The organism is Teichococcus wenyumeiae (assembly GCF_003696345.1).
GTDB lineage: Bacteria > Pseudomonadota > Alphaproteobacteria > Acetobacterales > Acetobacteraceae > Pseudoroseomonas > Pseudoroseomonas wenyumeiae.
Window position 1 is genome coordinate 222,670 of sequence record NZ_RFLX01000002.1, and the last position, 55,899, is coordinate 278,568.

The window sequence follows — 55,899 nt, forward strand, 5'->3', positions numbered from 1 at the left end:
GCCAGGGCATTGGCGGCGCAGGCCGAGGCCACCGCGCGCGCCGCGCCCGGCTGGCCGATGCGGGCGGCGATCTCGGCATAGCTGGCGGTGCCGCCGGGCGGGATCTCTTTCAGCGCCTGCCAGACACGGTGCTGGAAGGCGGTGCCGCGCAGGTCCAGCGGCAGGTCCAGGCCGGTACCGGGTGCCTCGACGAAGCCCACTACCTGGGCCACCAGCGCCTCGAAGCCGGCATCGCCGCCGACCAGGGTGGCGCGGGGGAAGCGGTCCTGCAGTTCCCGCAGCAGGGCTTCCGGCTCATCGCCCAGCAGAATGGCGCAGACACCTTTCTGGCTGCGCGCCACCAGGATGCTGCCCAGGGCACATTCGCCGATGGCGAAGCGGATGGTGGAATCGGCCCCGCCGGCGCGCCAGGCGGTGGGCGTCATGCCCAGCAGCGCATCGGCGCTTTCATAGACCCGGCTGTTGGAGCCATAGCCGGCAGCATAGATCGCCTCGGTCACGGTGCGCGCGGCGGGCAGTTCCTCCCGCAGCCGGCGGGCGCGGGCAGCAGCGGCATAGGCGCCGGGCGTCAGGCCGGTGACGGCGCGGAAGAGGCGGTGGAAATGGGAAGGGCTGAGGCCCAGCTCCCGCGCCAGGGCCGGCAGGTCCGGCACGTCCTCGGCGGCATCCAGGCGGCGGCAGGCCTCGGCCACCACGGCGGCCTGGCGCTGGCGCGGCGGCGGCAGGTCGGCGCGGCAGCGGCGGCAGGGGCGGAAGCCGGCGGCCTCGGCCTCGGCGGCTGTGGCATGGAAGCGCACCTGGGCGGGGCCCGGGCGGCGGGCGGCGCAGGAGGGATGGCAATAGATCCCGGTGCTGCGCACGGAATAGACGAAGCCGCCATCGGCGGCCGCGTCGCGCGCCACCAGCCGGGCCCAGCGCGGGTCCAGTTCGGTGGCGGAGGGGGCAAGGGGGAGGTTCTGGGTCATGATGCGGCCAGGTTGGATCATACCGCCGGCCCGCTCACTCCGCCGCCTGCTTTCAAACCGAATCCCGGTTCCGCAGCCAGGACAGCAGCGCCAGGGCCAGCACCACGGCGGCGATCAGCGCCACCGCGACCATGCCGGTGATGATCGCGAAACCTGGCGCATCCGCCGCCACCAGCACCCCGGTGATGGCGGTGGCGACGACCAGCAGCAGTCGGATCAGCAGCGACATGGCCCCTCTCCTTCAGGCGGCGCAATCACCGCTTGCTGCTTCTACCGCGTCATGGTCCCGCAGTTCCACACGCTGCGCGGTCGGCAGCGCGATCAGCCCCTTGCGGCGGAACTGGCTGAAGACGCGGCTGACGGTCTCGATGGTCAGGCCCAGGTGGTCGGCGATGTCCTGGCGCGACATCGGCAGGTCGAAGCGACGGTCGCCGCCGGTGCGCTCGGCCATCTCCAGCAGGAAGGAGGCCAGCCGCTCCGCCGCCGTCTTGCGGCCCAGCACCATCAAGCGGCGCTGCGCCGTCTCCAGGCTGCGGCAGGCGAGGTCGTAGAGGCCGCGGGCGGCGGCGGGGTCGCGCACCGCCTCGGCCTCCAACTGCCGGCGGGGGAAGCGCAGCAGGATGGCATCGCCCACCGCCTCGGCCGAAAGCAGATGCGCCTCCCGCCCATCCAGGCCCAGCAGGTCGCCGGGCAGGTGGAACTCGGCCACCTGGCGGCGGCCATCGGGCATCAGCGCCAAGCTGCGGACGCAGCCGGCCATCACGCGGTAGACATGGCTGGCGGCATCGCCCGCCAGGAAGAGGCTCTGGTCGCGACGCAGCGTCACGGTGGTGCCGACCAGCGCCATCCCGGCCAGGCCCATTCCGGCCATGGCGGGCAGCGGCATCCCGGCGGTCCGGACCCCGATCGTTGCATCGCGCGGCAGCATTGGTTAACCCCCTGGCATCTCGTGTGGCGGAGAATGCGCGCCGCCACAGCTTCCGACTATTCGGGTCTTCCCCATCCGGGATTCTACGTATGGGCCGCATTCCGGTCTTCGCCTGTCCATGACCACGCCGCTCGACGACACCGCCTGGCGGCTGACGGTCGAGGCCGCCGGCCTTGGCGCCTTTTCCTGGGACACGCGGGCGGACCGCGTGCGGCTCTCCGGCCCGCTGGCGCTGCTCTTCGGCCCGCCGGCGGAACAGCCGGGGCTGGAGGGCTTCCTGTCCCTGCTGCCGGAGAACCAGCGCACCCCCGTGGGTGCCACGCTGCGCCATGCGCGCGACACCGGCGGCGCCTGGGACACCGCCCTCAGCCTGGACGTGGCTGGCGGCGCCACGCTGCGGCTGCGCCTGGCCGGCACCGGCTGGCCGGAGGAAGCGCCGCTGCACCTGCTGGGCGTGCTGTCGCGCCTGGAGGACCCGCCGGCGCCGGACGAGCAGGACGCGCATGTACGCTCCATCCTCGACACCGTGCCGGACGGCATGATCGTGATCGACGAGCACGGCATCATCCGCGCCTTCTCGGCCGCCGCCGAGCGCATCTTCGGCTTCGCTTCCGCCGAGGTCTGCGGCCGCAATGTCAGCCTGCTGATGCCCTCCCCGCACCGGCAGGCGCATGACGGCTATCTCGCCCGCTATGCCCGCACGCGGGAGCGGCGGATCATCGGCATCGGCCGCACTGTGACCGGCCAGCGGCGGGACGGCAGCACCTTTCCGCTGGAACTGGCGGTGGGCGAGGTGCGGCGCGCCGGCGCGCGCCTCTACACCGGCTTCATCCGCGACCTGACCGACCGCCAGCGCACGCAGGAGGAGATGCAGGAATTGCAGGCGGAGCTGCTGCATGTCTCCCGCCTCAGCGCGCTGGGCCAGATGGCGACGACGCTGGCGCATGAACTGAACCAGCCGCTGACCGCCGTGACGAATTACCTCAGCGCCGCGCAGCGTCTTTTCGCCGCCGGCAACCAGCCGGCACGTGTGGGCGAGGCCATGGGCAAGGCCGCCGACCAGGCGCTGCGGGCCGGCGAGATCATCCGCCGCCTGCGCGAGTTCGTCGCCACCGGGGAAAGCGAGAAGCAGGGCGAGCCGCTGACCGCGCTGGTGGAGGAAGCCACCGCCCTGGCCTTCATCGGCGCCCGCCAGCGCGGCGCCACCGCCACGCTGCATGTGGCGCCGGACTGCGGGTTGGTGCTGGTGGACAAGATCCAGGTGCAGCAGGTGCTGCTGAACCTGATCCGCAATGCCATCGAGGCGGTAGACAGCCTGGCGCGGCAGGAAGTGGCCGTCACGGCGCGACGGGCGGGCGACATGGTCGAGGTTTCGGTTTCCGATACCGGCACCGGCCTGGCGCCGGAGGTGGAGGCGCAGCTCTTCCGCCCCTTCGTCACCACCAAGCGCGGCGGCATGGGCGTCGGGCTTTCCATCTGCCGCTCGATCATCGAGGCGCATGGCGGCCGCATCTGGGCCGAGGCCAACCCCGGCGGCGGCACGGTCTTCCGCTTCACGCTGCTGGGCCTGGAGGAAGAGGAGGTGGCGCCATGAATCCCGAAGCCCCGGTCCATGTGATCGACGACGACGAGGCGGTGCGGGATTCCCTGGGCCTGCTGCTGGCCTCCGCCGGGCATGAGGTGGTGCTGCATGAATCGGCGGCCGACTTCCTGCGCGTCGCCGCCCCCGGCGCCTGCGTCGTCAGCGACGTGCGGATGCCCGAGATGGACGGGCTGGCGCTGCAACAGGAGCTGGCGCAGCGCGGCATTCCCGTGCAGCTCATCTTCATGACCGGCCATGGCGACGTGCCGGTGGCGGTGCGCGCCCTGAAGGCCGGCGCCATGGACTTCCTGGAAAAGCCCTTCGCCGAGGAAGCGCTGCTGGCCGCCGTGCGCGGCGCGCTGGAAGCCGGCCGGGCGCGGGAAGCGGAAACGCGCCAGCAGGACGACATCCGCCGCCGCCTGGACAGCCTGACGCCGCGGGAACACGAGGTGCTGGACGGGCTGGTGGCCGGGCAGGCCAACAAGTCCATTGCCCAGGACCTGGGCATGAGCCCGCGCACCGTCGAGGTCCACCGCGCCCGGGTGATGGAGAAGATGGAGGCGCAGAGCCTGTCGCATCTGGTGCGGCAGGTCCTTGTCGCCACCGGGAAGGCTTGAGGCAGGTCAAGACCCTTCGCCGCCAGGAACGTTATGGATGATACGGCGGGCCCCGGCCCGCCCCACCCCTGCCCCAGGACGCCGCCTGCCATGCCCACCGCCGGAAGCCATGTCGTGATCGTCGATGACGACCCGGATGTCTGCGACGCGCTGCGCTTCCTGCTGGAGGCCGATGGCCGTGCCGCGCGCGGCTATGCCTCGGCGCCCGAGTTCCTGCGCGCCGCGCCGGGAGAGGACATCGCCTGCCTGGTGCTGGACTACCGCCTGCCCGACCGCAACGGGCTGGACCTGGCGCGGCAGGCGCGGGCGCTGGGCATCGCGGCGCCCATCCTGCTGATCGCCGGCAGCCCGGACCCGGGGCTGCAACAGCGCGCCGAGCGCCTCGGCATCCGGCATGTGCTGGCCAAGCCGCTGGCCGACGACACGCTGCTGCAGGCCATCCGCGACAGCCTGGGGCCGCAGGATTCCGGCCAGCCCCCAACGGTTTCGTAAGACGTTTCGACCACGCCCCGAACCCGCAACGGCCCGCGGCCGGAGATGACCGATGAACCTGAGCCGATTCAAAACCGGCCAGCGCGTGAGTGCCGGTTCGGAGCGCTTCCGGCCCTGACATGCGCCGTGGCGGCCCTGGCTGGCTGCAGGCTCGATTCGCGGCGAAGGATGTCCTGTTGCAGCAGACGCAGAACGCGCGGCGCCGCCACCAGCGCCAGCAATGACGATGCGCGCCAGATGCTGTTGCAAGCAGCGCGCGACATCTCCCGGCAGTCGGAGCGGTGGTCCATGCCTTCCTCTTGGGCGTCAAGGCGGCCTGAGAGCGACCGGGAGCCGCCACAACGTCCTTCACGCTTGGCGGCGCCCCGGCAAGACCCCTGCCCCGCGCCGGCCCGGCGGGCTATCAAGGGCGGGGTGGAACGGGGGGATGGTGCGATGCTGCGACGCGCGGGAATGCCGTTGCTCTTGCTGGGACTTTTGTCGGGCTGCGCCCTGCCGGACGCCGGGCCGGCCTGGGACGGCCGCCGGGGCTATGACGGCAGCGGCGATTATGGCTACGACGTCAATGCCTCCCGCGCCGAGGCCCGCAGCTACCTGGCGCAGGCCAGCCATCAGTACGTGGTTCCCGGAACACCGAACGACCCCTGGGGCCCATATATCCAGGAAGCCGCCAGCCGCTTCGGCGTGCCGGAGCGCTGGGTGCGGGAAGTGATGCGGCAGGAATCCGGCGGCAGGCTGACCTTCGGTGATGGCTCCCTGATCACCTCTCCGGTAGGCGCCATGGGGCTGATGCAGGTGATGCCCGCTACCTATGACCGCCTGCGCGCGCGCTTTGGCCTGGGTGCGGACCCTTATGAACCGCGTGACAACATTCTCGCCGGCACTGCCTATCTGCGGGACATGTACGACCGATTCGGGTCGCCGCTGTTCCTGGCTGCCTATAATGCCGGGCCGGAGCGCGTGGCGCTGTACCAGATCGGCGCCAAGATCCTGCCGGACGAGACAGAGAACTACATGGCCAGCATTTCCGCCCGCCTCGGCGAGCCTTATGGCGGGGCGCGGACCCGGCTGGCCGGAATGGCGGCGGCACCGCCGGCCACGGACTACAATGACCCGGTCAACCGCGCCTACGAGGGCGGCGGGCTGGTCACGTCCCTTGCCTCCACAGGCGGCATGGCGATGGCCGCGCCGCCTGTGGACTACAATGATCCCATCAACCGCGCCTATGAGGGTGGCGGGCTGGTGATGCCGTAGGCCGCCCACCGGCGACCGGGCTGGGGCGCGGGCCGCGCGCCCCAGCCGCCGGCATGGCTCAGCGCTTCACCGGGCGGATGTTCATCGCCAGCGTGTCCTCATCCGCGCGCGGGACGATGGTCACGCGGTCCTTGCGCATGGCCCAGGCGGTGACGATGCCGGCGATGGGCAGGGAGGGACGCTCCTTCGCCACGATGGCCGCCGCCTGCTCCAGCAGCGCGCGGCGCTTGGCCTCGTCCATCTCGGCGCCGGCGGCCTCGATGATCTTGTCCAGTTCCGGGTTGCTGTAGCCACGCATGTTGAAGGCGCCGAGCTTGGTCGCCGGGTCATTGGTATGCACCAGGGATGAGAGCGTGTAATTCGCCTCGCCCGTCAGCGTGCCCCAGCCCGCCTGGTAGAAGGAGAATTCGCCGCGCGTGCGCGCCGGGGCCCAGACGGCGCCGGGCTGCGCATTGGCCTGCGCGTCGATGCCGATGGCGGCCAGCATCTGCGAGATGGAGGTGCCCACGGCGCGGTCGCCCGGCAGGCCGTCATTGGTGAAGTTGAAGGGCACGCGGAAGCCGTTCTCGAAGCCCGCCTCCTTCAGCAGGGCGCGCGCGCGCTGCACATTCGGCGTCGTCACCGGCAGGCTCTTGTTGTAGCCGAAGATATTCGGCGTCACGAGCTGCGTCGCCGGCTTGCCCATGCCTTCCATGGCGATCTCGGCCAGGGTCTCGCGGTCGATGGCCAGGTCGATGGCCTCCCGCACCCGCGCGTCCCGGAAGGGGTTGGCGTTTAGCGCCGAGCCGTTGCGCGCCGTGATGGTGGGCGTGGAAGGGCGGAAATCGAAATCGACGTAGAACATATAGGCGCTGTCGGTGCGCGTGATGGCGAGCTTCGGGTCACGCTCCAGCGTCGGCACATCGGCGGCCGGGGCGCGGGAGATGATGTCCACCTGCCCCGCCTTGAGCTGCGCCACGCGGGTGGTGTCGTTCGGCAGCTCCTTGCGGATCACCCGCTCCCAGGGCTCCTGGCCGCCCCAGTAGCCATCGAAACGCTCCAGGACCATCTGCTCCTTCGGCGTCCAGGACACGAAGCGATAGGGGCCGGTGCCGATGGCGGCCTTGCCGGTGTTGAAGCCCTCATTCGCCGTCTCGCGCGTCGAGAAATCCTTGGCCGCCTTGTGGGAGACCACGAAGAGCCGCACGAAGTCATTCGGCAGCGTCGGCGCGGGGCCGTTGGTGGTGACGCGGATGGTGTGGGGATCGACGATCACCGTTTCCTTCACGCGCCGCACATAGATCGTCGCCGGGTTGGGGCCGGTGACCTTGGGGATGCGCTCGATCGAGAACTTCACGTCCTCGGCGGTGAAGTCGGAGCCGTCATGGAACTTCACGCCGCGGCGCAGCTTGAATTCCCAGGTGGTGTCGTCGATCGCGGTCCAGCTTTCCGCCAGCCCCGGCTTCAGCTCCAGGTCGTTGCCGGAGACCACCAGCGTGTCGAAGACATGCTTCAGCGCCTCGGCGCTGACGGCGCTGGCGGTGAAATGCGGGTCGATGGAGAGCGGCCCGGCGCGCACGCCCACCGTCAGCGTATCCGCCATCGCGGCGGGGGAGAGCGCCATCAGCGGCAGGGCCGCCATCCAGCCCGCAAGCGCGCCGCGGGTGAGCCAGTTGGAGCGGATCGTCATGATGCTTCCTCGTTCTCGCAGGCCTCGTTCCATTGCGGGGAGGCCACCACAATCTTGGTCAGCAGCGCGTGCAGCATATGCTGCTCGGCAGGGCTCAGGGCAGCCAGCATGGCCTGCTCCCGCTCCACCATCGGCGGGATCGCCTCATCCACGATGGAGCGCCCGGCGGCGGTCAGGCGCAGCACGAAGCTGCGTCGGTCCTGGGAATCGGTGGCGCGCCGCACCAGCTTGCGGCGCAGCAGCACCTGGATGGCACGGCTGATGGTGTTCTTGGGGAAGGCGGAGGAGAGGCTGATCTCCGTCGCCGTCAGCCCGTCCTTCAGCCGCAGCGCATAGATCACCACCACTTCCGGCCGCTTCAGCCCATGCCGCAGCTCGATGGCGGAGTAGACATGGCGGTTGAAGCCGGCGGCAATGAAATTGACGCGGAAGGACAGCCAGCAAGGGTTCTGCCAGAGCTGCACCGCCAGCAGGGGCGGCAGGCCTGCGGCCTCCTCCGGCATGGTGGCGGTGTCGTCCTTGAAGGCCAGTTTCACTCTGCGTATTCCAAGCTGTCCCGGACCTCGCGCAGCGCGACGCCACGCGGGAGATCGTTCCATCTGGAACTTGACACTACGGCAAATCAGCCGTCAATCTCAGGAACAAGTTCCAGACGGAACTATTTCACCCTGTCCGGAGAGCAGCTTTCGGCATGCGCGTCGCCGCGATGAACTGGATGGAGATGGAGGCGCAGGCGGCACGGGACGACCGCTGCGTGCTGCCGATCGGCAGCACCGAGCAGCACGCCTATCTCAGCCTCTGCACCGACATGATCCTGGCGGAGCGCGTCGCCGCCGAAGCCGCCGAGCCGCTGGGCGTGCCGGTCTTTCCCGTGCTGCCCTATGGCATGGTGCCCGGCTTCGCCGCCTATCCCGGCACGGTGTCCCTGCGCATGACGACCTATGCCGCCGTGCTGGGCGATATCCTGGAAAGCCTCTACCGCGGCGGCTTCCGCCGCATCGTGGTGGTCAATGGCCATGGCGGCAACAGCCCCGTCGCCGGCTTCTTCACGGAATGGCTGGGGCAGCGGGCCGATGCGCAACTGAAGCTGCATGACTGGTGGCGTGCGCCGCTGACGCTGGAGAAGGTGCGCCAGACGGACCCGGAAGCCTCCCATGCCTCCTGGATGGAGAACTTCCCCTGGACGCGCCTGCCGGGCCGGCCGCAGCCGGAAGGCATAAAACCCCGCGCGGCGCTGGAACGCATGGCCCGCGTCAATCCCGCCATCCGGCGGGAGATCCTGGGCGACGGCAATTTCCACGGGTGCTACCAACGCGAGGATGCCGAGATGCTGGCGATCTGGGATGTTGCAGTAGCCGAAACGCGTGCGGCGATCAGCGGGGATTGGGACTGAGATGCTGGGCTTCATCTCCAGCCGCATCATCCAGGCACTGGCCGTGATGCTGGCCATGTCAATGCTGGTCTTCCTGGGCGTCTTCGCCATCGGCAACCCGATCGACGTCATGCTGGCGCCGGATGCGACGCAGGATATCCGCGCCCAGGCCATCGCCTTCTACGGCTTCGACCGGCCGATCTGGGAGCAGTACCTGCGCTTCCTCGGCCGCCTGCTGCAGGGGGATCTCGGTTCCTCCTTCGTCTACAACATCCCGGTGATGCAGCTCATCCTGTCGCGCCTGCCGGCGACGCTGGAACTGACGCTGATCGCGGTGATCAGCGCCACCCTGATCGGCGTGCCGCTTGGCATGTATGCCGGCTACCGGCCGGATGCGCCGCTGTCGCGCTTCATCATGGCTTTCTCCGTGCTGGGCTTTTCGGTGCCCACCTTCTGGATCGGATTGGTGCTGATCCTCACCTTCGCCGTCACGCTCGGCTGGCTGCCGGCCGGCGGGCGGGGTGAAACCGCCACGGTCTTTGGCCTGGAATGGAGCTTTCTGACCGCCGACGGCTGGAAGTTCCTGCTGCTGCCGGCGCTGAACCTGGCGCTGTTCAAGCTCTCGATGATGATCCGCCTCGCGCGCTCCGGCACGCGGGAGATCATGCTGTCGGACACGGTGAAGTTCGCCCGCGCCGCCGGCATCTCGGAATGGGGCGTGCTGCGGCACCATGTGCTGCGGCTGATCCTGGTGCCCATCGTCACGGTGTTCGGGCTGGAATTCGGCTCCACGCTGGCCTTCGCGGTGGTGACGGAAACCATTTTCTCCTGGCCAGGGCTGGGCAAGCTGATCATCGAATCCATCGGCTCGCTGGACCGGCCCGTGATGGTCGCCTACCTCGTGCTGGTGGCGCTGCTTTTCATCACCATCAACCTGCTGGTGGACCTCGCCTACGCGGCGCTGGACCCGCGCATCCGCCGGGGGCGCAACGCGTGACGCTGAATCCGAACCTCCGCCGCTTCTTCAGCGAATTCGCCGAGAACAAGGTGGCGCTGGTCGCCGCCATCATCGTGCTGGCCATCGTGCTGCTGGCGCTGCTGGCGCCGCTGGTGGCGCCGCAGGACCCCTATGACCTCGCCAGCCTGACGCTGCGCGACGCCCGCCGCCCGCCCGGCTATGTCGGCACCCAGGGCTATACGCATCTGCTGGGCACCGATGCCCAGGGGCGCGACCTGCTTTCCGCCATTCTCTACGGGCTGCGCATCTCCTTGCAGATGGGGCTGGTGGCGGGGGCCATCGCCTTCGCGCTGGGCGCCACCATCGGCACCACCGCCGCCTATCTCGGCGGGCGGGTGGAGGCGGTGCTGATGCGCGTCGTCGACCTGCAGCTTTCCTTCCCCGCCATCCTGCTGGCCTTTGTGCTGGCGGCGCTGCTGGGCCAGGGGCGCTGGCCGCTGACCGCCGCGCTGGTGGCGGCGCAATACGCCTATTTCGCTCGCACCGCGCATGGCGCCGCCGTGGCGGAACGGCAGAAGGATTACGTGGAAGCCGCGCTCTCCACCCCCCTGCCCGGCCGCACCGTGGTGCTGCGCCATATCCTGCCCAATTGCATGGCGCCGCTGCTGGTGGTGGGCACGGTGCAGGTGGCCAGCGCCATTTCACTGGAAGCCACGCTCTCCTTCCTCGGCGTCGGGCTGCCGCCGACGGAGCCTTCGCTGGGCATGCTGATCTCCAACGGCTTCCAGTACATGCTTTCCGGCCGCTACTGGATTTCCATCTATCCCGGCGTGGCGCTGATCGTGCTGATCATCGCCATCAACCTCGTCGGCGACCAGATCCGCGACCAGTTGAACCCGAGGCTGCGGCGATGAGCGCACCCCTTCTCGAAGTCCGCGACCTCGTCACGCATTTCTTCACCCGCGCCGGCGTGGTGAAGGCGGTGGACGGCATTTCCTTCACGCTCAACCCTGGCGAGGTGATGGGGCTGGTGGGGGAATCCGGCTCCGGCAAAAGCATCACCGGTTTCTCGCTGCTGGGGCTGGTGGATGCGCCGGGGCGCATCGTCGCGGGTTCCGTCAAGCTGAACGGGCAGGAACTGGTCGGGCTGCCGCAGGCGGAGCTTCGGCGCATCCGCGGCAAGACCATGTCGATGGTCTTCCAGGACCCGGCGATGACGCTGAACCCGGTGCTGACGGTGCGCCGGCAGATGCGGCTGGCGCTGGCGGCGCATGAGCGCATGTCGGATGCCGCCGCCACCGCCCGCTGCGTCGATGTGCTCTCCCGCGTCGGCATTCCCGATGCGGCGCGCAGGCTGGATTCCTATCCGCATGAATTCTCCGGCGGCATGCGGCAGCGCGTGGCGCTGGCCATCGCCCTGCTGCACCGCCCCGCCGTGATCGTGGCGGATGAGCCGACCACGGCGCTCGATGTCTCCATCCAGGCGCAGATCCTGGCGGAAATGAAGGATCTGGTGCGGGACAGCGGCACGGCGCTGATCTGGATCAGCCATGACCTCGCCACCGTCTCCTCCCTCGCCGGCAAGATGGCGGTGATGTACGCGGGCCGCATGGTGGAAACCGGGCCCACCGGCACCGTGCTCTCCGCCCCGCGCCACCATTACACGCGCGGGCTGCTGGATTCCCTGCCCTCCCAGGCCGAGCCGGGGCAGGATCTGCGGCAGATCCCGGGCTCCACGCCCTCGCTGCTCGGCCTGCCGCCGGGCTGTCCCTTTGCCTCGCGCTGCCCCGCCGGCACCGCCACCTGCGCCCAGGTCTCGCCCGAGATCACCTGGGAAGGCGGGCGCGGCTTCCGTTGCCATCATCCGCTCGTGGAGGCCCTGGCATGACGCCGCTGGTTTCTCTTGAAGGCGTCAGCAAGGTCTTCGGCAGGCGCGCCACGCTGTCGCAGCGCATCAACATGGCGCTGGGCCGTGGCGAAGGGCCCACGCGGCTGCGCGCGGTGCAGGATGTGGACCTCTCGCTCCAAGCCGGTGAGGCGCTGGGGCTGGTGGGGGAATCCGGCTGCGGCAAATCGACGTTGGGCCGGGTCGTGGCCGGCATCCACGCGCCCAGCAGCGGCACCGCGCGCATCGGCGGCCAGTCGCCCATGGCGCATGGGCACAAGGCCACCACGCGCGTGCAGATGGTCTTCCAGGACCCCTTCGCCTCGCTGGACCCGCGCATGCGCGTGGGCCAAGCCATCGCGGAAGGGCCCGTGGCGCATGGCCTGACCACCCAGGCGGCGTCGCGGGATTATGTGGCGCGCTGGCTGGAACAGGTCGGGCTGCCGCGCGACTACGCCGACCGCTTCCCGCACCAGATGTCCGGTGGGCAGCGCCAGCGCATCGCCATCGCCCGTGCGCTGGCCATGCAGCCGGATGTGCTGGTCTGCGACGAGCCTGTGGCCTCCTTGGATGTTTCCATCCAGGCGCAGATCGTCAATCTCTTCCTGAAGCTGCGGCGGGAGCTGCGGCTGACCATGCTCTTCATCAGCCATGACCTGGCGGTGGTGCGGCATCTCTGCGACCGCGTCGCCATCATGTATCTCGGCCGCATCGTGGAGATCGGGCCGGCGGCGCAGGTCTATGCCGCGCCGCGCCACCCCTATACCCAGGCTTTGCTGGACAGCGTGCCGAAGCTGACGCTGGACGCGGATTCTGTCAGCTTCAAGCCGATCAAAGGGGAATTGCCGTCTCCCCTGCGTCCGCCGCCGGGCTGCCCCTTCCACGCCCGCTGCCCGAAGGCCACGGAACGCTGCGTTGCGGAGCGCCCGGCGCTGCGGCCGCTCTCCCCGGGTTGGGAGGCGGCCTGCCACTACGCCTGAGGGCGCCTCAGCCCTTCTGCAGCGCCTCGCGGTGGATGCCGGTCCAGGCCACGCCATCGGCGGCGATGGTGCCGCGATACATGCCGCTGCTGTTGAAGGGCAGCGAGACGCGACCGGCGGCATCGATGGCGATCAAGCCGCCGGAGCCGCCGATCTTGCCCAGTTCCTCCACCACCGTTTCCGCCGCGACCTCCAGCGTGTCGCCGCGGTAGCGCATGCGCGACGCGATATCATGCGCGGCGGCCCAGCGGATGAAGTATTCGCCATGGCCGGTGGCAGAGATGGCGCAGGTCTCGTTCTCCGCCCAGGTGCCGGCGCCGAAGACCGGGCTGTCGCCCACGCGGCCCGGCAGCTTCGCCGTCATGCCGCCCGTCGAGGTCGCGGCGGCCACATTGCCGAACCGGTCGCGCGCCACGGCGCCGACGGTGCCGTGCTTGGCCTCGTCGTCGCGCGTGTCGGCGGCGGCGGAGGCCTGGCGGGCCAATTCGTCCTTCAGGGTCTGCCAGCGGCGCTCGGTGTAGAAGTATTCCTCCGGCGCGAAGGTCACGCCCTGGGCGCGGCAGAATTCCAGCGCGCCCTCCCCCACCAGCAGCACATGCTCGGAGCGTTCCATCACCGCGCGCGCCGCCTGCACCGGGTTGCGCGGGCCCATGATGCCGGCGACGGCACCGGCCGCCCGGTCCTCGCCGCGCATCACCGCCGCGTCCATCTCCTGCACGCCCGCGCGGGTGAAGACGGCGCCGCGCCCGGCGTTGAACAGCGGGTTGTCCTCCAGCGACATCACCGCCGCCGTCACGGCATCGATCGCCGTGCCGCCGGCCGCCAGCACGGCATGGCCGGCGCGCAGGCTGTCGCGCAGCCCGGCATGGTATTGCGCCTCGGCCTCGGGGGTCATGGAATCGCGGCGGATGGTGCCGGCGCCGCCATGGATGGCGAGCGCGAAGGTATCGGTCATCAGGGACAACTTTCCGGTTCGGGCATGGCGGGAACAGTCATGGCCCGCATTCCTTCATAACCGCCAGAGCGGCGGCTGTCCCAGGTGGCTATTGCGCCGAGAATGGTACCCCTGCCATCGCCGCCAGGGCTGCCAGCCCGTCCCGCAACGGCTCCGGCACCGCGCCCAGCAGCAGGTGGCGGCAGGGCGGGTCGCGTGACAGCAGCAGCGCCGCCACGGGCATCGGCACGCGGCGGTCGATGCCATCGGCATCCTGGTGGCTGGCCTCGCCATCCGCGTAGCGCACGGCACTGGCGCCGGGGCAGAGCGCGGCATCCCAGGGCCGCGCCTCCCCCACCACCAGCAGGAAAGGCTGTTCCAGCCCCAGCGCCATGCGGGCGGCCACGGCATGGCGGGCGGAAGCGGCCTCGGCCAGCAGGGCGGCCGCCGGGGCCAGCGTCATGGCATCGGTAACGGGCGCGAAGGGCGGCAGGCCCGGCGGCAGCGGCGTATCGCCCCGCGTGGGTGCCAGCGCCGCGTAGTGGCCGGCGTGGCGGGACAGCCAGCGCGCGCGCGGCGCCGCCATGGGCCCGGCCCCGGCGGAAAGGTCGATCGGCCAGGGCTCGGGCAGCAGCAGCCCGGCGGAACGCAGGCGCAGCGCCGCCGGCCCCGCCACGCTGCCTTGCAGCAGCAAGGGCCCCTCCACGTCCGGCAAGGGCAGGCCCAGCCGCAGCGAACCCTCCACCGGCGCTTCCAGCAAGGTGGCGGCGGCATCGGGCTGCCCGGCCGGGCCGCAGCGCAGCCGCAGGGAAAGCGGCGCTTCCGCCTCCAGTTCCAGCCCCAGACGGCGGCTGCCGGCGGGCAGCAACAGGCCCCACTCGGCCGCCACCGGATGGCCGCCTGGCCCGATGCCATAGGCCAGGCAAGGGCGGCGCGGCGCCGTGGCGGGTTCCGCGCCAGCCGCGATGGCGGGGGCCAGGAGCCGGTCGGCCAGCAGCGGCCGCGGCACCGCATCGGCTTCCGGCAGAAGGTCGATGCGGCCGAAGCCGGGGTGATGGCGCCAGGCCAGGGCCGCCGCCTCATCCAGGGCCAGCAGCGGCGGCGCGGGCGGCGTGGGCGCGCGGGCGGCGGCCAGGGCGGCGATGGCTTCCCGCGCCGGGCGCGCGGTGGCGGACCAGCCCTGCGCCGCCGCCGCCTCCCGCGCACGGGCGGCGAGGCCGCGCAGCGCCTCCGGCTGCCGCAGCAGGCGCGACAGTTCGGCCGCGAAGCCTTCCAGCGGCAGCACCAGCCCGGCGCCCGCCGCCACCGCCGCGAAGCCGCGCGCGGCATGCGGGGTATTCACCGTGGGCAGGCCATGGGCGAGGTAATCGGCCAGTTTCAGGCTGGCACCGCTGCCGCTTTCCACCGGGTTCAGCGCGGCCGACCAGCGGCCCAGCGTGGCGGCCTTCTCCTCCTCCGACACCACGCCGCGCAGCAGCACATTGGGCAGGCTGGAGGAGACGGCGGCGCAGACGCTGCCCACCAGCTCGAACACCGCCTCCGGCAACCGGGGTGCCAGTTCCTCCACGATGAAGCGGGCGGCGGCCACATTGGGCGGGTGTGAGGAGCCGAGGAAGCCCAGGCGCGGCGGCTCCCCTGCCGGTGGCGTGGCGGGCGCCGCCGGGATGACGCCATGCGGCATCAACACCACCTGCCGGGCGGCGGGGCCGAAATGCGCGGCATCGGCCTCGCTGCAACAGAGCACCAGGTCGGCGGCGGCCAGCAGGCGGCGCTCCACTTCCTCGACAAAGCCGCAGAGCGGTGCCCCGGCGGGGTGGCCGGCCAGGATCTCGCGCTTCAGCCGCGCCTCGACATTATGGGCGTCATAAACCACCGGCAGGCCAGGGGCGGCGGCGCGCATGGCATCCAGCAGCGGCGCCAGGTAGCAATGCTCGAACACCGCCACCCGTGCGCGGCGGGAGAGGTCCGCCGCCACCGCCAGCAGTGTCGGGTGGCTGGCCGCATGCATGGCGGAAACGATGTCCTCCAGCCCGGAATCGGCCAGGGTGCGCAGGTCGGCCTCGACGGCGCGCTGCCCCCGGTCCTTGGGCACGGAGACCTGCAATACGTTCGGCGCCACGAAGGCCGTGGCGCCCACATTGCCGAGGGAGAGCAGCACCGTCTCCTCCCCCAGCGCCGCCAGCCCGTGCCGCACGCGCACGGCGCCGCCGGTGTGCTTCTCGATCACGGGGTAGTCGTTCAGGGCCAGGGTGAAGCCCGGCGGCGCGCCCTCGGCCGGCGCGGGCGGGGGCAGCGCCGACAGCAGGCGCGGCAGGGCGGCGCGGGGCACTTCCCGCAGCCGTTCCGCCGGCACGCCGTAGAGCAGTTGCAGCTTGCGCCCCACCTCCTCCGCCGGCACCGCCAGCAGCCGGGCGCGGCGGGCGAGGTCGCGCTCCCGCCGCCAGAGCGCTTCCCAGGCCTCGGGGTCGGTCCGCTCGGCGGGCGAGAGATGGCACAGGGCGAGGTCGGCGGGGGCATAGACCTCCACCAGCCCTTCCAGGCCGGCCAGGGCCGCCGCGCCATCGGCGGAAAGATGCAGCACCAGCGCCGTCGCCCGTGCCTGCCGGCGCAGTTCCGCCAGAGCGGCACCGGGGCCGGCATAGCGCCACAGCGCGCGCGGGATGCAGATGGTGACGGACCAATGGGGGGAGAGCGCCTCCACCAGTGGGCGGAGGTCGTCCTCGGGCGCCGCCAACAGCAGCAGGCCGGGCAAGGGGCTCATGCGCAGCGCCCTCTCAAGGCACGGGTGCGGAGAGCAGCCGCACCTCTTCCTGCCGCGTCCGGGCCTCGGGCGAATTGGCGATGGCGCGCAGCACCACCCCGGCATCCAGCGCGCCACGGTCCAGCGCATCGGTGTAATCGGCCCGCCCGGCGGGGTCCGGCAGGCGGTTGAGGAAGACCTGGAAGGCGCCGTCGATCAGCCGGTCATAGGGCCGTGAATCCGGCAGCACGGCGCGCAGCAGGAAGGGCATGCGCGGGTCCTGCTGCCGCCGGGTATAGACGCGCCATTCGCGCGGGCCGCGCCCTTCCCAGGGCGTGTCGCGCTCCGGCGTGGTGGCGGGCAGGCGCGGCGGGCGGCCGGGCATCTCCAGCGGCGGGGCATTGATCCAGGCGCGGGCGGGGGCGGCCAGGGTGCGCAGCAGGTCGATCCGCAGGCGCAGGCCCAGTTCCGCGAAGGAGGGCGGCGGCGTTTCCATGGCGGGTTGCCCCTTCTAGAATGGCGCCGGCCGGACAGGAGCGCAGCGAGGCGTGGAGACAGAACCGAAGGGGCCAGGCCCCGGCCGCGAGACCCTGATCTGCGATGCCGATCTTGTCCAGGCCGGCTTCTACCCCGCCGAGCTCTCGGAAGACGGCATCCCCTTCCGCTGGATCGGGCCGCGCCCCATTGCAACGGTCTTCCTGCCGCCGCTGGGGCGTCGGGTGGAGGTGACGCTGCGGGTGCATTCCGCCTTCGTGCCCGAGGTGCTGGAAGAGGTGCGCCTGTCGCTGGATGGAGGCCCCTGGGTGCCGACCCTGCTGCTGCAGGGCGCCGATGGCCGCACCACCCTCTCCGCCCGCCTCTCGGCGGGGCCCATGGCGCATCTCGGCACGCTGCGGCTGGATATCGACAGCATCCGCGCCGAAAGCCCGCGCCAGCGCGGCGGCACCGATGACCGGCCGCTGTCGCTGGCGCTTTCCGCCATCAGCCTTCGCGCGCTGGAGGACTAGCGCCTCAGGCCACGCCGCTGCGCAGCAGGTCGTGGATATGCACGATGCCGACCGGGCGGCCATCCTCCACCACGAAGAGCGTGGTGATGCCGGCCTCGTTCATGTCGCCCAGGATCTCGGTGGCCAGCATGTCGGGGGCGACGCTGCGCGGCGTGCGCGTCATCACCTCGGACACCGGGCGGTCCTCGAAGCGGCTGGCAAAGGCGCGGCGCAGGTCGCCGTCGGTGATGACGCCGGCCAGCCGCCCCGCCTCATCCGTCACGCCAGTGACGCCGAAGCGCTTCGAGGTCATCTCCACGATGGCCTGGGACAGCGGCACGCCCTGGGAGACCAGCGGAATGGCGGCGCCCTTGTGCATCAGGTCCCGCGCCTTGCGCAGCTTGGAGCCGAGCTTGCCGCCCGGGTGGAAGCGGCGGAAGTCCTGCGCCGAGAAACCCTGCATGGAGAGCAGCGCCACCGCCAGCGCATCGCCCATGGCGAGCTGCATGGTGGTGGAGGTGGTGGGCGCCAGCCCATTGGGGCAAGCTTCCGGCATGGCCGGCAGAAACAGCGGCAGGTCCGCCGCCGTGCCCAGCGCGCTCTCGGGGCGGGAGGTGATGGCGATCAGCGGGATATCGAAGCGCTTGCAGAAGGCGATGATATCCGAAAGCTCCGGCGCCTCCCCGGACCAGGAGAGCGCCAGCACCGCATCCTCGTCCCGGATCATGCCGAGGTCGCCGTGGCTGGCCTCGCCGGGATGGACGAAATAGGCAGGCGTGCCGGTGGAGGCCAGCGTCGCCGCGATCTTGCGCCCCACATGGCCCGACTTGCCCATGCCGGTGACGATCAGCCGCCCGTTCTGCGCCTGCACCTTGCGGACGGCGGCCACCGCGGCCTCGAAGGCCTCGCCCAGGCCATTGTCCAGGGCATCGCGCAGGGCGGTGAGGCCTTGCATCTCCAGCTCCACCGTGCGCCGGGCGGCGACAACGGGGGCGCGGGTATCCAGGGGGCTCTCGGCAAAGGCCATGCTGGCACTCCTGCAAGGGTTCAAGGGCGGGGCTCGGCCGCCAGGATCAGGCGGCGGCGCCCCGGCCAGCCAGGATCTCCCGCGCACGCTCCAGGTCGGCAGGGGTATCGACGCCCAGCGGCACCTCCGCCACTTCCATGGCGTCGATCCGCATGCCGGCTTCCAGCGCGCGAAGCTGCTCCAGCTTCTCCCGCAGTTCCAGCGGCGAAGGCGGCAGGCCGACGAAGCGCGCCAGGGCCGCGCGGCGCCAGGCGTAGAGGCCGATGTGATGGTACAGCGGCCCCTCCCCCCAGGGCGCCTGGGCGCGGGTGAAGTACAGCGCGCGGAAGCGGCCGCCACCCAGCGGCGTACCCACCATCTTCACGACGCTGGACGCCACTCGCTCCTCCTCCCGGTGGATGAGGGCGACGGCGGTGCCGATGGCGACCTCCGCATCCTCCAGCGGCCGGGCGGCGGCGCGGATGGTGGCGGGTTCCACGGTCGGCAGGTCGCCCTGCACGTTGATGACGGCATCGAAGCGGCCATCGGGGTCGATCCGGCCCAGCGCCTCGAAGACGCGGTCGGAGCCGGAGGGATGCTCCGGCGCCGTCAGCACCGCCTGGCCGCCGGCGGCCCGCACCGCCTCGGCGATGGCGGGGGTGTCGGTCGCGACCCAGACGGGGGCGACATCGGCTTCCACGGCGCGGCGCCAGACAGCCACGATCATCGGCTCGCCGTTCAGGTCGGCCAGCGGCTTGTTGGGCAGGCGGGTGGCGGCCAGCCGGGACGGCACCAGAACAACGGGCTTCACGCCACGGCTTCCAGATGCGCCGCCCGCTGCTGCGCCTTGCTCAACTGGTCCAGCGCCATCAGGTCCCGCAGCAGCCCCTCGAACTGCCGCAGCGGCACCATGTTGGGGCCGTCGGACGGCGCGTGGTCCGGGTCCTCATGCGTCTCGATGAAGAGGCCGGCTGTGCCCACCGCCACGGCGGCGCGCGCCAGCACGGGCACGAATTCCCGCTGCCCACCGCTGCTGCCGCCCATGGCGCCGGGCTGCTGCACGGAATGGGTGGCATCGAAGATCACCGGCGCGCCGGTGCCGGCCATGATGGGCAGGCCGCGGAAGTCGGAGATCAGGGTATTGTAGCCGAAGGACGTGCCGCGCTCGGTCAGCATCACGTTCGGATTGCCGGCGCCGACGATCTTCTCCACCACATTGCCCATGTCCCAGGGCGCCAGGAACTGGCCCTTCTTGACATTCACCACGCGCCCGGTGGCGGCGGCGGCCAGCAGCAGGTCGGTCTGGCGGCACAGGAAGGCGGGGATCTGCAGCACGTCCACGGCCTGCGCCACCTCGGCGCATTGATGCGCGTCATGCACATCGGTCAGCACGGGCAGGCCCAGGCTCTCGCGGATCTCCGCGAAGATCGGCAGCGACTTCTCCAGCCCCAGGCCGCGCTGCGCCCGGGCGCTGGTGCGGTTGGCCTTGTCGAAGGAGGTCTTGTAGACCAGCCCGATCCCGAGCCGCCCGGAAATCTCCTTCAGGGCGGAGGCCATCTCCAGCGCATGCGCCCGGCTTTCCAACTGGCAGGGGCCGGCGATCACGGAGATCGGCAGGTCGTTGCCGAACCGGGCGGAGCCGATTTCGACGACAGGATTGGGCGTCATGGAAAGGATAGTCTCCGCCTGTCAGGCTAAGGGGGCCGCATGCCATGTCGGCTCTGGCATGGCAACAAGCAAGCGGTACCGGCCGCCCTGCGCGGCAGGGAAGCCACGGCCAGCGCCTCCGCCGGCCACCGCGCCACCCGGAGATCGCGGGGGCGGGCCGCTTCTAAGCGCTTGTTCCACATCACGCAACCGTCATCGGCCATACCCGCAGAGGCGCATGCCAGCCTCATGGCGCAGGAATGGATACCATGCGCCCGGCACGGCACCTCCCGCCCGTGCCGCAGCGTCGGGCAGCGGGTGATGTCAGCCTTGACGTGTCTTCGCCCTTCAGGGAACTTGCGGCGCCGGAAAGCCATGGGACCTGGCCCCGCCATGTTGATGGCCGCCTGCTTTCTACAAAACATAACAATCATGGAAACGAACGCCTTATACCCGGCGAGCACCGCACCGGCTGGCCACGCTCATGGAGGTTCGGGGTGACTGCTGCATATCTTGAGCAAGAGGCCGGTTCACTTGCGGGTCCCGAGGCCTGGACTTCACACTGCGACATCGCAGTCATCATTCCAGCCTTCAAGCAACCCGGTTTCCTGCCGGAAGCCATCGCCTCGGTCCTGGCGCAGCGAAGCGAACTGAAGATCGCCGCCGTGGTCGTCGATGACGGCTGCCCGATGCCCGGGACGCGCGAGGCCGGCATGGCCTTCGCCCGCCGCCACCCCGGCCGCGTCTTCTACCTGCGGCGGCGCAACGGCGGCCTCAGCGCCGCGCGCAACACCGGCATCGACTTCGCACTGGCCGCCTGGCCGGAATGCCGGGCGCTTTACTTCCTGGATGCCGACAACCGCCTGCACCCGGACTTCCTCCAGCGCGCCTGGGACGTGCTGGCGGCCTCTCCCCCGGAGGTCGGCTGGGCCTATCCCGACATCGACATGTTCGGGTTCGAGATGAACTTCGCGGTGCGCGGCGAATACTCGCATTTCCTGCACCTCGTCGAGAATTACTGCGAGGCCGGCAGCCTCGCCCGCCGCGCCGTCTTCGAGCGTGGCCTGCGCTTCGACGAAGCCATGCGCCAGGGCTTCGAGGACTGGGAGTTCTGGCTGAACTGCGCCCGCCACGGCTTCATCGGCCGCCATGTCCCGCATTCGGGCTTCCAGTACCGCCGCCGGGCGGAAAGCATGCTGACGGGCTCCGAGCGCCTGCGGGACAGCATCCTCTCCTACATGCGCCAGAAGCACGCGAAGGAGCTGCGCCCGACAGCCCTGCTGGCGCTGGAGCAGCGCGAGGTGCCCCGCTTCGCCATCTTCACCGGCCTGGACGAGGCCGCCCGCCTGACGGTGGACCCACGCCCCGGCCAGGGCCGCGAGGTGCCGCCCGAAGCCTGCGACGAGGTATTCATCACCTGCGCGCAGCAGCCCAAGGCGCAGCATTTCCCCAGCTTCTGCTGCTTCAACTCCACCCCGGCGCTGCAACGGCTGGAGGAGGCCAGGCTTCTGCCCGGCCTCTTCTGGATGGCACAGCTCATGCTGGCCGACCACCATGTCATCGTGGTCGAGACGGTGGTATCCGAGGAGGAGCACCTGGGGCTGGAGCCGCTCTTCGGCCAGTCAGCCGATGGCGCGCGGGTGCGGGCCGCGCCCATGGTGTTCAGCAACAGCGAGCTGCTGCGCGCCGTGGCCCGCGACCCCTCCCCCAGCTGGTTCAGCTCCATCGAGTCCGACCATCCGGCCCCGAGGCTGGGGCTCATCCGCGTCACCCTGCCCGCCTCCGTCGGCCAGATACCGCCGCCGCCGGACTGGCATGTCTCCGGCATGATGCTGGATGTCGCCGATCGCTGGCGCGGCGGGATGCAGCGGCGGTCCCCCCGCCCCACCGAGTGGCGGGAGGATGCGCGGCGCTACCGCACCAGCGCCACCGAAAGCTACATGCTGCTGAACGGCCTCGGCGCCGTCATGCCCTTCCTGGCGCCGGACGACCGGCGGGACATCGGCTTCCTGCTGCCGCTCTGCGCCTTTGGCGGTGTCGAGAAGGTGGTGCTGAACTATGCGGCGGTGCTGAAGGATGCAGGCTGGCGGCCGCATCTCTTCATCACCGCCGTGCAGACGGCGCAGCTGAGCGCGGAGCAGCGCGGCATCTTCCACAGCGTCAACTTCCTCACCGGCAGGGGCGAGGAAGCGGCGGACTGGAACAACCTGCACCTCGGCAGCGGCACCTCGGCCTTCAACCAGCAGGGCCACACCATGAACGCCCTGGGCCTGCTCTGCACCATGGCGGCGGTGCTGAACACCCATTCGATCGCCGGCCACGGCTTGGTGGCGGCGCTCCGGCGGCAGGGCGTGAAGACCTTCCTGGGCCTGCATCTGGTGGAGCGCAGCCAGCTTGGCCAGCCGATGGGCAACCCGCATATCGCCCTGGCCTATGAGCATGCCTATGACGGCTTCGTGGTGATCTCCCGGCAGTTGCGGGACTGGTGCGTCGGCCAGGCGGTGCCGCAGGAGAAGCTGCACGTCATCCCCAATGCCCCTTCCTATCCGGCCAGCGAAGGCCGCCGTCGCCGCATCATGGCGCTGCGACCGGAGCGGCAGGGGCCGCTGCGGGCGCTGTTCCTGGGCCGGCTGGACGAGCAGAAGGGCATCGACCGGCTGGCGCAGATGATCCTGCGCAGCCAGGGCCACCCCATCGAGTGGCGCGTCGTCGGCAAGGCGGTGGTGGGCGACGCCGCGATGGAACTGGCCGGGACAGGTATCTCGCCGGAGCCGGCGGTGACGCATCCCGATGAACTGGACTGGCTCTACGGCTGGGCCGATGTGGTGGTGCTGCCGTCCCGCTTCGAAGGCGTGCCGCTGACCATCCTGGAAGCGCAGCGCATGGGCTGCACCGTGATCGCCACCGATGTCGGCGCCGTGGCGGAGATCATCACGGATGGCGAGGATGGCTTCCTTGTCACCGCCGATACATCGGAGCGCGAGGTCGTCGATGCCTTCATCCGCATCCTCGACCGCCTCGCGCAGGACCGCGGGCAACTGAACGCGGTCAGCCAGCAGGCGGCGGCGCGCACCGGCGCCGCGACCTGGGCCGCCAACATGGGCAACTTCCTGCGCCACCTGGAGACAATCACGGAGAAGAAGGCATGACGCCGGTGCTGATTGCGCGCACTGAGCTGCAGCAGGCGCTGAGCGGCGCACCGTCGCTGATCGTGCTGGAAGAGGTGGCGGAGGCCGCGCAACTGGCGCTGGAAGGGCTGACGCTCTGGCACGCCAGCACCACGCCCGCAGGCCTTGTGCTGCACCGGGAGACGCTGGCGCCGGAAGCCGGGCTGATGCCGCTGACCCTGGCCATGCCCGGCCTCCTGGCCATCGTCGCGCCCGATGCGGAAGCGGCGCGGCCGGTCAGCGCCTGGGCGCGGGATGTTTCCGACGTCTCGCCCGCCGTGATCGAGGCCGCTGACGCCACTGCGGCGCTGCGGCCCCTGACCGCGTTGTTGCTGCGCGCCCTGGACGGCACGCGGGCGCGGATGGGCGAATTGCACCGGGCGCTGGCCGCCACCCGCATCGATTACGAGGATACGCGGATCGCCATGGGCTCGGTGCTGCGCACCCTCGGCAACCGCCCGCCGGCCAAGCTGCGCCCGGCGCTCTCCGCCCTTCCCGCCGCGCTGGCGGTGCAGCCGGTTCACCGCCGCCTGCGGCTGCGCCAGCGCCCCGGCCTGGCCGTGAGGGACATCGCGGCCCTTGCCATTCATCTGCCCACCGCCGCCTGCGGCCCGGAAGCGCTGCTGCGGGTGCGGCTGGTGGCGGCCGAAAGCGGGCGGGTGCTGGGGAGCTGGCTGCTGCCGGGCCCCGCGCTGGAGCCGGGCTGGGTGACCCTGGACCTGCCTGCCCCCGCGCCCTCGCTGCGCGAGACGGCCTTGATCGAGATCGCGGCCGAGCTGGGCGAGGATGACCAGCTCTCTCTCTCGCTGGAGGATCTGACCAGCGGCGGCGAAACGGCCCTGCAAGTGCTGGAAGGCCAGGCCGGCGAGACGGACCGCGCCCTGGCGCTGCGGATTTGGACCGCCGAACCCGGCAGCCGCTTCGTGCTGGCGCGCCACTGGCGCTGGGACGACACCGGCACCAGCCTGCCGGATGCCGGCCTGCCCTATCTGATGCCGGAGGCCGAATGGTCCCGCACAGTGGTGATCGAGGGGCGGGCCCGCGCGGTCGGCCTGGGCCAGGAGGTGCCGCGCCCCGTCGCGGTGCTGGAGGAGAACACCACCACCCTGCTGGCGCCACCCGCCATCCGGGTCGCTGGCCTGGACGTGGTGCAGGTGGAGCTTCGGCTGCTGGCCGGCATGGCGGCGCAGGCAAGGGCCGCCATATGGCTGCGCGACCCGGCGCGGCTGGAAAGCCTGGACGACCCGGCGCTGGACCTGCCGGGCACCCGTGCCTCCGGCTGGCGCAATTTCGACCAGAACGGCCGCTGCGTCATCACGCTGCGCCTGCCGGAGACGGTGGATCAGGCGGTGCAGGTGGTGGCGGGCGTTTCCACGCCGCAGCCACAGCGGGAGGCACCCTGCGCCATCGAGTTGCGTGCCATCTCGGCCCTGCGGACCGGCGGCGAGGCGGACAAGTCCACCCATGCCCCGCCCGCCGTGGAAGCGGTGCCGCTGCAGGCGCCGCCGCGCTTCGACCATGTGGCGCTGCGCAGCCACCATAGCGACGCAGGGCCGCCGTCACTGGAGGTGATGGTGCAGGGCCTCTCCCACGGGCCGCACCGCTGGCCGGAACTGCGCTTCCGGCTCAGCGCCGATGGCGAGGCCGATGCCGCGATCGAAATCCGCCAGGCCCCCGGCTGGCCCAGGGTCTTCGAGGCTTGGCCGGGCAGCCGGTCCGATCTTCAGGGCCCCTGCTTCGATTTCGGGCCGGATGACATGGCCCGCCTGGCAGCACGGCGGATGTCGCGGGACGGCCAGTTGGTCGCCGCGCTGCTGGAATTGCTGCCGGCCCTCGTGGCGGCCGGCCTGGCACAGCAACCTCAGGCCGTCTCACGCAAGGCCATCTGGCTGACCGCGGCGGAGCAGATCGCCGAGGCCGGCCGCCGCCTGCTGTTCACGCACCAGGACGACCCGGCGGCGGAACAGGCGGTGGAGCTGCACCAGGCCCCCTGAGCCCGGCCTCAGGCCGGGCTCAGGGCGCACAGGCCGCGCAGCGCGCTGAGATAGGCCTCGTACATGGCGGCGCGGTCGTGCGTGCTGGCCTGGTACCAGGCTTCCTCCACCACCGCCCGCACCTGCGCGGACGGTTCGCGCCACACCGCCTGCTCCAGCATCCGCGCATAGCCAGGCAGGTCGTCATCAGGCACCAGCAGCGCGCGCTCGGCGGCCAGCGGGCCGAAGCAGGCCAGCGCGGCATGGCTGGCCACCACCGGCCGGCGGCGCATGGCGGCTTCCAGATAGATCAGCGGCAGCCCTTCGATGCGTGAGGGCAGCAGCAGCGCATCGGAAGCCAGCAGCAGCCGGTCCACGTCCTGGCGATAGCCCAGCAGGCGCAGCGGCCCCTTGCCCAGGCCGGAAAGCCGCACGCGCCAGGAGCCCCGGCCGGCGCAGGCCACCACGCCGCCACAGGCCGCGTGGAAGGCGGCCGCGATCTCCGGCAGCCGGTCCGCGCCCTTGGCTTCCTCAAGCCGCCCGGCGAACAGCGCCACCGGCGTTTCGGGCGCCACGTCCAGTTCAGCCCGCAGCGCGGCGCGTAGCCGCGCTTCCTCTCCCAGCGGCGGCGCGGGCGGCAGATCGACGCCGTTGGGAATGACGCGCAGGATGCCAGGCGGCATGTCGAAGAGCTGCTCGGTGCGCCGGGCCACGGGTTCGGACACCGCGATCCATGCCAGGCCCGCCTGGGTCAGCGGCCAGGGCATGGCGTCCATGCCGCTCAGCCGGCCGGAGGCGGGCGCGAGGTGGGAGACCACCATCAGCGGCAGCCGCGCCTCGGCCACCGCCCGCAGGGCGCCGAGGCCGAAATTGGGCCAGGGCAGCGCCAGCACCACCGCATCCGGCCGCAATGCCTCCAGCAGTGTCGCGACCTCCGCCGCCTGCGCCGCGCTCGCGGCCGCGGCGCCATCCTTCGCTATCCAGCTGACCGGGGCCTCGTGGAAGTTCAGGTCCGGGAAGGATGGCCGCAGGCGGCCCGACAGCGCGGGGTCGCAGGACAGGATGGCCTCCATTCCCTGCTGCTGCAGAGCATGGGCCAGCGCGGCAGTGTGCAACTCCGTCCCACCGACATCCTCGGACGGTAAAACCAGCAGGATGCGCTGGACCTGCAGGGATCTCACGATAGCCTCAAACCTTTCCGCTGGTCGGGGCCAGACCAGCATTGTTTGTATTTAATGTAAAATTTTTGTGTCTGATGCTGAAACATGGCGGGTGGATTCGAATATCGTTCATTTCGACAGCGCTATTTTCCATGTGTCATCATGTGAACGCCATATTCTCGCCCAAGTCTTCGCCCTTTTCCATGAAACGGACCTTCCATCAGGCTATCATAACTTCATCAAGATCTGATCAAGGCGCAGTAACTAATCCAAATCAATTTGATGTCGGAAGTGGTGCAGGAATTCCCCCTCACTGTTTCACTGAGCAGAACAACCATGATCTTTGCCTTTTCCCAGCATAATTCGCCAAAGGAGTGCATGGCAGGGAAAAGCATGAGATCATCACGACAAATTCCTAGGAGCATCGAATGTCACGGTTTCTGATCACTGGGGGTGCTGGCTACGTTGGAAGCCACACCGTCCTCGCGCTGCGCGAGCGCGGCGAGGAGGTCGTCGTGCTGGATGACCTGCGCCAGGGTCACCGGGAAGCCGTGCCTCCTGGGGTGGAACTCGTGGTCGCCGACCTCTCGGACCGGAAGCAGGTGAAGGAGGTCTTCGCCAGCCACAAGTTTGACGGCGTGCTACATTTCGCCGCGCTGTCCCTGGTCGGCGAAAGCATGCGCGAGCCCATGCGCTACATGGCCGAGAACCTGTCCAACACCCTGTGGCTGGCGGAAGCGGCGGTGAAGGCCGGCTGCATGCGCTTCGTGCTCTCTTCCACCGCGGCCCTCTTCGGCTTTCCGAAATACATCCCGATCGACGAGAACGCGGAGATCGCGCCGGTCTCGGCCTATGGTGAATCCAAGCTGATGGCCGAGACCGGCCTGAAGTGGGCGGAGCGGGTCCATGGGCTGCGCACGGCCAGCCTGCGCTACTTCAACGCCGCCGGCGCCGACCCGCAGGGCCGGCTGGGCGAGGACCACAACCCCGAAACCCACCTGATCCCGCTGGCCATCAACGCGGCGCTGGGCCTGGGGCCGGAGCTGACGGTCTTCGGTACCGATTACGACACGCCGGACGGCACTTGCATCCGCGACTACGTGCATGTCACCGATCTGGCGGATGCGCATCTGCGGGTGCTGGACGTACTGAATGAGCGGCCGAGCGTCCGCTACAATGTCGGCAACGGCAACGGCTATTCCGTGCGCGAGGTGATCGAGACGGTGCAGCGGGTGAGTGGCCGCAAGGTGCCCTACCGCGAGGGCGCGCGCCGTCCTGGTGACCCGGCGGTGCTGGTGGCTTCCAATCAGCGATTGCGGGAAGAAACCGGCTGGCAGCCCCGGCATGAATCTCTGGAAGACATCATCCGCACCGCCTGGGCTTGGCGGGCGGCACATCCGCAAGGGTTCAGCAGTCCGGCCGCGAAGAGCGAGGCGGCCTAGCCGCCGCCCTCCCCGCCCGGGCGAAAGAGAGCGGCGCGCTGTTTAAGACGCCGCCTTCTCCGGCTGGCGGGCATCCGCCCCATCAACACAGCCGACAGGCCAGCCACCCTCGTCCCAGATCAGGTTCGGATCCCAGAGTGGCATGACCTGGGGCATGTCGGAAGACGTGTCCACGCCGGCATGCGTGCGCGTCTTGCGATCCTTGTCGTCCATATCGTTGTTTCTCCCCCTTTATCCGGCGTGTCCATAGCGGCCGCCGTTATCCGGATAGCGTAACGTCACCGCTGCCTGGCGCCACTAACGACTTCGTCAGGGATGACATTCATCCTTCCAATGAAACGGCTGGTTGAGAGTTGCAGCGCCGGCGTCACAATTTTGCCATCTATGAGCAAGGCAGGGCGCGCAGGCTCACAAAGCCACGCCCAAGCCGCTTGCTGGAACGGGAAAAACCCGCTCGGGCAATGCGCCGGCAGGCTACCGGGCGGGCGCCATTTTCTGTTCCCCATTCATGATGCAGTAGGCTTTGTTCGCCATGCTGAGACACGTCACCAGGAGGCGCTCTCATGGCCCATGCCACATCAGCACAGTTCAGCGGCGAGGAAGCCGTTCCTCAGCCCCGCTCCGACCTTTCCGCGGCCACCGGCATCATGGTGGCTCTTGCCCTCTCGGTCGGCTTCTGGGCGGCACTGGCCTATGCCGTCCAGGCCGTGGCGGGTTGAGGCGGGGAAAGCAGTCCCGCTGGCAGATATGCAGCCGCGCACCGCCACCATCCTGCAGTACACGGCTCTCCTATGCCCATCTGGCTTTCGCCTTAGCTGCCTATGGAAGGATGCTCCGCCTTCCACATGAGGAGAATGGCCATCACAGCCGCCATGAAGGCCGCCGGGACCGGCAAGCCGACAAGCGCCATGACGAGCGCCAGGAGACCCAGGGCGATGACGCAGGTCCAGGTTCTCTCGCCCATCAGAACCCAGAGCGGGTTCAGCAGATTCTGGATGGCAGCCACTAAGCTCGACATCAGCATGACCCCCAGATTGCGGTTTCATTACTAAGCCGAACATAAAGGCTTTGCAGCGCGCGAGGGTGAACAAAGCGCCACGCTTCGGGGAATGTGATCCGAAGTCGCCTCCGCAGGGCCGCCGGCGGGGCAAGGCGGGCATTCCTCAAGGATGGGGCGGCGCGGCACGGAAAGAACATGACGGCTAAGGCGCCATCCTCAGCTTCCGCCGAAGATCACCAGCAGACGTGTTTTAGGGAAATGGCGGAGAGGGTGGGATTCGAACCCACGGTACCCTTGCGAGTACTTCGGTTTTCGAGACCGACGCGATCGACCACTCTGCCACCTCTCCGCAGGGGTTGCTTGGTCGAGCAAGTGGGCGGCGGTATAGGGGGCGGCGGCGGATCGCGCAACAGCCGGCGCGACAGGATGGCGCAGGAATCTCCCACCCCGGCGTTGACTCTCCAGCCCGCGCAGCGTTATACGCCCCTCCTCTCCGGCGGAACCGCGTTTCGCCGGCGGCCGTTGTCCGGCCGTTCAGAACCATTTTTTCTTTACCAGGCCAGGACAGGCTAGAGCTTCAGGGCGAACCATGACCTACGCAGTGATCCGCACCGGCGGCAAGCAGTACCGCGTCACCCCCGATGCCGTGCTGACCGTCGAGAAGCTCGATGCCGAAGCCGGCGCGACCGTGACCTTCCAGGACGTGCTGGCCATCGGTGGCGAGGCCGGCTTGACGGTGGGCGCGCCCACCATCGCTGGCGCGACCGTGACCGCCACGGTGGTCGACCAGACCCGCGGCGACAAGGTCATCATCTTCAAGAAGCGCCGCCGGCAGAATAGCCGCCGCAAGAACGGCCACCGCCAGCACCAGACCGTGCTGCGCATCTCGGCCATCAACGCGGCCTGAACCGGCTCTAGCAGGAGACACTCCTCATGGCTCACAAAAAGGCTGGCGGTTCCTCCCGCAACGGTCGCGACTCCGCCGGCAAGCGCCTCGGCGTCAAGAAGTTCGGTGGTGAGCATGTGCTCGCCGGCAACATCATCGTGACGCAGCGCGGCACGAAGATGGTTCCGGGTGACAACGTGCTCTGCGGCCGTACCCACTCCATCCACGCCGCCATCGAAGGCAAGGTGAAGTTCACCCGCCGCGCCGAAGGCCGCGTCCATGTTTCCGTCGAGCCGCTGCCGCAGGCCGCCGAGTAACCTCGCGCCCGCGACGACCCGACACGACTGACGCAACGGGGGCCTCGCGGCCCCCGTTTTTGCGTTCAGCCCTCCCTACCGGACCAAGCTCAGACCATGAAGTTCCTCGACGAAGCCAAGATCTGGGTGAAAGCCGGCGACGGAGGCGACGGTGTCGTCGCCTTCCGCCGCGAAAGGTTCATCGAATACGGTGGCCCGGATGGCGGCAATGGCGGCAAGGGCGGCGACATCATCGTGGAGGCCGTCGAAGGCCTGAACACGCTGATCGACTTCCGCTATTCGCAGCATTTCAAGGCCCGCAAGGGCGGCAACGGCGCGGGTTCCGACCGCACCGGCGCGGGCTCCGACGACGTGACGCTGAAGGTGCCCGTCGGCACCGTTATCCTGGCCGAGGACAAGGAAACCGTCCTGGCCGACATGACGCAGGTGGGCCAGCGGGCCACCATCTGCACCGGCGGCGACGGCGGCCATGGCAATGCCCATTTCAAGACCAGCACCAACCGTGCCCCCCGCCGCGCCGACAAGGGCTGGCCGGGCGAGGAACGCTGGATCTGGCTGCGGCTGAAGCTGATCGCCGATGCCGGGCTGGTGGGGCTGCCCAATGCCGGCAAGTCCACCTTCCTGGCCGCCTCCAGCGCCGCCAAGCCGAAGATCGCGGACTATCCCTTCACCACGCTGAACCCGCAGCTCGGCGTCGTGCGGCTGAATGCCACCGAGGAATTCGTGCTGGCCGATATCCCCGGCCTGATCGAGGGCGCGGCGGAAGGCGCCGGGCTCGGCACCCGCTTCCTGGGCCATGTGGAACGCTGCGCCGTGCTGCTGCACCTGATCGACGGCAGCCAGGCCGACCCCGTGCGCGCCTATGAGACCGTGCGGGCGGAGCTGGAGGAATATGGCGGCGGCCTGGCCGACAAGCCCGAGATCCTGGCGCTGAACAAGACCGATGCCATGACGCCCCAGGCCCGCGCCAGTCGTGTGAAGGCGCTGGAGCGCGCCACCGGCCGCCCCGTGCGCCTGATCAGCGGCGTCACCGGCGAAGGCGTGCCCGAGACGCTGCGCCTGCTGGCCGATACCGTCTATCGTGCCCGCGAGGAGGCGACCGAGGCATGATCCCTTCCCTCTCCACCGCGCGGCGCATCGTGGTGAAGATCGGATCTGCTCTGGTGGTGGACCCGGACACGGCCTCCCCCCGCGAAGCCTGGCTTGCCTCCGTCGCCACCGACATTGCCGCGTTGCGGGCAGGCGGGGCCGAGGTTGTGGTGGTCTCCTCCGGCGCCATCTCCCTGGCCCGGCAGGCGCTGGGCCTGACCAAGCGCAAGCTGCGGCTGGAGGAGAAGCAGGCGGCGGCGGCGGTGGGGCAGATCCGGCTGGCCGGCGCCTGGCAGGCGGCGCTTTCCGCGCATGACCTGAATGCCGCGCAGCTGCTGCTGACGCTGGAGGATAGCGAGGACCGTCGCCGCTACCTCAATGCCCGCGCGACGCTGGGCACGCTGCTGGACCTCGGCTGCGTCCCCGTCATCAACGAGAACGACACCGTCGCCACGGCCGAGATCCGCTTCGGCGACAATGACCGTCTGGCCGCCCGCGTGGCGGAGATGATCCAGGCCGACGTTCTGGTGCTGCTCTCGGATATCGACGGCCTCTACACCGCCGATCCGCGCCGCGACCCAGAGGCCAAGCACCTGCCGGTGATCGAGCGCCTGACGGACGACATCATGGCCATGGGTGGCGAGCCGCCGCCCGGCTATTCCTCCGGCGGCATGCGCACCAAGCTGATCGCGGCCCGCATCGCCACCGGTGCCGGCACCGCCATGGCCATTGCCCTGGGGCAGCGGGACAATCCACTGCAGGCGCTGCGCGATGGCGCCCGCTGCACCTGGTTCCTGCCGACGCCGGAGGGCCGCTCGGCCCGCAAGCGCTGGATCGCCGGCTCCCTCGCGCCGCTGGGCGTGCTGCGGGTGGATGCCGGGGCGGCCGGTGCGCTGCGCGGCGGTTCCTCGCTGCTGCCGGCCGGCGTGCGCGCGGTGGAAGGCGCCTTCCATCGCGGCGACCCGGTCGCCGTGCAGGACGAGGGCGGGCATGAGGTGGCCCGCGGCCTTTCCGCCTATGATTCCGAGGCCGCGCGGCAGATCGCCGGCCGGCGCTCAGAGGAAATCGAGACCATATTGGGCTGGCGCGGGCGGGACGAGATCGTCCACCGTGACGACCTGGTGCTGCTGTAACCACTCCCTGGAACAGGAAGAACGGCCGTGAACGCCCTCGCCGATCCCATCGCCCGCCAGCTTGAAGATGCCGCCCGCGCCGCCCGCGCGGCCGCCGGCCAGCTCGCGCGCGCCGGGCGACCGGCGAAGGACCAGGCCCTGCTGGCGGCCGCCAGCGCCATCCGCGCGCGGCAGGAGGCCATCCTGGCCGCCAATGCCGCCGACCTGGAAGCCGCGCCCGGCCTGACCGCCGCCTTCCGCGACCGGCTGGTGCTGAACCCCGCCCGCATCGAGGCCATGGCCAAGGGCCTGGAGGAAGTCGCCGCCCTGCCCGACCCCGTGGGCCGCGTGCTGGCGGAATGGACGCGCCCCAACGGGCTGGTCTTCCGCCGCGTGGCGCAGCCGCTGGGCGTGGTCGGCATGATCTATGAAAGCCGCCCCAACGTGACCGCCGATGCCGCCGCGCTCTGCCTCAAGGCGGGCTCGGCCGTGCTGCTGCGCGGCGGCACTGAGGGCGCGCGCAGCAGCGCCGCCATCCATGCCTGCATGGCCGAAGGGCTCCGCGCCGCCGACCTGCCGGAAGCCGCCGTGCAGATCGCCCCCACCCAGGACCGCGCCTTCGTGGGCGCCATGTTGCGCGCGGCGGGGCTGATCGACCTGATCATCCCGCGCGGCGGCAAGGGGCTGGTGACGCGGGTGATGGAGGAAGCGCGGGTGCCCGTGCTGGCCCATGCCGAGGGCCTTTGCCACACCTATATCCATGCCCGCGCCGACCACGGCATGGCGCGCAGGCTGCTGGCGAATGCCAAGATGCGCCGCACCGGCGTCTGCGGCGCCACCGAGACGCTGCTGATCGACGCCGCCATCGCGCCGGAACTGCTGCCGCTGCTGGTGGAGGACCTCGCGGCGCTGGGCTGTTCCTTCAAGGCGGATGAGCGGGCGCGCTCCATCCTGCCCGCCCTGCCCGTGGCCACCGAAGCGGATTTCGCCACGGAATGGCTGGATTCCATCCTCTCCATCAAGGTGGTGGACGGGGTGGAGAGCGCCCTGGCGCATATCCGCCGCTATGGCAGCGAGCATACGGAAGCCATCGTCACCGAGGATGCCGAGGTCGCCGCCGCCTTTCTCAACGGGCTCGATTCGGCGGTGGGCATGTGGAATGCCTCCACCCAGTTCTGCGATGGCGGCGAATTCGGCTTCGGGGCCGAGATCGGCATTGCCACGGGGCGGCTGCATGCGCGCGGCCCGGTGGCGCTGGAACAGCTCTGCACCTATCGCTACCACGTCATCGGCACCGGCCAGACGCGTGCATAGCGCCATGCCGCTCTTCCGCATCGCGTCCTGAGCCTTTGCGCCCGCCCTTCGAGCCGGCCCGCTTCGGCGACCGGCGCCGCCTGCGCATCGGCCTGCTGGGCGGCAGCTTCAACCCGGCGCATGAAGGGCACCAGCATGTGGCCCGGATGGCGCTGCGGGCGCTGCGGCTGGACCAGGTCTGGATGATGGTCTCGCCCGGCAATCCGCTGAAGCCGGCCAGGGGCATGGCGCCCTTCGCCGAGCGCCTGGCCTCCGCCCGGCGCATGGCGCAGCCGCCGCGCATCCTGGCCACCGGCATCGAGGCAGCGCTGGGCGAGCGCTATAGCGCCCGGACCCTGGCGAAGCTTGCCACGCGCTTTCCGCTGGCCCGCTTCGTCTGGATCATCGGCGCCGACAACCTGTGGCAGTTGCCGCGCTGGCGGCAATGGCAGGCGCTGGTGGCGCAAACGCCGGTGGCGGTGCTGCCCCGCCCGGGCTGGACTCGCAAGGCGCTGGCCGGCCAGGCCGCGCGCCGGCTGCGCCGCTTCCGCCAGAAACGCCCGGGCCAGATGCCGAAACACGGCCCGGCCTGGACCCTGGTGCCGGCGCGGGAGAACAGCGCCAGTGCCACCGCCATCCGCGCGCGCGCAGCCTTGAACGCCCCTGGGGAGAAGGTCCAGGGAATCGATGCTGGCGGGCAACCGCCATCCCGCGCCATACAGATCGCAAATCGCGTAAACGCCGACACAAGAGACTAGAGGACGCCCCATGGCCCGCACCCCCACCAAGCCGCCCGCCGGCAGCAAGCCCAGCCGCAAGCCGGTTGCCACCACCACCGCCCGCGTCCCCGGCAAGGCCGCCACGCTGCGCACCGCCAAGCCGGCCGCCGCCGCCAAGGCACCGGCGCGCAAGCCCGCCGCCAGCGCCGCCGCCCGCCCGGCACGCGAAACCGCCGTGCCCAAGGCCGCCCGCGCCGTGGCCGCCAGCAAGACCGCCGCCGCCGCTTCCAAGGCCCCTGCCCGCACGGCTGGCGCCAAGCCGGCCGCCACCCGCAGCGCCGCCGCGAAGCCGGCCCGCGCGGCCTCCGCCCGCTCCGCCGCGCCGAAGGCCAGCACGCGCAGCAGCACCACCGCCAAGCCCGCGCGGGCGGCCAAGGCCCCCGCGGCCCGCACCGCCACCGCCACCGCCAGCAAGGCGGCGCCCGCCCGCGCTGCCGCCAGCAAGGCTCCGGCCCGCGCGACCGCCGCCAAGGCCACCGGCAGCCGCGCCACCGCCGCCCGACCGGCGGCCAGCCGCAGCGCCAAGCCCGCCGCCGCCGCGCGCCCGGCGGCCAAGCCGGCCCGCGCCGCTGCCCCTAAGGCCGCCGCGCCGCGCAAGGCAGCCGTGCCCCCGGCGCCGAAGTCGGCCCGCGCCACCGCCGCCAAGGCCACCCCGGTCCGCACCGCCAAGCCGGCCGCGCCGCGCAAGAAGCTCTCGCCGCCCGAGATCGACCGCCTGGTGCTGGCCGCCGTGACCAGCCTGGAGGATGACAAGGCCGAGGACATCGTGGTGCTGGATGTCGCCACCCGCGCCACCTTCGCCGACCGCATGGTGATCGCCACAGGCCTGGTGGAGCGGCAGATCCAGGCGATGGCCACGCATGTGGACAAGGCGCTGGGCGAGCTGGGCATCAAGCGCATCCGCACCGAAAGCTCGCCCGACTGGGTGCTGCTGGATGCCGGCGACCTGGTGGTGCACCTCTTCCGCCCGGAAGCGCGCGCCAACTACCGGCTGGAGAAGATGTGGGGCCCCGATAGCCCGGTGGATGGCCCGTTGGGCGATGACGACACCACTATGCCGCCGCTGAGCGAGGAGGATGCCGCCGAGATCGCCGCCGACATGGGCCGCACCGGCATCGACCTCGACGACGAGAGCATGCAGGTCGAGGACGAGGACCATGTCTCCGGCGCGGACATGGGCGAGGACGACCTGAGCGATGACCTCGGCGACGACGTGATCGAGGAGTGAGCCGCGCCCCCCTTCTGCTGGCCGTGGGCCGGCTGAAGCCGGGGCCGGAGGCGGCGCTCTTCGCGCAGCACAATGCCCGCCTGCGCCCGCCGCTGACCGTGAAGGAGATTCCGGAAGCGCGCGGCTCCGCCGCCGAGATCCGGCGGCGGGAAGGCGCGGCGCTGCTGGCGGCGCTGCCGGAAGGCGCGCTGGCCGTGGCCATGGACCTCGGCGGCGCCACGCCGGACAGCGAGGAACTGGCCGCGCTGACCGCGAAATGGGAGGAAAGCGGCCGGGTGGTCGCTTTCGTCATCGGCGGGGCCGAGGGGCTGGACCCCTCGGTGCTGGCGCGGGCGGAGCACAAGCTCTCCCTGGGCCGGCTGACCTGGCCGCATTTCCTGGTGCGGGGGCTGCTGGCCGAGCAGCTCTACCGCGCCCAGGCCATCCGCGCCGGGCATCCCTATCACCGCGCCTGGCGGCCCTGAGGCCGCCTCGCCGGGCTCCGCCCTAGAGGAAGCCCACCCGCCGCAGCATGATACTGGCCGGCTGTACCAGCGCCATGGTCAGGAAGATCCGCACCAGGTGGAAGGCTACCACCACCGGCACTTCCAGCAGCAGCGTCTTGGCGGTGATGGACATCTCGGCCACGCCGCCGGGCGCGGTGGCCAGCACCATGGTCGCCGGGTCCAGCCCGAAGGCATGGCCCAGCGCCAGCCCCAGCAGGGTGCAGAGGCCGGTCAGCAGCAGCACATGCAGCATGGCCCCCGCCATCAGCCGCCCGCCGCCGAGAAAGGCCGCGCGCTCGAACTGCACGCCGAGCTGGGCGCCCAGCAGCACCTGCGCCGCCGCCGTCAGCACCACGGGAATGCCGGTGACGCTGTTGCCCGTGGCGGTGAGCCCGACGCTGACCAGCAGCCCGCCCAGCATCCAGGAATTGCGCATGCCGATGCGCTGCAGCACCACCGCTGCCACCGCCCCGGCGGCCAGCAGCAGCGCGAAGCCGCCCAGGCGGAAATCCTGCGCCACCGCATTTCCGGCCAGGGCCGCGCCGCCCCGCACCCCCAGCAGCGCGAAGGCGGTGGGCACCAGCACCACCACCCCCACCACGCGCAGCAGCTGCGCGATGGCCACCGCCGTGGGGCGGGCGCCATAGGCCTCGCCGATCAGGCTCATCTCCGCCACGCCACCCGGGATGGAGCCGAAGAGGGCACTGGCCTTGTCCATCCGCGCCAGCCGTCCCAGCAGCGGCGACAGCAGCACGCCCAGGGCCAGGGTCAGCAAGGCACTGGCCACCACCAGCAGCCCATGCTGCGCGATATGCCCGGACGCCTCGGGGGTGAAGAACAGCCCCAGCGCGCAGCCCACCACCAGCATGCCGCCGTTGCGCAGCGGCTGGCTGGCCTGCACCGGCAGCCCGGACAGCCGCCCCAGCGCCACGAAGGCCAATGCCCCCAGCAGCCAGGGCAGCGGCGTGTGCAGGGAAAAGAAGGCCAGCCCGCCCAGCGCCGCCAGCCCGTAGCACAGCAGATACGCACCCGCCCCGCGCCAGGAGGGAGATGGCGGCGCGCGGAGGAAGGAGAGGCGATTCGGCATGTTGCGATGCAGATTACCTGCCCCGGCCGACACCGCCATCCCACCAGGGCTCCGCTAATGACTTCATGCTGTGCTCAAGGTGCCTTCAGTTCCGCCGCGGCCGCAGCCGTGCTAGGGCGCGCATTCCCATGATCCTGCACCCATGTTCCGCGCGCTGATCCGCCACCCCGCCACCCAGGCCTTCCTGGCGGGACTGATCGGCCGCTATCTCGCCTTCTGCTACCGCACCACCCGCTGGTCCCTGATCGGCGAGGAGCACATGCGCCCCTATGCCGAGAGCGGCGCCCCCATCATCGTCGCCTTCTGGCATGAACGCCTGCCGATGATGCCGATGCTCTGGACCACCGTGGCCAAGGCCTTCCCCGGGGCCGCGCATTGGCAGCCGCATGTGCTGGTCTCCCGCCACCGCGACGGCCGCTTCATCGGCGAGATCGTGGCGCGCTTCCGACTTGTGATGATCCATGGCTCCACCTCGCGCGGCGGTGCCGCGGCGCTGCGGTCGCTGACGCGCGTGCTGCGCGGCGGCAGCCCGGTGGCCATCACGCCGGATGGCCCGCGCGGCCCGCGCCGGGTGCCGGCGGAAGGCGTGGCGCAGCTGGCCGCCTTCGCCAAGGTGCCGGTGGTGCCGACGGCCGCCGCCACCACGCGCCACCGCCTGCTGCCGAGTTGGGACCGCATGATGCTGCCCCTGCCCTTCGCGCGCGGCGTGCTGGTCTGCGGCCCCGCCATCAGGGTGGAAACGGCGGATGACGCGGCGCTGGCCGCCATCGGCGCGGCGCTGACCGAGGCCTGCGGCACCGCCGATGCCTGGGCCGCCGGCCGCACGGCGCCGGAGAGCCGCCGCGTATGAACTGGGGCCAGTGGCTGAGCCGGCTGGCGGGCACGCTCGCGGGGCCGGTGCTGCCGCCGCTGCTGCGCCGCCGCGCCGCCCAGGGCAAGGAACTGGCGCCCCGGCTGCGGGAGCGGAAGGGCTTCGGCGCCGCCCGGCCGCAGGGTCTGCTGATCTGGCTGCATGCGGCCAGCGTGGGCGAAAGCCTGTCCCTGGTGCCGCTGATGGAGGCCCTGGTGGCGCGGCAGCCGGCGCTGCATCTGCTGGTGACCACCGGCACCGTCACCTCCGCCGCCCTGCTGAAGCGCCGGCTGCCCGCCGCGGTGGCGGCGCGCGTCATCCACCGCTTCGCGCCGCTGGACGTACCGCGCTGGATCGACCGCTTCCTGGATGGCTGGCGGCCGGATGCCGTGGCCATCGCCGAAAGCGAGATCTGGCCCAACCGCACCTATGCGCTGGCGGCACGCGGCATCCCGGCCGCCCTGGTCAATGCCCGCATCTCGCCGCGCTCGGCGGCGGCCTGGGGGCGCTGGGCACCGGGGCTGGCGCGGGACCTGCTGGGCCATTTCGCGCTGGTGATGGCGCAGAGCGAGGATGACGCCGCCCGGCTGCGCGCCCTGGGTGCCTCCGGCGCCATCTGCCGCGGCAACCTGAAGGCCGCCGCCGCCCCCCTGCCGGTGGAGGTGGCGGAACTGGCGCGGATGCGCGCCATCCTGGGCCGCCGCCCGGTGCTGCTGGCCGCCAGCACGCATCCGGGGGAGGACGCGGTGGTGATCGCGGCGCATCGCGCCATGGCGCCGCGCCTGCCGGGCCTGCTGACGGTCATCGCCCCCCGCCACCCGCAGCGGGGGCCGGAGATCGCCGCCCTGGCCGCCCCGCTGCCCACGGCCCTGCGCAGCGAGGGCGGGCTGCCCGAGGCCGGTGTCGAGGTCTATGTCGCCGATACGCTGGGCGAGATGGGGTTGTTCTTCCGCCTGGCGCCGGCGGGGCTGGGCGTCACGCTGATCGGCGGCTCCCTGGTGCCCAAGGGCGGGCATAACCCGCTGGAGCCGGCGCGGCTGGGCAGCCCGGTGCTGCTGGGTCCCGATACGAGCCACTTCCGCGAAGTGGCGGACGACCTTCTGGCCGCCGGCGGCGCCCTGCGCGTGGGTGATGCGGTGACGCTGGCAGAAACCGCGACGGACGTGCTAACGAATCCGGAGCGGGCGTCCGGAATGGCGCGCGCCGCGGCGACGATCGCCGATAATGCCGCCCACCTGCCGGATGAACTGGCAGAGGCGATTCTGGGTTTGCTGCCCTCCGGCCCCGGCCTCGCGCCAGAGGCCTAGAATGGGAAAGGATGGTTCAGGGCTGATGCGTGCCCCCGACTTCTGGAGCGGGGGCGGCGGGGGAATTGCGCCCTTGCTGCTCTCGCCAATCGCCGCGATCTATGCCGCCGCGACCGCGCGCCGGGTGGCCAAGCCTGGCTGGCAGGCCCCGGTGCCCGTCATCTGCTGCGGCAATGCCAGCGCCGGCGGCGCCGGCAAGACCACCGTGGCGCTGGATATCGGCCAGCGCCTGTCCAACCGCGGCGTGGCCGCGCATTTCCTGACCCGCGGCTACGGCGGCACCCTGAAGGGCCCCGCGCTGGTGGACCCCGACAAGCACGACAGCAAGGCCGTGGGGGACGAGGCGCTGCTGCTGGCCAGCATCCGCCCCACCTGGGTGGCCGGAGACCGCCAGGCCGGTGCCCGCGCCGCCATTGCCGGCGGTGCCCAGGCCCTGGTGATGGATGACGGGCTGCAGAACCCGGGGCTGGTCAAGGACCTCTCGCTGCTGGTGGTGGACGGCAACTACGGCTTCGGCAATGGCCGCATCATCCCCGCCGGTCCGTTGCGGGAGCCGGTGGCCGCCGCCGCCGCCCGCTGCCGTGCCGCCGTGCTGATCGGCAAGGACGAAAGCAACGTGCAGGCGCAACTGCCGCCCAACCTGCCGGTGCTGCGCGCCCGGCTGGTGCCGGGGCCGGAATCCGAGGTGCTGGCGGGCCAGCCGGTTTTCGCCTTCTGCGGCATCGCCAATCCGCGCAAGTTCTTCAATTCCTTGCAGGAGGTGGGCGCGGTAATCGCCGGGCGCATGCCCTATGCCGACCACTACCCCTTCGATGCCGGCGACCTGCGCGAGTTGCTGGCCGAGGCCGACCGGCTGCGCGCCATCCCCATCACCACCGCCAAGGATTTCGTGCGCATCCCGCCCGCCTTCCGCAGCCGGGTGAAGGTGCTGACGGTGCGCCTGCAATGGGAAGAGCCGCTGGCGATCGAGGCGCTGCTGGACCCGCTGGCGCAGCGGGTGCCGGTTCCAGCCTGAGGAACTTTTCCTTAAAATACATCCATTTATAGTAAAATTAACTCCATCTCTGGCCTGAGGCTCTTGGCGGCACGGGAAGGTTCGGGTTTGCCTGGGCCGCCTGCCCGTTGATCCGCCTGTCCTGAAGTGCCCGCTCTCCCAGCGCGTCATGTTCCGGCGGAGCGCCGGACCGGTCCTGCACCCTGAAGCAAGGAACGGTGATGCCCTCCTCCACCCGCCGCCAGTTGCTCGCCGCGACGGCGCTGGTCGGCCTGACCTCCACGGCCATTGGCCGGGAGATCACAGGCCGGCTGCCCTGGACGCCGAATGAAGCCTATCCCCCCGACATCGCCCGCCCCGGCGGCTGGCACTACCTGACGGCGGAGGAGGCGGCGACGCTGGATGCCATCGTCGAGCGTCTGATTCCCGCCGACGAGCATGGTCCCAGCGGCAAGGATGCCGGCTGCACCGTCTTCATCGACCGCCAGCTCGCCGGCCCCTGGGGCAGCTACGAGTGGTACTACATGCGGCCGCCCTTCGCGGAGAAGCCGCTGCCCTTCCAGGGCATCCAGTCGCCGATGGTGCCGCGCGACCAGTACCGCAACGGCATCGCGGCGCTGAACGCGCATGTCGCGCAGCAGTTCGGCGGCAAGCGCTTCGAGCAGCTCGATGCCACGCAGCGGGACACGCTGCTGGTGTCGCTGGAGAAGGGCGAGGTCGCCTTCGCCAATTTCAAGGCGCCGCTGTTCGACGCGAAGATGTTCTTCGACATCGTGCTGCAGAACACCATGGAGGGCTATTTCGCGGACCCCGCCTATGGCGGCAACCGCGACATGGCCGGCTGGAAGATGATCGGCTTCCCCGGCACCCGCTACGACTTCCGGGATGTGCTGGAGAAGCCCGGCCAGAAATACACCCTGCCGCCGGTCTCGATCATCGGCCGCCCCGAATGGAATGGACGCCCCGCATGACCCGCCTGCCCAAGAAGGATGTCGTCATCGTCGGGCTGGGCTGGACCGGCTCGATCATGGCGCTGGAACTGGCCAAGCAGGGCCTGGATGTCGTCGCCATCGAGCGCGGCCCCTGGCGCGACACCGCCGCCGACTACAACATCGGCACCGCGCCGGACGAGCTGCGCTACGCCATCCGCCAGGATATCTTCCTGCGCCCGGCGCAGGATACGCAGACCGCGCGCAACAAGCTGGACCAGGTGGCGCTGCCCATCCGCAAATACGGCTCCTACCTGCCGGGCAATGGCGTGGGCGGCGCGGGCGTGCACTGGAACGGCCATACCTGGCGCTTCATGCCGAGTGACTTCGAGCTGCGCAGCCATCTGACGGGCCGCTACGGCGCCGGTTTCATTCCCGAGGATTGCACCATCCAGGACTGGCCCGTCTCCTATGACGAGCTGGAGCCGCATTACGATTTCTTCGAGAAGGTCTGCGGCATCTCCGGCAAGGCCGGCAACCTGAAGGGTGTGATCCAGCCCGGCGGCAATCCCTTCGAGGGCTGGCGCTCGGATGAGTATCCGACCAAGCCGCTGAAGATGAACCTGGCGCAGACCATGTTCCAGAAGGCGGCGACGGATCTGGGCCTGCATCCCTTCCCGCTGCCATCGGGCAATATCTCCGAGGCCTATACCAACCCCTACGGCGTCCGCATGGCGCCCTGCACCTATTGCGGCTTCTGCGAGTGGTTCGGCTGCGCCAACTATTCCAAGTCCTCGCCACAGACCTGCGTGCTGCCGGCGCTGGTGCGCCAGCCGAATTTCGAGGCCCGCACGCTCTGCGAGGTGACCAAGGTCAACACCACGCCGGACGGCAAGATGGCCACCGGCGTCACCTACGTTGATTCCGCCGGGCGGGAATGGGAACAGCCGGCGGAGATGGTGCTGCTCTGCGCCTATGGCATCTTCAACGTGCGGCTGCTGATGCTCTCGGGCCTCGGCACGCAATACGACCCGCAGACCGGCAAGGGCACGCTGGGGCGCAACTATGCCTACCAGACCAATGCCGGCACCACGGGCTATTTCGACAAGGATGTCTACTTCAATCCCTTCGCCGGCGCCGGCTCGCTCGGCATGATGGCCGACGACTTCAACGGCGATGTCTTCGACCATGGGCCGCTGGGCTTCATCGGCGGCGCCAACCTGAACTGCACCACCACCAATGGCCGCCCCATCACCAGCCGGCCGACGCCGCCGGGCACGCCGCGCTGGGGTGCCGAATGGAAGAAGGCGACGGCCGAGACCTATGGCCATGTCACCACGGTGGGCAGCCAGGGCAGTTCCTATTCCTACCGCGATGTCTATATGGACCTCGACCCCACCTACAAGGACCGGCTCGGGCGGCCGCTGTCGCGCATCACCTTCGAGTTCAAGGAGAACGAGCTGAAGATGTCGCGCTTCATCGTGGAGCGCACGGCCGAGATCATGCAGGCCATGGGCGCCAAGCAGATGGTGAAGGGCGGCAAGGCGGCCACCTGGAACGTCGTGCCCTACCAGACCACGCACAACACCGGCGGCGCGGTGATGAGCAAGACGCCGGAGGATGGCGTGGTCAACCGCTACACGCAGCACTGGGACGTGCCGAATCTCTTCGTCTCCGGCGCCTGCCTGTTTCCGCAGAATGCCGGCTACAACCCGACGGGCACGGTGGGCGCGCTGACCTACTGGGCGCTGGACGCCATCAAGAACCAGTATCTCAAGAACCCCGGCCAGCCGCTGGTGCAGGCATGATGCGGCGCGCCCTTCTCGCGGCCACGCTGCTGGCCGCTTCCGTGCTGGGCGCCAACAGCGCCAAGGCGGACCCCGACAATTTCACCGAGGTGGAGCGCGGCAAGTACCTCGCCATCGCCGGCGACTGCATGGCCTGCCACATCGGCGCCGATGGCAAGTCAATGTCCGGCGGACACCTGCTGGAAACGCCCTTCGGCAAGATCTCGGTGCCGAACATCACGCCGGACGAGGAAACCGGCCTGGGGCTCTGGAGCGCGGAGGATTTCCACCGCGCCATGCATGAGGGCAAGCGGCCGGACGGCACGCATCTCTACCCCGCCTTCCCTTATCCGGACTTCACCAAGATCTCGCGGGCCGACAATGACGCGATCTTCGCCTATCTTCAGGCGCTGCCGCCGGTGCACAACCGGGTGGATCGCGACACCCTGCCCTTCCCCTTCAACATCCGCATGTTGATGGCCGGCTGGAACATGCTGAACTTCGAGCCTGGCGAGTTCCGCCCGGACCCGCAGAAGTCGCCGGAATACAACCGCGGCGCTTTCTTGGTGGAAGGCCCGGCGCATTGCGGCCTCTGCCACACGCCGCGCAACATCATGGGCGGCGACAAGGACAGCGAGCTGCTGCAGGGCGCCACGCTGCAAGGCTGGTTCGCGCCCAACCTGACCATGGACAAGCGCCTGGGCCTGGGTGACTGGTCGGAGGAGGAACTGATCGCCTATCTCCGCACCGGCCGCAACGACCGCGCCGCCGCCAGCGGCCCGATGGCCGAGGTGGTCGCCTATTCCACCAGCCAGATGACCGATGCCGACCTCAAGGCCATCGCGGTCTATCTGCGGGAGAATGGGCGGGCGGCGACTACCTCGGGCAACACCACGCCCCTGGCCGCCGATGACTCGCGCATGCGCACGGGCGAGGCGATCTATGCCGATACCTGCAAGGCCTGCCATGTCGCCGACGGCAGCGGCGTCTCCCGCATGTTCCCGCGCCTGGCCAACAACCAGTTGGTGCAGCAGGGCGACCCGACTGGCGTGCTGCGGGTGATCCTGCAGGGCGCGCAATCGGCCGCCACGCCGCTCTCGGTCACGGCGCCTTCCATGCCGTCGCTGGGCTGGCGCCTGAACGACCAGCAGGTGGCGGATGTGGCGACCTATATCCGCAATGCCTGGGGCAATGCTGCGCCCGCCGTGACGGCCGATCAGGTGCGGAAGATGCGGGAACTGACGGCCGTGCGGCCGAACTGAGCACCGCGTAAAAGAGGGGGAGCACCCGGCAATGGTACTCCCCCATCCCATGTCAGCCCCGGCGGGGCAGTTTCAGCAACCGCTTCACGACCTGGCTGGCATGAAAGGCAGGACCTTCCCCGGCAGGCCGGCAGAGGATGCAAGAATATTGTCCCCTGCTTCATGATGCCGCCACCATGCACAGCCCCCCGCCTGGTGAGGGAGGGGCGGCAGCACCCCGGCGGAGATCCGGCGCAGCATCCTGGCCTCCCTGCCCATCGCGCTGAGCATGGTCCCGGCTGGGCTGCTGCGGCTGGCGCTGGGCTAGGCCGGGCGCTTCAGCGTGGCCAGCTTGGCCAGCACCTGCTCCACCGTCAGCGCCGAGAGCGGCACCTGCCGCACCCAGGCCGAGACCGGCCCGCGCGGCGCGGCCAGGGCCGGGTCGCTGTCGCCGCCGAAGACCGTCAGCGTCGGGCAGCCGGCGGCGGCGGCCAGATGCGTGGGGCCGGTGTCATTGCCGATGGCCGCCGCCGCCCGCCGCGCCAGGGCGCCGATCTGCGCCAGGCTGGTGCGGCCGGTCAGGTCCAGCCCATCCGGCCGGGCGCGCAGGATCTCGGCGGCCAGCGGCGCCTCGGCGGGGCCGCCCAGCACCACGGGGGGCGCCTGCAGCCGCATCGCCAGCTCGGCGAAGCGCGCCACCGGCCAGCGCTTGCCCGGCCGCCCAGGCGAGGCCCCCGGCACCAGCAGCACGAAGCACGGCGGCAGGTTGAAATCCGCCAGGGGGTCATCCAGCCAGTCCAAGGCCGGCGGCGGAAAGTCGCGAATGCCGGCGATAGCAAGCTGTTCCCGCTGCCGCTCCAGCGTATGCAGCGCATTCCGGTTCGGGTTCACCCGGTGGTGGCTTTCCACTCCTGACCAGGCCGCCCGCCCCGTGAACCAGCGATAGCGGGAGGAACGGGAGGAGGTCTGCAGGTCGTAGACCCTGCCAAAGCCCGCCCGCCGCAGCCGCCAGGCCAGCCGCGCCACGGCGCGCAGATCGGACCAGTCCGGGCGGCCATCGTCCCAGATCTCGTCGAACCAGGGGGCGCGGCGCAGCAGCGGCGCGAAGGGCGCCGTGGTCAGCAGCGTGATATGGGCGCCGGGATGGTGCGCGCGAATAGCGGCGAAGGGCGTGAAGGCCTGCACCACATCGCCCAGCGCCGCCAGCTTGATGACGAGGATGCGCTCGCTCACAGCAATTCCCGATACACCGAGAGGGTGGCCCGCTGCATGGCGGCGGTGGTGTAGTGCTCCAGCACCATGGCACGGCCCTGGGCGCCGATGCGGGCGCATTCCGCCGCCGGCAGGGCCAGGGCGCGGGTGATGGCGGCGGCCAGCGCCGGCGCATCGCCCGGCGGGGTGCGCCAGCCGGTCTCGCCTTCCAGCACCGTCTCGCGCGGGGCGCCGAGGTCGGAGGCGATGACCGGGCATTCCATCGCCTGGGCTTCCACGATGGTGCGGCCGAAGGCCTCGGCATCGGTGGAGCAGTGCAGCGCCAGGTCGGCGAGGCGGAAGGCGGCGGGCAGGTCGTCGCAATGGCCGGGCATGGCGACATCGCCGCCCAGCCCCAGCGCCACGATCTGCTGCCGCAATTCGGCGGCGAAAGCCCCGCGCCCCTCGTCGCCGACCAGGATTGCGAAGGGGCGCGGCGCCGGCAGCATGGCCAGGGCGCGCAGCAGCACCTCCTGCCCCTTCCAGCGCGAGATGCGCCCCGGCAGCAGCAGCACCGGCCGCCCTTCCGGCACGCCCCAGGCCGCCCGCAGCGCCGCCACCCGCGCCTCGGGCACCGTGGCGGGGTCGAAGCGCCGCATGTCCACCCCGCGCGGAATGACGCGGATGCGCGCCGGGTCCGTGCCATGCCGCTCTCGCAGCAGGGTGGCGATGAACTGGCTGATGGCGATCACCCGCTCCCCCCGCGCCATGACGGAATTGTAGAGCCGCTTGCCGGGGAAGCCCTCGTTATAGGTGCCGTGATAGGTGGTGACGAAATGCGCGCCGGTTCGCCGCGCCGCCATCAGCGCCGCCCAGGCGGGAAAGCGGCTGCGGGCATGCAGGATGCCGATCCGCTCCGCCCGCACCAGAGCCGCCAGGGCGCCGGCCTGCCGCAGCAGCGCCCCGGGGGATTTCTGGTCCAGCGGCAGCGTCACGTGCCGGCCGCCGCGCGCTTCCAGTTCCGCCACCATGCGGCCGCCGGCGGAGGCGACGAAGGGGCGGAAGCCGGCGGCGGCCAGGGCCTCGGCGATTTCGATGGTGCCGCGTTCCACCCCGCCCGCATTGAGCGCGGGCAGCACCTGCAGCACGGCGGGGCTTTGATCTGGCATGGGCGCCGCATTAGCGCCCTGGCACGGGAATGTCAGCCCAGCCCCGCGCGCCGCCCGCGCCACACGCCGTGCCGGTGGATGGCCGTGGCGGCCGGATCGCGCTACCACGGAGAAAATCCTTCGAGGGGAAATGCCGATGCCGCTTGAAACCGCTTGGCCGCAGGATTGGCGCGAAGGCCACTTCGCGCTGCGCATCCAGGGCGAGGATGGGCCGATGGCCATCGCTCTCGCCAAGGGCGAAGTCTTCGACATGACGCCCGCCTACGGCACCGTCAGCGCCTGGCTGAACGACCCGCATCCCGCCGCCGCCATCCGCGCCCGCGGCGAGAAGCTGGCGCTGGACGTACAGGCCCTGCTGGCCGACGGCCGCCTGCTCTCCCCCTTCGACCTGCAGGCGCTGAAAGCCTGCGGCGTCACCTACGTCCGCTCTATGCTGGAGCGCGTGATCGAGGAGCGCTGCCGCGGCGATGCCAGCCAGGCCGAGTCGGTGCGGGCCGAGGTGCGCGGCATCATCGGCGACGACCTGACCAGCCTGCGCCCCGGCAGCCCGGAAGCCATGGCGCTGAAGCAGAACCTGGTCGAGCGCGGCTGGTGGAGCCAGTACCTGGAAGTGGGCATCGGCCCGGATGCCGAGGTTTTCACCAAGGGCCAGCCGCTCTCCTCCGTCGGCTCCGGCGCCAAGATCGGCGTGCATCCCGACAGCGCCTGGAACAATCCGGAGCCCGAGGTGGTGCTGGCGGTGGATTCGCAGGGCCGCATCCTGGGCGCCGCGCTGGGCAATGACGTGAACCTGCGCGACGTGGAGGGCCGCTCCGCCCTGCTGCTGGGCCGCGCCAAGGACAACAACGCCGCCTGCGCCATCGGCCCCGCCATCCGCCTCTTCGACGAGGGTTTTACGCTTGAGGACATCCGGCAGGCCGAGACCACCCTGACCATCGAGGGCACGGATGGCTTCCGCCTCTCCGAATCCGGCAAGGTCGGCGCCATCAGCCGCGACCCGACGGACCTCGTGGCGCAGATGATCGGCCCACACCACCAGTACCCCGATGGCGCGGCGCTGTTTCTCGGCACCCCCTTCTCCCCGGCGCAGGACCGCGGCGAGCCGGGCATGGGCTTCACCCACAAGTATGGCGACGTGGTGCATATCGCCAGCCCGCGCCTCGGCGCCCTCTGCAACACGGTGGAGCGGACGGACCTCTGCCCACCCTGGCGCTTCGGCATCGGCGCGCTGATGGCCAATCTGCGCCAGCGGGGGCTGCCGCGCGCATGATGGCGGAGGAGACCGGCCGGCTGGACCGGGGCGACGGCGTGGAACTGGCCTGGGCCTCGCTGCCCGGGCGCGGCCCCACCGTGGTCTTCCTGGGCGGCTTCCGCTCGGACATGGAAGGCACCAAGGCCCTGGCGCTGCGCGACATCTGCGCCGCGCGCGGGCAGGCCTTCCTGCGGCTGGATTATTCCGGCCATGGCACCAGCGGCGGCGTCTTCGAGCAAGGCTGCATCGGCACCTGGGCGGCGGACGCGGCCCTGGTGATCGGGCAGCGGGCGCCGGGGCCGCTGGTGCTGGTCGGTTCCTCCATGGGCGGCTGGATCGCGCTGCTGCTGGCGCGGCAATGGGGCGCGCGGGTGCGGGCACTGGTCGGCATCGCCGCCGCGCCGGACTTCACCTCCCGCCTGATGGAACCGGCGCTGACCGAGGCCAACCGCGCCGCCCTGGCGCGCGACGGGTTCTTCCACGAGCCCAATCCCTATGGCGACCCGGTGCCCATCACCGCGAAGCTGCTGGAGGATGGCCGGGCGCAGTCGGTCTTCGGCCAGCCCCTGCCCTTCGCCGGCCCGGTGCGGCTGCTGCAGGGCATGCGCGATGCCGAGGTGCCCTGGCAGACCGCCACCGACCTCGCAGCGCATCTCGGCACCGAGGATGTCCGCATCCTGCTGGTGAAGGACGGCGACCACCGCCTCTCCCGCCCGCAGGACCTGCTATTGCTGGAGCAGACCCTCACCAGCCTGCTCGGCACGCAGGATGGCAGCCAGCCCCTCCCGGAAGCCGGGATAGCGCCAACTTAACCCCAGCGCGGCCTGGGTGGCCGCCGATCGCACCCGGCGGTTCTCCGCCCAGAAGCCCCGGCCCATCGGCGACATGCCTTTCCAGGCTTCCTCGAAGGGCACCGCCGGGGGCAGCGGGGCACCCAGCAGGCGGGCGGCTTCCTCCGTCACGGCGGCGCTTTCGGCCGGCGTGTCATCGGCCAGGTGCAGCACGCGCGGCGCCGTGCCCTGCGGGCCGCTGGCGGCGGCCACCACGGCGCGGGCGATATCCTCCACATGGATGCGGCTGAAGCTGTGGCCGGGGCGCAGCACGCGGCGGGCGCGGCCGCTCCGCACCTCGTCCAGCGCGCTGCGGCCGGGGCCATAGATGCCGGCGGTGCGGAACAGGTCCAGCGCGCAGCGCCCGCCCAGCGCCGCCGCCCAGGCCTGCTCGGCGGCCAGGCGGCGGCGGGACCGCTCCTGCCCCGGCGCCGGGGGCGTCCGCTCGTCCACCCAGCCGCCATCCCGGTCGCCATAGACCCCGGTGGTGGAAAGATACCCCACCCAGCGCAGATCCCTGGCCCCGGCGATGGCCCCGGCATGGGCGGCCAGCACCGGGTCGCCCTCCTCCCCCGGCGCGGCGGTGGCCACCAGATGCGTGGCAGCGGCGATGGCCGGCCCGGCCTCCGTGAAGCGCAGCAGGGCCACCCCTTCCGGCGCCACGGCATGCTCCGGATTCCGGCTGGTGCCGGAAACGTGAAAGCCCGCGCGCAGGGCCTCCGCCGCGATAGCCTGGCCCGCATAGCCAAGTCCGAGGATGAGCAAACGTGCTGTCATGCCCTGCATGTGGCGTGGATTGCGGCACGCGGCTAGACTGCTGCCCATGCGAGCCCCCCCGCAAGCTCATGCGCGGTCCCTCTGGCGCAAAATGGCGCTGGGCATGTCCGCCGCCGCATTGCTGACCGTCACTGGTGCCGGCGCCGTGTTCTGGCTCCATTCCACCACCCTGACCGAGGCCGCCGAGCCCCGCCCCGCCCCGCCGCCAGAGGCCCAGGCCGCCCCGGCCTCACCGGCCGAGATGCCGCCCGGCAACAGCCTGCCGCTGCCGCCCGAACCGCCGCGCCTGACCGACAGCCCCGAATACGACACCTGCCTGACCCTGCTGCGCACCGAGCCGGAAGACGCCCTGGCCATGGCCGAAGCCTGGGAACAGCATGGCGGCGGCGAAGGCGCCCGCCACTGCACTGCCCTGGCGCAACTGGCCCTGGGCGAGCCCGAGCGCGCCGCCGGCCGGCTGGAGCGCCTGGCCTCCGAATCCAAGGCCGGCAATGCCGCCCGCGCGGCGGTCTATGCCCAGGCAGTACAGGCCTGGACCATGGCCAACCAGCCCGGCCGCGCCTATGGCGCCAGCACCATGGCCCTGACGCTGTCCCCGGAAGACCCGGCGCTGCTGGTGGACCGCGCCTTGGCCGCCGCCAGTCTGGGCCGCTACGACGAGGCGCTGCTGGACCTCAACTACGCCCTGAAGCTGGAACCCGGCCGGCCCGATACACTGGTTTTCCGCGCCGCCGCCCTGCGCCACCTGGACCGGCAGACGGATGCGATGGACGACGTAGAATCCGCCCTGGCCCGCGACCCCGGCCACCCCGAGGCCCTGCTGGAACGCGGCATCCTGAAGCAATTGAAGGGCGACACCGCCGGCGCCCGCCGGGACTGGCAACGCACCGTGGAAGCCGCCCCGGACAGCGCGGCGGCCGATCTGGCACGGCAGAACCTGGCGCTGAACGAGGCGGGGCCAAGGCGGCGCTGAAGGCCGGGCAGAAGAAAGGCCAGGGGAATGAATTCCCCTGGACCCCTTCTTTCTTCTTCAAGTTGGTGAGGCGGAAAGCGGGGCTGCCAGAGGCGGCACCCGAAATTCGAAAATAGAAGATGGGGGCCCGGGGGAATTCATTTCCCTGGCCGCAGGTGGTGCTCAGAAATCCAGGTCGGCGTAATGCGGCGGCGGGTTCACGCCGCTGACACGGTCGGCCAGCAAGGGCCGGAAGCCGGGGCGGGACTTCACGCGCGCGTACCAGTCCTTGGCGGCGTCGTTCACGGTCCAGTCGATATCGCCGATGTAATCCAGCGCCGAGAGATGCGCCGCCGCCGTCAGGTCCGCCAGGGACAGGAAGTTGCCGGCGAGCCACAGTCGCGTCTCGGCCAGCCAGCCCAGGTAATCCAGGTGCGGCTTCAGGTTGGCATAGCCCGCGCGCAGCGCCGCGGCATCGGGGTTGCCCCGGCCCATCAGGCGCTTCATCTGCTTTTCGTAATAGAGGTTCGCCGTCACTTCCCGCGCGAACTTGCCATCGAACCAGGACACGAGGCGCCGCACCTCGGCACGCTCCGCCAGCGTGCGGCCCAGCAGGGGCAGCTCGGGATAGGCCTCGTCCAGATACTCGCAGATGGCATAACTGTCGGCCAGGACCAGGCCGTTCTCCTCGGCCAGCACCGGCACGGTGCCGGCCGGGTTCATGTCCATGAACTCGTCGCGGCGCTCCCACACCCGCTCCACACGAAGCTCGAAGGGAATGCGCTTCTCGTTCAGCGCGAGGCGCACCTTCCGGGCATAGGGAGACAAGGGAAGGTGGTAGAGGATGCGCATGCGGTTATGCCAGACGACGGAGGGGCGGCGCTTATCGCATGCACGCCGCCCCTCCGCTAGCTTGCCCTCACCTGAACGTGAGGTTTCAGCAGGATTGTTACGCTCCCGCTAGCGGCGGTTATTCCGCCGCCAGGACAACATCCTCCATCGGCTGCGGCAGGTAGCGGGCGTATTCCTTCGGCACCACGTGCCAGAAGCGCCCGCGCACCGCGTGCCAGTCGTTCAGCAGCTGTGCCGCGAGGCGGGAACCGGTTTCGGCGGCATGCCGCGCCACCAGTTCCTGCAGCATCCCTTCCCAATGGGGGGAAGACAGGCGGCGCCACAGCAGCGTGTCGGGGTTGACCCGCCGCTCGAAGGTGCCCTCGGGGTCGTAGACGAAGGCCTGGCCGCCGGTGAAGCCGGCGCCGAAGTTGTCGCCCACGCTGCCCAGGATCACCGCCACGCCGCCGGTCATGTATTCGCAGCCGTTGGAGCCGCAGCCCTCCACCACCGTGGTGGCGCCGGAATTGCGCACCGCGAAGCGCTCGCCCGCCTGGCCGGCCGCGAAGAGCTCGCCCGCCGTCGCACCATAGAGGCAGGTATTGCCGATGATGGCGTTCTCGTTCCAGACCAGCGTCGAGGATGGTGCCGGGCGGATGACGATGGTGCCGCCCGAAAGGCCCTTGCCCACATAGTCATTGGCATCGCCCAGCACTTCCAGCTTCAGCCCGCGCACCGCGAAGGCGCCGAGGGACTGGCCGGCGGAGCCGCGCAGCCGCACCGTCAGGTGGCCCGGCTGCAGGCCGCTCATGCCGAACTTGCGGGTGATCTTGCTGCTGATCTTGGTGCCGATGGCGCGGTGCGTGTTCCGGATATTGTAGGCGAGCTGCATCTTCTCGCCCCGCTCGAAGAGCGAAGCCGCGTCGCGGATCATGTCCGCGTCCAGCGTCTCTGGCACCTCGTTGCGGCCTTCCAGCGTGCAGTAGCGCGGGAAGGGCCCGGCATCCGCCTGCACCAGCAGCGGGTTGAGGTCGAGGTCGTCCAGGTCCTCGGAACCGCGCGACACCTGCTTCAGCAGGTCGGTGCGGCCGATGATGTCCTCCAGCCTGCGGAAGCCGAGCTGCGCCAGGATCTCGCGCACTTCCTCGGCGACGAAGGAGAAGAGGTTGATGACCTTCTCCGGCGTGCCGGTGAACTTCTTGCGCAGCTCCTCGTCCTGCGAGCAGACGCCCACGGGGCAGGTGTTGCTGTGGCACTGCCGCACCATGATGCAGCCCATGGCCACCAGGGACGCCGTGCCGATGCCGAATTCCTCGGCGCCCAGCATGGCCGCCATCACCACGTCGCGCCCGGTCTTGAGGCCGCCGTCGGTGCGCAGCTTGATGCGGTGGCGCAGCCGGTTCAGCAGCAGCACCTGATGGGATTCGGAAAGCCCCATCTCCCAGGGCAGGCCAGCGTACTTGATGGAGGACACCGGGGAGGCACCCGTGCCGCCGTTATGACCTGACACCAGAATGGCATCCGCCTTGGCCTTCGCCACGCCCGCCGCGATGGTGCCGATGCCGGAACGCGACACCAGCTTCACGCAGACGGTCGCATCCGGGTTGATCTGCTTCAGGTCGTAGATGAGCTGCGCCAGATCCTCGATCGAATAGATGTCGTGATGCGGCGGCGGCGAGATCAGCATCACGCCCGGCGTCGCGTGCCGCAGCTTGGCGATCAGGCCGGTGACCTTGAAGCCGGGCAACTGCCCGCCCTCGCCGGGCTTGGCGCCCTGGGCCACCTTGATCTCGATCTCGCGGCAGTTGTTCAGGTATTCGGCGGTGACGCCGAAACGGCCCGAGGCGATCTGCTTGATGGCGGAATTGGCATTGTCGCCATTGGCGCGCGGCTTGGCACGCTCCGGGTCCTCGCCGCCCTCGCCGCTGTCGGAACGCGCGCCGATGCGGTTCATGGCGATCGACAGCGTCTCATGCGCCTCGGGGCTCAGCGCGCCGAGCGAGATGCCGGGCGCGATCAGGCGCTTGCGGATCTCGGTGATGCTCTCGACCTCTTCGATCGCGATGGGCTGATGCCCCTCGAAGCGGAAGTCCAGCAGGTCGCGCAGCGCCACGGGCGGCAGCTTCCGCACCTGGTCCGAGTAACGCTTGAAGGTCTGGTAGCTGTCCGTCTCCACCGCATGCTGCAGCATGTGGATCAGGTTGGCCTCGAAGGCATGCGCCTCGCCCCGGCGGCGCAGCTTATAGAGCCCGCCCACCGGCAGCACCGCCGCTTCCGCGCCCCAGCCCTTCTGGTGCATCGCCAGCACGCGGCGCGCGATGCCCGAAAGGCCGATACCGGAGATGCGGGACTGCGTGCCGGGGAAGAACTCCGCCACCAGCGCGCGCGACAGCCCGATGGCCTCGAAGTTCATGCCGCCGCGATAGGAAGACAGAACAGAAATGCCCATCTTGGACATGGTCTTCAGCAGGCCCTTGTCGATGGCCTTGCGGTAGCGCGCGACGCAGTCCTTCAGCGACATCTGGCCGAACAGCCCGCGGCGGTGCCGGTCCGCGATGCTTTCCTGCGCCAGATAGGCATTCACCGTGGTGGCGCCGGCGCCGATCAGCACGGCGAAGTAATGCACGTCCATGCATTCCGCCGCCCGCACGTTCAGGCTGGTGAAGGTGCGCAGCGAGTTCTTGACGAGGTGCGTATGCACCGCGCCCACGGCCAGGATCATCGGGATCACGGCGCGCTCGGGGCCGGAGGCCTCGTCGGTCAGAATGACGTGGGCGCAGCCGGAGCGCACGCCCTCCTCCGCCTCATGCCGGATGCGCTCCAGCGCGCGGCGCAGGCCGGCCTCGCCATCCGCCACGGGGAAGGTGCAATCCACCGTGCAGGCGGTGTCGCCCATGTAGCCGCGCATCGCCTCGAATTCGGCATTCGAGAGGAAGGGGCTTTCCAGCTGCAACATCTCGCACTGGCTGGGGTCCTCGTCGAGGATATTGCCCAGGTTGCCGAGGCGCGTCTTGATCGTCATCACCCGCGTCTCGCGCAGGCTGTCGATCGGCGGGTTGGTCACCTGCGCGAACATCTGGCGGAAGAAGTGGTGCAGGCCACGGTAGTGCTGCGACAGCACCGCCACGGGCGTGTCATCACCCATGGAGCCGATCGGCTCCTGCCCATCCTCCACCATCGGGTGCAGGATGCTTTCCAGGTCCTCCAGCGTGAAGCCCATGGCCAGCTGGCGGCGGCGCAGCGCCTCGCCTTCCAGCGAGGGGGTCTCGTCCACGTCGTTGCGGACGATGCCGTCGATCTTGGTGGTGCGCTTCACCCAGTCGCCAAAGGGCTTGCGGGCAGCAAGAAGATCCTTGACCTGGTTCTCGTTGTAGAAGGTCTGGGTGTCGAGATCGACGGCGATGCTCTGCCCCGGGCCAAGGCGCCCCTTGGCCAGCACCTCGTCCTCCCGCACCTTCACCATGCCGGTCTCGCTGCCGACGATCAGCAGCTTGTCGGCTGTGATGGTGTAGCGCATCGGGCGCAGGCCGTTGCGGTCGAGGCCCGCCACCGCCCAGCGGCCATCGGTCGCGGCAATGGCGGCGGGGCCGTCCCAGGGCTCCATCACGGCGTTGCAATACAGGAAGAGATCCTGGTGCTCGCGCGGCATGGTGGCGTTGCTGCCGATGCTCTCCGGGATCAGCATCGCCTTGGCCATGGGCGCGTCGCGGCCGGCGCGCACCAGCAGCTCGAAGACATTGTCCAGCGTGGCGGTGTCGGAGCCGCCCGCCTGCACCACCGGCTTGATGTCCTCCATGTAGGAATCGAGCAGCGGATGAGACAGCCGCGTCTCGTGCGACTTCATCCAGTTGATGTTGCCGTGGACGGTGTTGATCTCGCCGTTATGCGCCAGCATCCGGAAGGGCTGGGCCAGGCGCCAGGTCGGGAAGGTATTGGTGGAATAGCGCTGGTGATAGATGGCGAAGCGGCTGACGAAGCGCTCGTCCTTCAGGTCCGGGTAGAAGTCCGTCAGGTTCTCCGCCAGGAACATGCCCTTGTAGATCATCGAGCGGCCGGAGAGGCTGCACAGGTACAGCTCCGGCACCTGGGCCATGATGGCCTGCTTCTCGATCCGGCGGCGGATCACATACATGTCCCGCTCGCAGGTCGCGGCGTCGCGCTGCTCGGGGTCCCAGATCAGGATCTGCTCGATCTCGGGCCGCGTCGCATTGGCCTTCTCGCCGATGCAGGAGACGTCGATCGGCACCTGCCGCCAGCCATAGATGTTGTAGCCGGCGTTCAGGATCTCCGTCTCGACGATCTGGCGGCAGCGCTCCTGCGCGCCCAGGTCGGTCTTGGGCATGAAGACCATGCCCACCGCGATGCGGCCGGGGCGCAGGCGGTCGCCGCCGCGCTCCACCACTTCCGCGAAGAAGTCCTGCGGGATCTCGATATGGATGCCGGCGCCGTCGCCGGTCTTGCCATCGGCATCCACGGCGCCGCGGTGCCAGACCGCCTTCAGCGCGTCGATGCCGGCCTGCACCACGTCGCGGCGCGGCTTGCCGTCCAGCGCGGCCACCAGGCCGACGCCGCAGGCATCATGCTCGGTCACGTCCACATGCGCGGCGCTGCTGAGCAGCGCGGCGTTGCGGGCAAAGGTCTCGGCGAAAGCGGCGCCGGTTTCGGTGAGGTCGGTCAAGGCGCGTTTCCCTTCGGGCAGGCGGGAACGAGAAAAAATCAGATCTTCAGGCCGCGGGCGCGCAGCGTGTCGCGGTGC

The 55,899-nt window shown here is 70.4% G+C and carries 51 protein-coding genes, 1 tRNA gene and 1 pseudogene (2 of these 53 cut by a window edge); 31 read left to right on the forward strand and 22 right to left on the reverse strand.

Features of this window, described 5'->3' with window-relative positions:
• The 3 genes in view from ada to EBE87_RS04035 are tightly spaced (at most 52 nt apart) and all read right to left on the reverse strand, a layout consistent with a single transcriptional unit that may run on beyond the window.
• A protein-coding gene (gene ada / locus EBE87_RS04030) for a bifunctional DNA-binding transcriptional regulator/O6-methylguanine-DNA methyltransferase Ada (RefSeq protein ID WP_122139919.1) crosses the window boundary here: on the reverse strand, positions 1–965 show its 5' portion. Its footprint begins 112 nt before the window's first position; only the first 965 of its 1,077 coding nucleotides appear in the window; the start codon lies at positions 963–965; its stop codon lies off the left edge, out of view.
• A gap of 52 nt (positions 966–1,017) precedes the next feature.
• Positions 1,018–1,194 (reverse strand): hypothetical protein, encoded by a 177-nt coding sequence (locus EBE87_RS28935; RefSeq protein ID WP_158600972.1) that lies wholly within the window; start codon positions 1,192–1,194, stop codon positions 1,018–1,020.
• A 12-nt stretch (positions 1,195–1,206) separates the two neighbouring features.
• On the reverse strand, positions 1,207–1,851 hold the full coding sequence (locus tag EBE87_RS04035) for a helix-turn-helix domain-containing protein (protein ID WP_158600973.1): 645 nt from the start codon (positions 1,849–1,851) through the stop codon (positions 1,207–1,209).
• A gap of 160 nt (positions 1,852–2,011) precedes the next feature.
• Between EBE87_RS04035 and EBE87_RS04040 the strand changes: the two genes are divergently transcribed.
• The 4 genes from EBE87_RS04040 to EBE87_RS30455 all read left to right on the forward strand — a co-directional run bounded on the left by EBE87_RS04040 (position 2,012) and on the right by EBE87_RS30455 (position 5,838).
• The gene (locus EBE87_RS04040; RefSeq protein WP_120639818.1) at positions 2,012–3,487 is read left to right on the forward strand and encodes a sensor histidine kinase; all 1,476 of its coding nucleotides are present in this window, start codon (positions 2,012–2,014) and stop codon (positions 3,485–3,487) included.
• On the forward strand, positions 3,484–4,092 hold the full coding sequence (gene fixJ / locus EBE87_RS04045) for a response regulator FixJ (protein ID WP_120639819.1): 609 nt from the start codon (positions 3,484–3,486) through the stop codon (positions 4,090–4,092). The genes EBE87_RS04040 and fixJ overlap by 4 nt, the downstream gene beginning before the upstream one ends.
• 90 nt (positions 4,093–4,182) lie before the next feature.
• On the forward strand, positions 4,183–4,584 hold the full coding sequence (locus EBE87_RS04050) for a response regulator (protein ID WP_158600974.1): 402 nt from the start codon (positions 4,183–4,185) through the stop codon (positions 4,582–4,584).
• A gap of 435 nt (positions 4,585–5,019) precedes the next feature.
• Positions 5,020–5,838, forward strand: coding sequence for a lytic transglycosylase domain-containing protein (locus EBE87_RS30455; RefSeq protein WP_199707702.1), 819 nt, complete (start codon positions 5,020–5,022; stop codon positions 5,836–5,838).
• Between the two features lie 58 nt (positions 5,839–5,896).
• Here EBE87_RS30455 and EBE87_RS04060 read toward each other — a convergent pair whose 3' ends face one another.
• Both EBE87_RS04060 and EBE87_RS04065 read right to left on the reverse strand, forming a co-directional pair.
• Positions 5,897–7,507: an ABC transporter substrate-binding protein gene (locus EBE87_RS04060; RefSeq protein ID WP_120639822.1), complete on the reverse strand. Its 1,611-nt coding sequence runs from the start codon at positions 7,505–7,507 to the stop codon at positions 5,897–5,899.
• On the reverse strand, positions 7,504–8,043 hold the full coding sequence (locus EBE87_RS04065) for a MarR family winged helix-turn-helix transcriptional regulator (protein ID WP_158600975.1): 540 nt from the start codon (positions 8,041–8,043) through the stop codon (positions 7,504–7,506). Before EBE87_RS04065 ends, EBE87_RS04060 begins: the two co-directional genes overlap by 4 nt.
• Before the next feature lie 155 nt (positions 8,044–8,198).
• On the opposite strand from EBE87_RS04065, the gene EBE87_RS04070 reads away from it, so the two are divergent.
• From EBE87_RS04070 to EBE87_RS04090, 5 genes are read left to right on the forward strand one after another with little or no spacing between them, the layout of a single operon-like run.
• Positions 8,199–8,900, forward strand: a complete 702-nt coding sequence (locus EBE87_RS04070; protein WP_120639824.1) for a creatininase family protein — start codon at positions 8,199–8,201, stop codon at positions 8,898–8,900.
• Between the two features lies 1 nt (position 8,901).
• A complete protein-coding gene (locus EBE87_RS04075) occupies positions 8,902–9,876 on the forward strand; it encodes an ABC transporter permease (RefSeq protein WP_120639825.1) in 975 nt (324 codons plus the stop codon).
• Positions 9,873–10,751 (forward strand): ABC transporter permease, encoded by an 879-nt coding sequence (locus EBE87_RS04080; RefSeq protein ID WP_120639826.1) that lies wholly within the window; start codon positions 9,873–9,875, stop codon positions 10,749–10,751. The genes EBE87_RS04075 and EBE87_RS04080 overlap by 4 nt, the downstream gene beginning before the upstream one ends.
• Positions 10,748–11,725: an ABC transporter ATP-binding protein gene (locus tag EBE87_RS04085; protein ID WP_120639827.1), complete on the forward strand. Its 978-nt coding sequence runs from the start codon at positions 10,748–10,750 to the stop codon at positions 11,723–11,725. Before EBE87_RS04080 ends, EBE87_RS04085 begins: the two co-directional genes overlap by 4 nt.
• Positions 11,722–12,702 (forward strand): ABC transporter ATP-binding protein, encoded by a 981-nt coding sequence (locus EBE87_RS04090; protein ID WP_120639828.1) that lies wholly within the window; start codon positions 11,722–11,724, stop codon positions 12,700–12,702. The genes EBE87_RS04085 and EBE87_RS04090 overlap by 4 nt, the downstream gene beginning before the upstream one ends.
• A gap of 7 nt (positions 12,703–12,709) precedes the next feature.
• On the opposite strand, the gene EBE87_RS04095 is transcribed toward EBE87_RS04090, so the two are convergent.
• From EBE87_RS04095 to EBE87_RS04105, 3 genes are all read right to left on the reverse strand, one after another.
• Complete coding sequence (locus EBE87_RS04095) at positions 12,710–13,657, reverse strand: isoaspartyl peptidase/L-asparaginase family protein (RefSeq protein ID WP_120639829.1); 948 nt, start codon at positions 13,655–13,657, stop codon at positions 12,710–12,712.
• Positions 13,658–13,745: 88 nt separating this feature from the next.
• Positions 13,746–16,397: a glycosyltransferase gene (locus EBE87_RS04100; protein WP_158611639.1), complete on the reverse strand. Its 2,652-nt coding sequence runs from the start codon at positions 16,395–16,397 to the stop codon at positions 13,746–13,748.
• Positions 16,398–16,410: 13 nt separating this feature from the next.
• Positions 16,411–16,872 (reverse strand): DUF4214 domain-containing protein, encoded by a 462-nt coding sequence (locus EBE87_RS04105; protein WP_120639443.1) that lies wholly within the window; start codon positions 16,870–16,872, stop codon positions 16,411–16,413.
• Between the two features lie 52 nt (positions 16,873–16,924).
• Between EBE87_RS04105 and EBE87_RS04110 the strand changes: the two genes are divergently transcribed.
• Entirely contained in the window at positions 16,925–17,383 is a 459-nt protein-coding gene (locus EBE87_RS04110; RefSeq protein WP_120639442.1) for a hypothetical protein, read from the forward strand.
• Between the two features lie 4 nt (positions 17,384–17,387).
• On the opposite strand, the gene EBE87_RS04115 is transcribed toward EBE87_RS04110, so the two are convergent.
• From EBE87_RS04115 to kdsA, 3 genes are read right to left on the reverse strand one after another with little or no spacing between them, the layout of a single operon-like run.
• A complete protein-coding gene (locus EBE87_RS04115; RefSeq protein ID WP_120639441.1) occupies positions 17,388–18,389 on the reverse strand; it encodes a KpsF/GutQ family sugar-phosphate isomerase in 1,002 nt (333 codons plus the stop codon).
• Between the two features lie 46 nt (positions 18,390–18,435).
• Positions 18,436–19,179, reverse strand: a complete 744-nt coding sequence (locus tag EBE87_RS04120) for a 3-deoxy-manno-octulosonate cytidylyltransferase (protein ID WP_120639440.1) — start codon at positions 19,177–19,179, stop codon at positions 18,436–18,438.
• On the reverse strand, positions 19,176–20,036 hold the full coding sequence (gene kdsA / locus EBE87_RS04125) for a 3-deoxy-8-phosphooctulonate synthase (RefSeq protein WP_120639439.1): 861 nt from the start codon (positions 20,034–20,036) through the stop codon (positions 19,176–19,178). Before kdsA ends, EBE87_RS04120 begins: the two co-directional genes overlap by 4 nt.
• A gap of 248 nt (positions 20,037–20,284) precedes the next feature.
• Here kdsA and EBE87_RS04130 point away from each other — a divergent pair, with 248 nt between their 5' ends.
• Complete coding sequence (locus EBE87_RS04130) at positions 20,285–23,164, forward strand: glycosyltransferase (protein ID WP_233553312.1); 2,880 nt, start codon at positions 20,285–20,287, stop codon at positions 23,162–23,164.
• The gene (locus EBE87_RS04135) at positions 23,161–25,176 is read left to right on the forward strand and encodes a DUF6212 domain-containing protein (RefSeq protein ID WP_120639437.1); all 2,016 of its coding nucleotides are present in this window, start codon (positions 23,161–23,163) and stop codon (positions 25,174–25,176) included. Before EBE87_RS04130 ends, EBE87_RS04135 begins: the two co-directional genes overlap by 4 nt.
• A gap of 8 nt (positions 25,177–25,184) precedes the next feature.
• Here the strand turns inward: EBE87_RS04135 and EBE87_RS04140 are convergent, their stop codons facing one another.
• Positions 25,185–26,336: a glycosyltransferase family 4 protein gene (locus EBE87_RS04140; RefSeq protein ID WP_158600954.1), complete on the reverse strand. Its 1,152-nt coding sequence runs from the start codon at positions 26,334–26,336 to the stop codon at positions 25,185–25,187.
• 407 nt (positions 26,337–26,743) lie between these two features.
• On the opposite strand from EBE87_RS04140, the gene galE reads away from it, so the two are divergent.
• Positions 26,744–27,757 carry a UDP-glucose 4-epimerase GalE gene (galE, locus tag EBE87_RS04145; protein ID WP_120639435.1) on the forward strand — a complete coding sequence of 338 codons (1,014 nt, stop codon included), beginning with the start codon at positions 26,744–26,746 and terminating at the stop codon, positions 27,755–27,757.
• A gap of 42 nt (positions 27,758–27,799) precedes the next feature.
• On the opposite strand, the gene EBE87_RS28940 is transcribed toward galE, so the two are convergent.
• A complete protein-coding gene (locus EBE87_RS28940) occupies positions 27,800–27,970 on the reverse strand; it encodes a hypothetical protein (protein ID WP_158600953.1) in 171 nt (56 codons plus the stop codon).
• Between the two features lie 350 nt (positions 27,971–28,320).
• Between EBE87_RS28940 and EBE87_RS28945 the strand changes: the two genes are divergently transcribed.
• The gene (locus EBE87_RS28945) at positions 28,321–28,476 is read left to right on the forward strand and encodes a hypothetical protein (RefSeq protein ID WP_158600952.1); all 156 of its coding nucleotides are present in this window, start codon (positions 28,321–28,323) and stop codon (positions 28,474–28,476) included.
• Positions 28,477–28,568: 92 nt separating this feature from the next.
• Here EBE87_RS28945 and EBE87_RS04150 read toward each other — a convergent pair whose 3' ends face one another.
• Both EBE87_RS04150 and EBE87_RS04155 read right to left on the reverse strand, forming a co-directional pair.
• Positions 28,569–28,775 carry a hypothetical protein gene (locus tag EBE87_RS04150; RefSeq protein WP_147426125.1) on the reverse strand — a complete coding sequence of 69 codons (207 nt, stop codon included), beginning with the start codon at positions 28,773–28,775 and terminating at the stop codon, positions 28,569–28,571.
• Positions 28,776–29,016: 241 nt separating this feature from the next.
• Positions 29,017–29,106 (reverse strand) — tRNA-Ser (locus EBE87_RS04155).
• 240 nt (positions 29,107–29,346) lie between these two features.
• On the opposite strand from EBE87_RS04155, the gene rplU reads away from it, so the two are divergent.
• The 8 genes and pseudogenes from rplU to EBE87_RS04195 all read left to right on the forward strand — a co-directional run bounded on the left by rplU (position 29,347) and on the right by EBE87_RS04195 (position 35,925).
• Entirely contained in the window at positions 29,347–29,664 is a 318-nt protein-coding gene (rplU, locus tag EBE87_RS04160) for a 50S ribosomal protein L21 (protein ID WP_120639433.1), read from the forward strand.
• Positions 29,665–29,690: 26 nt separating this feature from the next.
• Complete coding sequence (rpmA, locus tag EBE87_RS04165; RefSeq protein WP_120639432.1) at positions 29,691–29,960, forward strand: 50S ribosomal protein L27; 270 nt, start codon at positions 29,691–29,693, stop codon at positions 29,958–29,960.
• A 96-nt stretch (positions 29,961–30,056) separates the two neighbouring features.
• Positions 30,057–31,070 carry a GTPase ObgE gene (obgE, locus tag EBE87_RS04170; protein WP_120639431.1) on the forward strand — a complete coding sequence of 338 codons (1,014 nt, stop codon included), beginning with the start codon at positions 30,057–30,059 and terminating at the stop codon, positions 31,068–31,070.
• The gene (gene proB / locus EBE87_RS04175) at positions 31,067–32,182 is read left to right on the forward strand and encodes a glutamate 5-kinase (protein WP_120639430.1); all 1,116 of its coding nucleotides are present in this window, start codon (positions 31,067–31,069) and stop codon (positions 32,180–32,182) included. The genes obgE and proB overlap by 4 nt, the downstream gene beginning before the upstream one ends.
• 27 nt (positions 32,183–32,209) lie before the next feature.
• Positions 32,210–33,475, forward strand: a complete 1,266-nt coding sequence (locus EBE87_RS04180; protein ID WP_122139892.1) for a glutamate-5-semialdehyde dehydrogenase — start codon at positions 32,210–32,212, stop codon at positions 33,473–33,475.
• 35 nt (positions 33,476–33,510) lie between these two features.
• Positions 33,511–34,212 (forward strand): nicotinate-nucleotide adenylyltransferase, encoded by a 702-nt coding sequence (locus EBE87_RS04185; RefSeq protein ID WP_120641216.1) that lies wholly within the window; start codon positions 33,511–33,513, stop codon positions 34,210–34,212.
• Between the two features lie 625 nt (positions 34,213–34,837).
• Positions 34,838–35,257, forward strand: a pseudogene (rsfS, locus tag EBE87_RS29625) (ribosome silencing factor); the annotation flags it as partial.
• 200 nt (positions 35,258–35,457) lie between these two features.
• Complete coding sequence (locus tag EBE87_RS04195; protein ID WP_233553536.1) at positions 35,458–35,925, forward strand: 23S rRNA (pseudouridine(1915)-N(3))-methyltransferase RlmH; 468 nt, start codon at positions 35,458–35,460, stop codon at positions 35,923–35,925.
• A gap of 22 nt (positions 35,926–35,947) precedes the next feature.
• Here the strand turns inward: EBE87_RS04195 and EBE87_RS04200 are convergent, their stop codons facing one another.
• Positions 35,948–37,033: an AbrB family transcriptional regulator gene (locus EBE87_RS04200; RefSeq protein ID WP_158601080.1), complete on the reverse strand. Its 1,086-nt coding sequence runs from the start codon at positions 37,031–37,033 to the stop codon at positions 35,948–35,950.
• A gap of 142 nt (positions 37,034–37,175) precedes the next feature.
• Here EBE87_RS04200 and EBE87_RS04205 point away from each other — a divergent pair, with 142 nt between their 5' ends.
• From EBE87_RS04205 to EBE87_RS04230, 6 genes are all read left to right on the forward strand, one after another.
• A complete protein-coding gene (locus tag EBE87_RS04205) occupies positions 37,176–37,883 on the forward strand; it encodes a lysophospholipid acyltransferase family protein (RefSeq protein WP_122139893.1) in 708 nt (235 codons plus the stop codon).
• Complete coding sequence (locus EBE87_RS04210) at positions 37,880–39,190, forward strand: 3-deoxy-D-manno-octulosonic acid transferase (protein WP_122139894.1); 1,311 nt, start codon at positions 37,880–37,882, stop codon at positions 39,188–39,190. The genes EBE87_RS04205 and EBE87_RS04210 overlap by 4 nt, the downstream gene beginning before the upstream one ends.
• Positions 39,191–39,215: 25 nt before the next feature.
• The gene (gene lpxK / locus EBE87_RS04215) at positions 39,216–40,205 is read left to right on the forward strand and encodes a tetraacyldisaccharide 4'-kinase (protein ID WP_120640774.1); all 990 of its coding nucleotides are present in this window, start codon (positions 39,216–39,218) and stop codon (positions 40,203–40,205) included.
• Positions 40,206–40,405: 200 nt separating this feature from the next.
• Positions 40,406–41,155, forward strand: coding sequence for a gluconate 2-dehydrogenase subunit 3 family protein (locus EBE87_RS04220; protein ID WP_120640773.1), 750 nt, complete (start codon positions 40,406–40,408; stop codon positions 41,153–41,155).
• The gene (locus EBE87_RS04225; protein ID WP_233553456.1) at positions 41,152–42,921 is read left to right on the forward strand and encodes a GMC family oxidoreductase; all 1,770 of its coding nucleotides are present in this window, start codon (positions 41,152–41,154) and stop codon (positions 42,919–42,921) included. Before EBE87_RS04220 ends, EBE87_RS04225 begins: the two co-directional genes overlap by 4 nt.
• Positions 42,918–44,162, forward strand: coding sequence for a c-type cytochrome (locus EBE87_RS04230; protein ID WP_233553455.1), 1,245 nt, complete (start codon positions 42,918–42,920; stop codon positions 44,160–44,162). Before EBE87_RS04225 ends, EBE87_RS04230 begins: the two co-directional genes overlap by 4 nt.
• Before the next feature lie 303 nt (positions 44,163–44,465).
• On the opposite strand, the gene EBE87_RS04235 is transcribed toward EBE87_RS04230, so the two are convergent.
• On the reverse strand, positions 44,466–45,374 hold the full coding sequence (locus EBE87_RS04235; protein WP_233560028.1) for a glycosyltransferase family 9 protein: 909 nt from the start codon (positions 45,372–45,374) through the stop codon (positions 44,466–44,468).
• Entirely contained in the window at positions 45,371–46,501 is a 1,131-nt protein-coding gene (locus tag EBE87_RS04240; RefSeq protein ID WP_120641028.1) for a glycosyltransferase family 4 protein, read from the reverse strand. The genes EBE87_RS04235 and EBE87_RS04240 overlap by 4 nt, the downstream gene beginning before the upstream one ends.
• A gap of 136 nt (positions 46,502–46,637) precedes the next feature.
• Between EBE87_RS04240 and EBE87_RS04245 the strand changes: the two genes are divergently transcribed.
• Both EBE87_RS04245 and EBE87_RS04250 read left to right on the forward strand, forming a co-directional pair.
• The gene (locus EBE87_RS04245) at positions 46,638–47,771 is read left to right on the forward strand and encodes a fumarylacetoacetate hydrolase family protein (RefSeq protein ID WP_120641029.1); all 1,134 of its coding nucleotides are present in this window, start codon (positions 46,638–46,640) and stop codon (positions 47,769–47,771) included.
• A complete protein-coding gene (locus EBE87_RS04250; RefSeq protein WP_408887697.1) occupies positions 47,771–48,565 on the forward strand; it encodes an alpha/beta hydrolase in 795 nt (264 codons plus the stop codon). Before EBE87_RS04245 ends, EBE87_RS04250 begins: the two co-directional genes overlap by 1 nt.
• Here the strand turns inward: EBE87_RS04250 and EBE87_RS04255 are convergent.
• A complete protein-coding gene (locus EBE87_RS04255; protein WP_122139920.1) occupies positions 48,479–49,360 on the reverse strand; it encodes a Rossmann-fold NAD(P)-binding domain-containing protein in 882 nt (293 codons plus the stop codon). The two genes, EBE87_RS04250 and EBE87_RS04255, sit on opposite strands and share 87 nt — an antisense overlap.
• A 103-nt stretch (positions 49,361–49,463) precedes the next feature.
• Here EBE87_RS04255 and EBE87_RS04260 point away from each other — a divergent pair, with 103 nt between their 5' ends.
• Positions 49,464–50,333, forward strand: a complete 870-nt coding sequence (locus EBE87_RS04260; RefSeq protein WP_233553445.1) for a tetratricopeptide repeat protein — start codon at positions 49,464–49,466, stop codon at positions 50,331–50,333.
• 162 nt (positions 50,334–50,495) lie between these two features.
• On the opposite strand, the gene fzlA is transcribed toward EBE87_RS04260, so the two are convergent.
• From fzlA to EBE87_RS04275, 3 genes are all read right to left on the reverse strand, one after another.
• Entirely contained in the window at positions 50,496–51,164 is a 669-nt protein-coding gene (fzlA, locus tag EBE87_RS04265) for an FtsZ-binding protein FzlA (protein ID WP_120640688.1), read from the reverse strand.
• Between the two features lie 118 nt (positions 51,165–51,282).
• Positions 51,283–55,761, reverse strand: a complete 4,479-nt coding sequence (gene gltB, locus EBE87_RS04270) for a glutamate synthase large subunit (protein WP_233553446.1) — start codon at positions 55,759–55,761, stop codon at positions 51,283–51,285.
• Between the two features lie 98 nt (positions 55,762–55,859).
• Positions 55,860–55,899, reverse strand: the final stretch of a protein-coding gene (locus tag EBE87_RS04275) for a DUF2059 domain-containing protein (protein WP_122139896.1). The gene runs 473 nt beyond the window's last position; 40 of the gene's 513 nt are visible here — the last part of the coding sequence; its start codon lies beyond the right edge, outside the window; the stop codon is at positions 55,860–55,862.

Coding starts and splice junctions, on each gene's coding strand:
- EBE87_RS04090 (WP_120639828.1), top strand. CDS start 11,722: ATGACGCCGCTGGTTTCTCTTGAAGGCGTCAGCAAGGTCTTCGGCAGG.
- proB (WP_120639430.1), top strand. CDS start 31,067: ATGATCCCTTCCCTCTCCACCGCGCGGCGCATCGTGGTGAAGATCGGA.
- EBE87_RS04210 (WP_122139894.1), top strand. CDS start 37,880: ATGAACTGGGGCCAGTGGCTGAGCCGGCTGGCGGGCACGCTCGCGGGG.
- EBE87_RS04085 (WP_120639827.1), top strand. CDS start 10,748: ATGAGCGCACCCCTTCTCGAAGTCCGCGACCTCGTCACGCATTTCTTC.
- EBE87_RS04205 (WP_122139893.1), top strand. CDS start 37,176: ATGTTCCGCGCGCTGATCCGCCACCCCGCCACCCAGGCCTTCCTGGCG.
- EBE87_RS28940 (WP_158600953.1), bottom strand. CDS start 27,970: ATGGACGACAAGGATCGCAAGACGCGCACGCATGCCGGCGTGGACACG.
- EBE87_RS04260 (WP_233553445.1), top strand. CDS start 49,464: ATGTCCGCCGCCGCATTGCTGACCGTCACTGGTGCCGGCGCCGTGTTC.
- EBE87_RS04105 (WP_120639443.1), bottom strand. CDS start 16,872: ATGGAAACGCCGCCGCCCTCCTTCGCGGAACTGGGCCTGCGCCTGCGG.
- EBE87_RS04100 (WP_158611639.1), bottom strand. CDS start 16,397: ATGAGCCCCTTGCCCGGCCTGCTGCTGTTGGCGGCGCCCGAGGACGAC.
- rplU (WP_120639433.1), top strand. CDS start 29,347: ATGACCTACGCAGTGATCCGCACCGGCGGCAAGCAGTACCGCGTCACC.
- EBE87_RS04220 (WP_120640773.1), top strand. CDS start 40,406: ATGCCCTCCTCCACCCGCCGCCAGTTGCTCGCCGCGACGGCGCTGGTC.
- EBE87_RS04115 (WP_120639441.1), bottom strand. CDS start 18,389: ATGGCCTTTGCCGAGAGCCCCCTGGATACCCGCGCCCCCGTTGTCGCC.
- EBE87_RS04250 (WP_408887697.1), top strand. CDS start 47,771: ATGGCGGAGGAGACCGGCCGGCTGGACCGGGGCGACGGCGTGGAACTG.
- rpmA (WP_120639432.1), top strand. CDS start 29,691: ATGGCTCACAAAAAGGCTGGCGGTTCCTCCCGCAACGGTCGCGACTCC.
- EBE87_RS28935 (WP_158600972.1), bottom strand. CDS start 1,194: ATGTCGCTGCTGATCCGACTGCTGCTGGTCGTCGCCACCGCCATCACC.
- EBE87_RS04095 (WP_120639829.1), bottom strand. CDS start 13,657: ATGACCGATACCTTCGCGCTCGCCATCCATGGCGGCGCCGGCACCATC.
- EBE87_RS04245 (WP_120641029.1), top strand. CDS start 46,638: ATGCCGCTTGAAACCGCTTGGCCGCAGGATTGGCGCGAAGGCCACTTC.
- galE (WP_120639435.1), top strand. CDS start 26,744: ATGTCACGGTTTCTGATCACTGGGGGTGCTGGCTACGTTGGAAGCCAC.
- EBE87_RS04230 (WP_233553455.1), top strand. CDS start 42,918: ATGATGCGGCGCGCCCTTCTCGCGGCCACGCTGCTGGCCGCTTCCGTG.
- kdsA (WP_120639439.1), bottom strand. CDS start 20,036: ATGACGCCCAATCCTGTCGTCGAAATCGGCTCCGCCCGGTTCGGCAAC.
- EBE87_RS04150 (WP_147426125.1), bottom strand. CDS start 28,775: ATGTCGAGCTTAGTGGCTGCCATCCAGAATCTGCTGAACCCGCTCTGG.
- EBE87_RS30455 (WP_199707702.1), top strand. CDS start 5,020: ATGCTGCGACGCGCGGGAATGCCGTTGCTCTTGCTGGGACTTTTGTCG.
- EBE87_RS04050 (WP_158600974.1), top strand. CDS start 4,183: ATGCCCACCGCCGGAAGCCATGTCGTGATCGTCGATGACGACCCGGAT.
- lpxK (WP_120640774.1), top strand. CDS start 39,216: ATGCGTGCCCCCGACTTCTGGAGCGGGGGCGGCGGGGGAATTGCGCCC.
- fzlA (WP_120640688.1), bottom strand. CDS start 51,164: ATGCGCATCCTCTACCACCTTCCCTTGTCTCCCTATGCCCGGAAGGTG.
- EBE87_RS04060 (WP_120639822.1), bottom strand. CDS start 7,507: ATGACGATCCGCTCCAACTGGCTCACCCGCGGCGCGCTTGCGGGCTGG.
- EBE87_RS04130 (WP_233553312.1), top strand. CDS start 20,285: ATGCGCCCGGCACGGCACCTCCCGCCCGTGCCGCAGCGTCGGGCAGCG.
- EBE87_RS04035 (WP_158600973.1), bottom strand. CDS start 1,851: ATGCCGCTGCCCGCCATGGCCGGAATGGGCCTGGCCGGGATGGCGCTG.
- EBE87_RS04200 (WP_158601080.1), bottom strand. CDS start 37,033: ATGCCGAATCGCCTCTCCTTCCTCCGCGCGCCGCCATCTCCCTCCTGG.
- EBE87_RS04255 (WP_122139920.1), bottom strand. CDS start 49,360: ATGACAGCACGTTTGCTCATCCTCGGACTTGGCTATGCGGGCCAGGCT.
- EBE87_RS04240 (WP_120641028.1), bottom strand. CDS start 46,501: ATGCCAGATCAAAGCCCCGCCGTGCTGCAGGTGCTGCCCGCGCTCAAT.
- fixJ (WP_120639819.1), top strand. CDS start 3,484: ATGAATCCCGAAGCCCCGGTCCATGTGATCGACGACGACGAGGCGGTG.
- EBE87_RS04070 (WP_120639824.1), top strand. CDS start 8,199: ATGCGCGTCGCCGCGATGAACTGGATGGAGATGGAGGCGCAGGCGGCA.
- EBE87_RS04075 (WP_120639825.1), top strand. CDS start 8,902: ATGCTGGGCTTCATCTCCAGCCGCATCATCCAGGCACTGGCCGTGATG.
- EBE87_RS28945 (WP_158600952.1), top strand. CDS start 28,321: ATGGCCCATGCCACATCAGCACAGTTCAGCGGCGAGGAAGCCGTTCCT.
- EBE87_RS04225 (WP_233553456.1), top strand. CDS start 41,152: ATGACCCGCCTGCCCAAGAAGGATGTCGTCATCGTCGGGCTGGGCTGG.
- EBE87_RS04135 (WP_120639437.1), top strand. CDS start 23,161: ATGACGCCGGTGCTGATTGCGCGCACTGAGCTGCAGCAGGCGCTGAGC.
- obgE (WP_120639431.1), top strand. CDS start 30,057: ATGAAGTTCCTCGACGAAGCCAAGATCTGGGTGAAAGCCGGCGACGGA.
- EBE87_RS04040 (WP_120639818.1), top strand. CDS start 2,012: ATGACCACGCCGCTCGACGACACCGCCTGGCGGCTGACGGTCGAGGCC.